Below are 57671 nucleotides of genomic sequence, written 5' to 3' on the forward strand. Positions count from 1 at the left end.
TCGGTAGCAATGATCATCATACTGTTGTCATTACCGCGTTTCGCGATCAGTCCGATATTAGAAGCAATCAGGTTTCTGCTGGCCCAGCGTTCACTGGTATAATAGGAAGGGGTACATGGATTATCCCGATCTTCCCAACGGTAGTTATTGGGATAATTGTTGGCATAACGGGTCCAGAAATCGTCGTCTTCATCTATCTTTTCTCCATAGCCACCGTAGTCGCCGTAATCTCCCTCGGTATCTCCGTCTTCGGCTTTGGTCTCTACACATTTAAAGACGTTATATTCTCTTCTGAAACCAACCGTTACCCGATACATGGCACCCGGTTCTGTACGGATAATTTTATCCAGATCCAGGGTAAATCTATTTTTCTTATGCAGGTCCAATGCCTTATCTTCATCCAAACGAATGGTCTTCTGAACAATGGGCTTACCCACACGTCGTAATTCCTGTCCGTCTTTGTAATTATTGGTCTGGAAAAATTGCGGGATATTGTTTTCGTAGATCTTGATCACTGTTACATCTACCGCTTTTAAATTTACCGCTTCAAAGGGCAGTACCAGTTTACCTGAAGTAGGGAGGATACTACCACTTCCTGCAATGGTTACTGAAGGTAGCTTATTTTCAAAAACAATATTTGCAGTTTTAGCTGAAGGCAGCTTAACATTATTGATATTTTCGACACCGGCATTTACGGTTAGTGCATAATTGCCTTCCAGCGACTCCGCCGAATAAATTTTCACCTGACTGGCATCAATGGTGAACCTAAGGTCAGACAGTTGGGCAAGGGTGATCAGTCCACTCAGGTCCTGCGCGACATGAACAGGCTCAGAAAACTGAACCAGTGCAAAATCTTCCAGATCCTGTACCGCTTTCATGTTTAATATTTTGAAAACACCCTGAGCAGGGACCTCCAATACCTCTTCACCTTTACCTGGTGCATTAATTGCATCACCGGACCAGATTAATTTTAATGGGTTATCTTTTTTTGTTTTCCTGATGCTGTCGATGCTGAAAGTAGAGGTGTTTTTAGCAGGATTGTGTTGCCATTTCACTTTCAGGGATTGAGAGAAGTCTATCTTCAGGGACTTTTCAATTTGTTTAGGATCTTCCTGATCAGAAGTCAATACTTCTCCGCTTAATTTCATATAATCCAGCGCAGTATTGTTCTGAGAAACCAGTCCATTCTGACTCAGGCTCATTCCCGGATTGATTACCCTGAAATTAAATTCAAATTCCTCCAGGTCTTTTTCTGTCTCTGTTACTTTATTAAGCTGGAAGGTCGCCTCGTAATCTTCCCCGGGTTTTAAAGGCTCATCCGGTCTGAACTCCAGGGTTTGAGCATCTATCCAATAGGTTTTCCCTTTTACAGAAGGGGAGAAGCTAAAGAGGTCCCGGGAATCAGCCACCCCGATATCACTCATGGTTTTCACCTGACTGGCGAGGTGGAGCCGTATAAAACTTTTCTTGGAAACGGTTCCGGAGGTATAGGCTTCTATGTATTTTGAGTAAGCCTGGTTATAATCTTTTGGTCTTTCTTTTTTAAAAAAGAAGAGGGAAGCAATGCCAATAACGATTGCCGCTACTGATCCGATAATAATTCCTTTTTTATTCTTTTGAATAAACGGGGATTGCGTGAATTTCATACACTTTTATAGTAAAGTTGGAGATGTGTACGAAAATTAGCAAAAAGGATTGGTATAGGAAACTAAACCGAAATTATTTTATCATCACCCCCGGCATATTTACCAATGGGATACGGATCAGGTTATCATCAACGATACTTTCAGGAAGAAAAATAAACTTTTTATCATAGATCACCTCGTCCAGGTAATAGCTTAACCAATATTCGTTGGTTAAACCAAAAACTTCAGGATCTATCGCTTCAACGCCGGCAAAAGAGCGCGGCTGAAGGTCTCCCAATGAATGTCTGAGTACAGAGGTTTGTACCATTCTGCCATCCTTTTCACCATAGCCTTTAGAGCTGATCAAAACGTTCTTCAGTGGCTTATCCTTAAGATTAACCAGGTACACTGTCCAGTTCTTTACTTCAGGACTTTCACTCTTCAACACCACTGCAATGGCAATGTCTTCTACTATATTTTCAGGGAGATCTTTCTTCATATCTGCATTAAGCAGGGCAAGCCTACTTTTTCGTTACTGCTGCTTTCTTTTTTGCCGGAGCCTTTTTTGCCGGGCTCTTCGCCGCTGCTTTTTTCTTGGCCGCTTTAGGTTCGAAAGCATTTGGTACCTGTTCTACAATTAGTTTCTTTACTTCTTCAAGAGATACACCAGCAAGGTCTTCAGGAGTATATTTTTCTCCTGTAGCCGGGTTTTTACCCAGTTTCAGCATGTCTTTACCGAAACGGATGAAAGGTCCCCATCTGCCGTTTTCAATGGCAATCTTTTCTGCTGTCCATTGCTGGATAAACCGGTTTGCTTCCTTCTCTACCTTTTTACCGATCAGTTCTTCGATATCTTTCTGGCTCAGGAAATCAAAGTTATAAGCTTTAGGTACGTTGATGAAGAGGTCATTCCATTTGATAAAAGGACCAAAACGACCTTTACCTTTAGTAACCGGTAAACTTTCATAATGCGCCACAGGTGCATCAGCATTTACCTTTTCAGCAATAATTTCGATGGCACGGTCTCTGTCTACCGACAGCGGATCTTCGTTTTTAGGAATGGAAATGTAGGCATCGCCCCATTTCACATATGGACCAAAACGGCCCACCCCCACAGAAACTTCTTTACCTTCGTAATCTTCCAGCTGGAAAGGAAGTTTAAACTGTTCCAATGCATCCTCAAGTGTTACCGTGGCTACAGACTGTGATTTGGATAAGCTTGCATAACGCGGTTTTTCCTCATCATCATTCTGTCCGATCTGCACCAATGGTCCGAATTTACCCACTTTAGCATATACATTTTTTCCCGAAACAGGATCAATTCCCAATAAACGCTCTCCGTTGGCACGGTCTGCATTCTCAAGGGTAGTTTCTACTTCCAAATGGAAAGGAGTATAGAAGGAGTGGAGCATTTTTGTCCATTCCTGAAGCCCCTGGGCAATTTCATCAAATTCCTTTTCTACGTTCGCAGTGAAATTAAAATCGACAATTCCTTTAAAATGTTCGACCAGGAAGTCATTTACAACTTCGCCGATATCTGTAGGGAAAAGCTTTGATTTCTCTGCCCCTGTAATTTCTGTTTTTATCTGTTTAGTCACCACGCCATTGCTCAGTACGATTGCACTGAAGGAACGCTGACGACCATCACGGTCTTCTTTAACCACGTAACCACGGTTCTGAATCGTAGAGATGGTAGGCGCATACGTGGAAGGCCGCCCAATGCCAAGTTCTTCCAGTTTCTTGATCATACTTGCCTCAGTATATCTGGCAGGAGGACGGGAGAAACGCTCCGTTGCATTCATCTCTTTCAGGCTCAGTTCCTGTCCTTTGGACAATGGAGGAAGCATGTTGTTCCCTTCGGAATCTTCCACATCTTCTTCATCGCTTGATTCCAGGTATACCTTTAAGAAACCATCAAATCTGAGTACTTCACCTTCAGCAACCAGATTTTCTTTACGTGTACTGATGGCAATCTGTGCTGTTGTTTTTTCAAACAACGCTTCGCTCATCTGTGAAGCAATGGCACGCTTCCAGATCAATTCATATAAGCGTTGTTCCGAACTATCGCCGGGTACGGTATGGTGGTTGAAATAAGTAGGGCGGATGGCTTCGTGAGCTTCCTGTGCACCTGCTGTTTTCGTTTTATAAGTTCTGATCTGATGGTATTTATCACCCCATGCCGATTTGATCTCTGCTGAAGCAGCTTGTAATGCAGTTTCAGAAAGGTTTACCGAATCGGTACGCATATAGGTGATTCTTCCACTTTCGTACAGGCGCTGTGCTACCTGCATCGTCCTTGACACTGAATATCCCAGTTTACGAGAGGCTTCCTGTTGTAAGGTCGAAGTAGTGAAAGGAGGAGCAGGGTTTCTTTTCGCAGGTCTGGTTTCCAGACTATCCACGCTAAAACCTGCTTTAATACAATCATTTAAAAATTTCTCTGCATCAGCTTCCAGCTCAAAACGCTGGGGCAATTCGGCCTTTACTACTTCCTTACCTTTTCCGGTACTGAACTGTGCAGAAACTTTAAATGCCGCAGTAGCATTAAATTTATTGACTTCTCTTTCTCTGTCTACAATCAAACGAACAGCCACAGACTGTACCCGCCCGGCAGATAAAGAAGGTTTTATTTTTTTCCATAAAACAGGGGAGAGCTCAAAACCTACCAGTCTGTCCAATACGCGTCTGGCTTGCTGGGCATTCACGAGGTTATAATCTATCGTACGAGGAGTTTCTATTGCCTTTAATATGGCAGGCTTTGTAATCTCGTGAAAGACAATCCTTTTCGTTTTATTTTCTTTTAATCCTAATGTTTCGTATAAATGCCATGAAATCGCTTCTCCCTCACGGTCCTCATCGGACGCGAGCCATACCATTTCGGCCTCCTTCGCTAATTTCTTAAGTTCTGCTACGACCTGTTTTTTATCTGCAGGAACCTCATAGGTCTGGGCGAAATTATTGGCTACATCAATACCCATGTCCCCCTTTACCAAATCCCGGATATGCCCGTAACTTGATTTAACAAGGAAATCTTTTCCTAAATACCCTTCGATGGTTTTAGCTTTTGCAGGTGACTCAACTATTAATAAATTCTTCGCCATTCAGAACGTTTTTCTGCAAATAAAGCTATAAATAAGGCTAATTTCAAAATTCGACACGACTTTTATAGTAATAATATTTGTAAATGTGTCATTTTACCCATGATAAAGTGGTGACTTAGAGCATATTTAAACCAAAATGAGAACCATACTCTTTTACAGGGACCGCTTCCGCCGGGCTTTCTTCCTGATCCGCCTGCAGCAGGATGCCGGAAACAACCGGATCATATCTTTACTATTTAATTATATATATTAAATCTTTTTGTGCTTAACTTCGTTTATACATTATAAAAAAACCAAGAATGAATACATTATTAATATTACTGAGCCTGATGTTTACGCCACCGGCAAAAAGCATTTATGATTTCAGCTTCAAAACCATCGACGGTAAAGAAGTAAAGCTGTCCAAGTTTAAAGGAAAAAAGATCCTGATTGTGAATACCGCTTCGAAATGTGGCTATACCCCACAGTATGAAGCCCTGGAAAAACTACACAAACAATATGGTAAAGAAGTCGTATTAATTGGCTTTCCTGCAGGTAATTTCGGCGGACAGGAATTGGCTACCAATGCAGAGATCCAGGATTTCTGTAAAAAGAATTTTGGCGTAACCTTTTTACTAAGTGAAAAAGTAAGCGTAAAAGGAGCAGACATCAACCCATTGTTCAAGTACCTGACCAGCATTGAGAACCCTGATTTCACAGGGGACATCAACTGGAATTTTGAAAAATTCCTGATCAATGAAAAAGGACAACTGGTACACCGCTTCAGATCTAAAGTAACCCCAATGAGTGAAGAACTGACTAAAAATTTATAATCAATTCTTTCCTTTAAGACATTAAAAAGAGAAATCCTTAACCGGGATTTCTCTTTTTTTTAACCCCAAAACGCATAGATTAACTTAACTTTGGGCTTTGAAATAATTATGCAGTATATCCAACCACTAAGAAAATACCTGGTTTTAGCAAGCATCCCGTTCTTTCTGATTTCCTGCGGTACAGCCAATTACAGACTGGTAAAAAGTAACCGTACGGAGTATAAAATGAATGGGGAACGGGCGGTCGACAGCAGCCTGATCAAAACCTATCTGCCTTACAAGATAAAGATGGAGCAGGAGATGAATACCGTAATCGGACATGCTGAGGTGCTGATGACGAAGAATGATAAGATCCCCGAAAACCTCCTGAGAAACTTTTTTGCTGATGCCCTGTTTCATGAGGTACTCAAATACGATCCGGCTGTGGATTTCGCCATGCCCTCTACCAATGGAGGTTTACGGGTTGACATCCCGAAAGGGGATATTAAAGTATCCAATATTTTTGAGGTGATGCCTTTTGAAAATGAAATGATGGTCTTTACACTGGGGCCTTCAGACGTACAGAACCTGCTCAGTTATATTGCTAGAACAGGCGGGCAACCGGTCGCCGGGTTGCGCATGAAAATTGTTGACAACCGTCCCACTGAGGTAATGATTAATGGAAAACCTTTAGATCCGAAGCGAAACTATAAAATCCTGACTTCAGATTATGTAGCCGAGGGAGGAGATAATGTACAGAGTTTCAAAAACCCAATAGACAAAAAAATCCTGGGAATCAGAATGCGCGATGCGCTGATTACTTACATTAAAGAGCATCAAGCCGCAGGAAAAACGATCAATCCGAAATTAGATGGAAGAATTACTAAAGATTAACCGCAGAAACTTCCTCAAAACGGGAGGAATGGCAGCAGCAGCTGTTGCCCTGAATTTAAATGCCTTTGATGCCATTGCGGCCGGAGACCTGGTTAAGCTAACCATTCTGCATACTAACGATGTACACAGCAGGATAGAGCCCTTTCCTATGGATGGTTCCAGACACCAGGGACTGGGCGGAACAGCCAGGCGTTCTGCTTTGATTAAAGCCATCCGCGCTCAGGAAGAAAATGTCCTGCTTTTTGATGCAGGGGATATTTTTCAGGGAACGCCGTACTTCAATAAATATGGTGGTGAACTGGAAATCAGACTGATGTCTGAAATGAAATATGATGCCGCAACAATGGGAAACCATGATTTTGACAACGGACTGGAAGGTTTTTACAAACAACTGCCACATGCCAATTTTCCTATCCTTTGCAGCAATTATGACTTCTCGGATACCATATTAAACAAATCCACTCAGCCTTATAAAATATTTAAGAAACAGGGCATTAAGATTGGCGTGTTTGGAATAGGCATTAAACTCAAAGGGCTGGTAGGAGACAGGAATTATGCAGAAACACAGTTTCTGGATCCGGTAGAGACAGCGAATAAAACCGCAAATCTGCTTAAAAACGAACTCAAATGTGACCTGGTGATTTGCTTGTCCCATTTGGGCTACAGATACGACAGTAATAGGGATTCGGATCGGGTATTGGCTCAAAATACCAGGAATATAGACCTGATAATTGGCGGGCATACCCATACGTTTATGGATCAGCCGGAAGACCTTCAGAATCTGGACGGTAAAATTACTACGATAAATCAGGTCGGTTTTGCTGGAATTAACCTCGGCAGACTGGATTATTATTTTGAAAGATATAAGGGCAAGCGTATTAAAACTGCTGCACCTTATACCATTTCAGATCAATTAGATAGTTAAGCTTAGCTCAACCTAAAATCAATAAAAATTAACAAAGGAAACCGCCTCCAAGAAGGTCGTTTCCTTCGTAAAATACGGCAGACTGACCAGGTGCTATTGCAGATACTGAATGATCAAATACCACACGCATTTTATCTTTCTCCTGTACAATAGTACTTAAGGTCCCTGCATCTTTGTACCGGATTTTAGTCACCACATTCTCCATGGGTTCTAAAATATGCTCATATTTAATCAGGTTCACATTTCTAACCAATGCTTCTCTGCGTTCCAGCTCATCGGCTCTTCCCAGAACAACAGTATTACTTTCCGGAAGGATCTGAGTCACAAACATCGGCTCACCAAAGGCAATACCTAATCCTTTTCTTTGTCCGATGGTGTAAAAAGGATATCCTTTATGTTGCCCAACCACCATTCCATTGCTGGTAATAAAATTACCACCCGCAACGCGGTCTTCCAGATCACCAACTTTATGCTTTAAGAAAGCACGGTAATCATTGTCCGGCACAAAACAAATCTCATAACTTTCGCTTTTTTTAGCGAGTTCTTCCTGTCCCATATCCAGCGCCATTTGTCTGATGTCTGCCTTGGCAAAAGAACCCAGAGGAAATTTAGTACGGGCCAGGTTTTCCTGAGAAACTCCCCAGAGTACATAAGACTGGTCTTTGTTTTCGTCGAGACCTTTAGAGATCACATGACGCCCATTGTCGTGCTGCCTTACATTGGCATAATGACCTGTTGCGATAAATTCGCAATCCAGTTTATTGGCACGTTTCAATAAAGCTTCCCATTTGATATGGGTATTACATAATACACAAGGGTTAGGAGTACGGCCTGCAAGATATTCGTCAACGAAGTTATCAATTACATAATCACCGAATTCATCCCTGATGTCTAATATATAGTGTGGGAATCCGTAATTCACGGCCAGGGTACGGGCATCGTTGATGCTGTCCAGGCTGCAACATCCGGTTTCCTTACTGCTGGTACCTGAGGTCGCATAGTCCCATGTCTTCATGGTCAATCCGATAACTTCATATCCTTGTTCATGTAACATTACTGCTGCTACTGAACTATCTACCCCGCCACTCATGGCTACCAATATTCTACCGAGTTTACTCATTATAATTTATTCTGACGCAAAAATAACGGTTTTTAGTGATACATCCTCATTTATGAAGTCAGTTACTTGTAAAAAGGAAAAATGATTAAAGTGATGATTAAACGTTATAGCAAAGCAATAGAGGTGATTCTTTCACAATTATTTCTATCTTAGGTTTATCATAAAAAATTTCAAACACGAAAATGAAGAAAGCTTTATTGTTTTGTTTACTATTTCCGGCGCTCGCTACGCAGGCGCAACAGGACCTGGTAAAATATGTAAAACCAATTATTGGCACCCAAAAGATGGGCCACACGTATCCGGGAGCAACAGTTCCTTTTGGCGCTGTTCAGCTGAGCCCGGATACAGACACCCTATCTTATGAGCTCAATGGAAAATATAACGGGGATGTTTACAAATACTGCGCAGGTTATAAGTACGAAGACAAGACCATTGTCGGATTTAGTCATACCCACTTCAGTGGTACCGGGCATTCCGATCTTGGGGATTTTCTGATAATGCCTACCCAGGGAACATTAAAAATGAATCCGGGAACGGCAGATGCTCCGGGAAGCGGCTTTCGTTCCGCCTTTTCTCATCAGAATGAAACCGCAGAAGCGGGCTATTATAAAGTCAAACTCGAAGACCATCAGATTCAGGCAGAGCTGACAGCAAGTAAAAGGGTGGGTATGCACCGCTATACCTTCCCTAAATCTGATGCCTCGCACATCATTCTGGATCTGATGTCGGGCATTTACAATTACGATGAAAAAACCGTATGGACCTATGTCAGGGTTGTAAATGATACCCTGGTTACCGGTTACCGTCAAACTAACGGATGGGCGAGAACAAGAACCGTCTATTTTGCCATGTCTTTCTCCAAACCTTTCAAAACATACGGACAAAAGAACTTTGACAAAAAACAGGTTTACGGAGGTTTCTGGAGAAAATTCGACCAGAACAACAATTTCCCGGAGATCGCAGGAAGAAGGATCCGGATGCACTTTGATTTTAACACCAGTGATCAGGAACAGGTAAAAGTGAAATTTGCTTTATCTCCGGTGAGCCAGGACAATGCCCTGGAAAACATGCGTTCAGAAATCCCCGGATGGGATTTTGATCAGGTAAAAAAACAGGCACAAACCGAATGGAATAAAGAACTGAATAAGATTGACATTGCTGCTTCAGAAGATGATAAGGTGAATTTTTACACGGCGATGTACCATGCCTTCATCAATCCTACAACTTACGGTGATGTGAACGGAGAATATAAAGGATTGGATCAAAACGTACATAAAGCGGATGGTTTTACCAATTACACGACCTTCTCTTTGTGGGATACCTATCGTGCGTTACATCCTTTCTTCAACCTGATCCAGCCGGCCCGAAATAACGACATGGTCAAATCTATGATGGCCCATTATGATCAGAGTACATTAAAAATGTTGCCGATCTGGTCGCATTATGCCAACGACAATTGGTGTATGAGTGGATACCACAGTGTTTCTGTGGTTGCTGACGCCATCATTAAAGGCGTCTACGACGGAGATGCGCAAAAGGCGCTGGAAGCCTGCATCACAACGGCCAATCACCGTAATTATGAAGGCATAGGAGTCTATATTGATAAGGGCTATATTCCGGCAGAAAATAGTGGAACCTCTGTGTCCAATACGTTAGAATATGCCTATGACGATTGGTGTATCGCCCAGATCGCCAAAAAATTGGGTAAGCAGGAAATATATGAAGAGTTCTTAAAGCGCTCAGGAAATTGGAAAAATGTATATGACAAAAGCATTGGCTTTATGCGTCCAAGACTTGCCGATGGTAGCTTTAAAAAAGAATTTGACGTATTGAGCACACATGGACAAGGCTTTATTGAAGGAAATACCTGGAATTACAGCTTTTTTGTTCCTCAGGACCCGGAGTCGCTAATGGCTGCAATGGGAGGGAAGCAACGGTTTGCTGCCCGTATAGACAGCTTATTTACCATGCACCTTCCGGATGAGTTTTTTGCAGATACGGAAGACATTACCCGTGAAGGAATTATCGGAGGCTATGTCCATGGAAACGAACCGGCCCATCACGTCGCTTATCTGTATAACTGGGCGGGCCAACCCTGGAAAACACAGCAAAGAGTAAGAATGATCTTAAAAATGCAATACAAGCCCAGCCCGGATGGCTTAGGTGGAAACGACGACTGTGGTCAGATGAGTGCCTGGTATATGTTTTCCTCTTTGGGATTTTATCCGGTAGCACCGGGTTCAGGAGACTACTCCCTGGGTAGTCCTTCTGTTAAATCTGCCAGCTTAAAACTGGAAGGAGGAAATACTTTCACCGTGGAAGCGATAAACCAAAGCGATAAAAACGTGTATGTACAAAAAGTTCTTTTAAATGGTGCATTGGTGACCGGAAACAGCATTAAGCATGAAGACATTCTAAAAGGAGGAAAGCTGGTTTTTTACATGTCGTCGAAACCAGTTAAATCATCAAAATAAACCGGGTTTTATGCCGCAAAAAGTAAACCTGTAAAAAACACTTCTCAAGAACCAGGAACCGGCAATTTACAATCAAAAGGAGTAAAACAAAAGATCTGCTAAAATCAATTGAAAAATTTTAGCAGATCTTTTGTTTTTACTGAAATAAATACAGATATTCAACATACGATCAATAAATCGCTCATAGACAAAGCGTAAGTCGTATAAAATTTAGGTTTGATACGGCCGGAGTTCTCCGGCCTTATCCATTCCTAAACAAAGGCAGGGTCGGCACTATCAGGATCATTGCCCTGAATCTGATTCCTTCTGATATCAGAAAGCTCCCTTGGTTTTTTAATGATTTTCTTATTGATGCCAACCGCACCATTATAAAGTAATATTCCTCCTAATAGAGTTTCCTGTATCCCGATAAATGGATGTTTTGAAATCGTTCTGACTCCTCTTTGAAAGATATAAGCACCCGCTATGATCGAAACTATTCTTTTGCCTGCGTCTAATTCTTCCGTATCGTATGCACTTAACAATGATTTTGCCGCTATAATCCCTAATTTATTCTTTAATATTCCAAACATAATTCTTCATTCTATATTACCAAATCAACACGGCCGGTATCATTTTGTTTGAAAATTCTCGAAATCACTCAAACACAATTTGTTACCAACAGGCCATTAACTCAATTTATCCAATACCATTTTAATGGCTTTTTCTACCACTTTATCCGGATTCTTGCTGAATTCAAAATTCACCCTGCTCGCCAGAATGGCATTTACAGAGAGTGCTTTATGACCAAGGGCCTTTGCAAGGGCATAAATACCCGCCGTTTCCATTTCCAGATTGGTAATCCTGTACTTCCCATGACGGAAAGTATTCAATAACTCAATGAAATTAGGAATTGCATTTTTGGCCCGTACCTGTCTGCCCTGAGGAGCATAAAATCCAGGTGCAGTCACCGTAATGCCTTGTTCCATTTCTGTTCCGATGCGACTGAGCAAGCCGGGATCTGCGGCAGTCAGATAAGGATGGATCCCCTTGATATGTGAAGCGTGTGACTGAAAAGCCTCCAGAATCGGACGCTCATCAACTGACAGCTCATGGACATAATACTTCATCAATGCATCCAGACCTAATCCAAAAGAAGAGGCAAGAATAGTGCCCATTGGCAAATCTGATTGTATGGCTCCTGAAGTTCCAACACGTATGATATCTAAAGAAATGAGTTCTTTCTTAATTTCCCTGGTCTCAAAATCAATATTGACCAGCGCATCCAGTTCATTAAAAACAATATCAATATTATCAGTTCCAATACCGGTAGAAATCACTGTAATCCTTTTTTGTCCGAGGTAACCGGTATGTGTTAAAAACTCCCGTTTTCCCTTTTTCAGCTCAATGCGGTCAAAGTGCTTAGATATCTCCGACACCCGATCGGGATCACCAACAGTAATCACCGTATGGGCAAGGTCTTCAGGTAATAAGTTCAGATGGTAAATTGTACCATCCCGATTGATGATTAAGTCTGCTTCAGATAATTTGTTTCCCATAATATTGGAGATTGATCACACAAACCTATGAAACCACCATGAGTTTACCTATACAAAGTGTAATAAATAAAAACTCATGATTAACCGATGACCATAAATTTATCAGGAAGTGAAAAGATAGGTGATTTTAACGCCGTCAATCTTCTCCAGCTTGCCTAAAACGACATTCAGGTTTGCCTTCCTTACCTCAAATTTGATCTTGCAGGAATTATCGAAATCCTGGGATAAAATATTGAGCTGTTCCTCCTTGAAAAGACGCATAACATCATTCATCATCAGGTAATCGAAAGTCAGCTCATAAATATCATTGACTGTCTTTTCTACTATTTCAGCAGTCTGAATAGCTTCTACGGCAGCCGTTTTATAGGCATTTATCAAACCTGGAACGCCCAATAAGGTTCCTCCGAAATAACGAACCACCACAACGAGTATATTGGTCAGATCTGCAGACAACAAGGCATTAAGAATGGGTCTTCCCGCAGTTCCGGAAGGCTCGCCATCATCCTGAATTCTGAAAACACCACGATCAGGACTGAGACGTAATGCCCAGCAAAAATGCCTTGCTTTTCCATGCTCCGAACGAAGATTTGCAAGCAGTGCTTTTACTTCATCTTCCGATCTTATCGGATAAGCAAAAGCGATAAATTTACTTCCACGGTCTTTAAAAAGTCCTTCAGAAGGAGTAGTTATAGTTTTATAAGTATCGTCAAAAAGCATAATTCTGGGATAGTCTGATTAAAATGATCGCGATGAGGGCAAGTACAAGCCCTATATAATTGAGCTTAGTCATTTTTTCTTTAAAGACGAGGATACCGATCAGGCTTCCCAGAATAATTACTCCAATATTCATTGCAGCAAAAACTGTGGATGGGTTTTTCGCCATCACCTGATGTGCTTTCAGGTAAAAGAGAATATTTCCAAAGTTAAAAAAGCCAAGGATACAGCCACAGATAAAATTGATGAGTTGCAGCTTTTGCTTCTTTACAGCTGAAAGGTACAGGATTGCCCCCAATGAGATAAGGAAGGAAAGTCCAAATATCAGAATCAGCGAACTGGTATAAGGAATCACTTTGATCTGGGAAACCTGTTTAAACAGGATATCTATTGCCCCAAAACCTACAAATACCAGCACCGGGTAGATCCAGTTTCCGGCAGTTGCAGAAGATTTTGTTTTGCGGTATAAAGTCAGGACAATAGCCATAAAGCCCAATATCAGTCCGAGGATTTTAAGGGTATTAAAATGATCTCCAAAAAGAAAATAAGCAGCAACAATGGAAATAAATAGCGACAATCGCTGTGCGATATCTGTTTTTACAATTCCTATATTCCTCACTGAAGCGGCAAGGAACCAGAAAATGAGGGGTAATAAAACACCAAGTCCCAGATAAACAGGGGAGAGCGGAGCACTGGTCAGCTCCTTTAAAGAAGGTTTAAAAAAAAAGCAGCTCAATCCAATTGCAAACAAATAATTCCAGGTCACTGCCTGAAGAACATTTATTTTATACCTGCGGGCAAGCTTTAATAATACGGCGACAGTAACACTGCAACAGATACTGATGATTAAAAATATCATAGTTAACTTTTATTTTGGTAGATGCTCAGCCGGTCATTTCCAACTTGCTGCACATCTGTAATCACTCCATTTATTTGAGGGGCCAAGATCCCGTTTTCCCAGGAAAGGGAAGAGCTGAATACCCTGGCCTCGTCCCATAATCCAGCGTTGATAAACTGATTGAGCAGGTTTGCTCCCCCATCAATAATTACAGATTGAATGTCCATGAGGTACAATTGAAAAGCGATCTTCTGTGGAAGGTAATATTGCATATCTTCCATTTGAATGAAATGGATATTCCCTTCAATATCAGTCCTTAACTCATTAAAAACAATAGTTTTAGCTACATCATTATAAAGATGAGATTCAGCAGGAATCTCCAGGTTCTTATCGATCAGTATGCGGATTGGATTTCTACCCGGCCATTCACGGACATCCAGTCGTGGATTGTCTACCAGTGCTGTTCTCTTTCCAACAATCACCGCATCTTCTTCTGTTCTCCATTTATGAACCAGTCGCCTGGCAAGCGGCCCGCTAATCCAGCGTTGTTCTTCTGCTACAGGCGCAAAATACCCATTGGCGGTATTGGCCCATTTCAGGATGATATAAGGTCTTTGCTGCAGGATCCTGGTAAAAAAGCGACGGTTTACCCAGGAACATTCCTTTTCAAGAACTCCCGAAACCACTTCAACTCCCGCATCTCTTAATCTTTCAATTCCTTTACCATCTACTGCTTCAAAAGGATCTCGGTTTCCGATTATTACTTTTTTGATCCGATGTCTGATCAGCAAATCAGCGCAGGGAGGTGTTTTGCCAAAATGAGCACATGGTTCTAAAGAAACATAAGCAGTAGCCTTCTCCAATAGCAAAGGAGCGGCATCTCCATACCTGGCAAAAACTGCTTTTACCGCATTTACCTCTGCATGGGCTTCTCCGATTTTCTCATGGTACCCTTCACCTATAACTTGTCCCTCAGCTACGATGACGCAACCTACCAGCGGGTTTGGACTTACATTTCCCATTCCCAGGCTAGCCAGCTCCAGGCATCTTTGCATATATAATTCGTCGGCCATTGCAGCAAAAGTAAGGTATATTGTTCGATTTACTTACTTTTGTACCGCATGAATTTAAGCCAGTTATTACATCATTTTAAGACAGAATTAAGAGATGTTTATGAGGAAGAGGAAGTTAAGTCTATTTTTTCTATCGCCGCAGAACACCTGTTACAATTCAACAGAAGCAAACTGATGTTGAGCTGGGATATAGAGCCTGAACCAGCTCAGGAAGCCTCATTCCTGGCCATAGCAAAAGGGCTGAAAGCACATAGACCGATACAATACCTTTTGGGAGAAGCCTTTTTCTATGGGTTGACCTTCAAAGTTAATGAGTCGGTCCTGATTCCAAGACCTGAAACAGAAGAGCTTGTTGACTGGATTATTTCAGGGCATCCCTCAAATCCTTCAGTCATTGATTTTGGTACAGGAAGTGGATGCATCGCCATCAGCCTAAAGAAACACCTGAAGAATTCCCGGGTGTCCGCAGTAGATATCTCCGAAGATGCCTTAAGGCTGGCTTCAGAAAACGCCTTGCTGAATCACGCTGCCATTAACTTCATTCATGCAGATCTGCTCAGCTTCCGGACTGAAGATAAATTCGACATTATTGTCAGTAATCCGCCTTATATTACTGGAAAGGAAATGGCCGAAATGCACCAGAATGTTCTTGCTCATGAGCCTCATCTGGCTTTGTTTGTACCCGACGAAAGCCCCTTATTATTTTATGAAGCAGTAGCTGATTTTGCCAGAACCAACCTTCAGAGAGAAGGGTCGTTATTTTTCGAGATTAATGAATACCTTTCTAAAGAAATGATTCAGATGTTAAAACACAAATCATTTACTACCATAGAATTAAGAAAAGACATGCAGGGTAAAGACAGAATGATCTGCGCTAAGTTCTAGGATGAAATTCGGTAATGATTCCCTTCAGGTAATCCCGGTCCAGGTGGGTATAAATCTCAGTAGTGGTGATGCTGGAATGCCCGAGCATTTCCTGTACGGCCCTTAAATCGGCACCTCCTTCTATTAAATGTGTGGCAAAAGAATGCCTGAACGTATGCGGACTGATGCTCTTCTTCAATCCGGATTTTAAAGCCAGGTCTTTAATGAGCGTAAATACAGAAATCCGGGACAAAGCCGTCCCTCTGCGGTTTAAAAAGATAAAGTCTTCCTGTCCTTTTTGAATGGGAACATGAACCCTGCTTTCTTCCAGATAGATTTTGATATACCTCAGCGCAGACTGTCCGATAGGTACAATTCGTTCTTTATTCCCTTTTCCAATGACCTTAATAAACTCAGCCGCCTCAAAGACATTAGATATCCTCAGGTTAATCAATTCCGTTACCCTCAGACCGCAACTGTAAAGCACCTCCAGGATTGCCTTATTTCTCATCCCCTCAGGTTTCGATGCATCAATTGCAGCAATTAAACCATTGATTTCTTCAATATTAAGGACATCCGGCAACTTTCTGCTTAGCCTTGGGGTTTCGAGCAGGGCGGAAGGATCTTCTTTGATGATCTGCTCCAGCAGGAGGAAACTAAAAAAAGATTTAATTCCCGAGACCACCCTGGCCTGTGTTGCAGGCAACATACCAAGCTCATTGATCCAGGATATAAATAACTTTAAGTCCGCAACACTAATCTCTTGAACAGGAGGATCTTTATCAATTGAATTGAAATACTGAAACAACTTCTGCACGTCATTCAGGTAAGCCTCAATGGAGTTAGCAGAAAGGGAACGTTCCAGTTTCAGGTACGCTTTAAAGGAGGATAAGTAGGGCTTATTAATCACACAAAAATTTTCTACTGTAACTTTTTAGCTTTAAGTTTGAGCTAATGAAGATACAAATTATTAACGGCCCAAATTTAAACCTTTTAGGCATTCGTGAGCCGGGAATCTACGGAAGTTTAGGTTTTGACGAATATATTGAACAGTTAAGGGCAATTTACACCATTATAGAAATTGATTATTTTCAAAGCAACGTTGAAGGCGAGCTGATCAACAAATTACATGAAGTTGGCTTTGAATATGATGGGATTGTGATCAATGCGGGAGGGTACACTCATACTTCTGTAGCACTTGCAGATGCAATTGCAGCAATTAACACGCCTGTAGTAGAAGTACATGTATCAAATATTTACGCCCGGGAAGAATACAGGCATGTATCGCTGACCGGTAAAAACTGCAAAGGTGTATTAACAGGATTTGGCCTTGACGGGTACCGTTTAGCTATTGAAAGCCTGTTGAAAAGCTAAAATCTCATGAGAAGAATTATTTTACTTGCCTTGTGCTCAGCCATGAGTGCTACTGCATTTGCCCAATCCGACATTACAGAAAAAGAGATTAAATCACACATCTGGTTTCTGGCTTCACCAAAAATGAAAGGACGTTTTCCTGGCACTTCAGAAAATGAAAAAGTGGTCAGTTACCTCGTTAAACAATTCAAAAAGTCGGGTATCCAAGCCTATAAAGGCAGCTATCTTCAGGAATTCAGGGCAAAGATAAGGGTAAAAAAAGGAGTTACAGATACTCCTTATGTGCAGACCCAGAATGTGATCGGTTATATAGAAGGAAACGATCCGAAGTTAAAAGAAGAATTTATCGTGCTGGGTGCGCATTATGATCACCTGGGAATGGGAGGGGCCTCTTCCAAAAAGCCAGACACCACTGGCATTCATTATGGGGCAGACGACAATGCAAGTGGCACTGCGGCACTGTTGGAGATTGCGGAACAACTTGCAGCAAATAGAAAAGACCTCAAACGTAGTATCCTGATTATCGCTTTTGGAGCAGAGGAGCAAGGCTTACTGGGTTCAAAATATTTCACAGAACATCCATTAGTTCCTTTATCACAGGTAAAACTGATGATCAATATGGATATGGTAGGCAGAATGAACAGCGAGAAACACCTGTATATGGGTGGTGCAGCCACATTTGACGGAGGAATGGAATTGATGAAAAGCTTAGGTCCGGAGATCGGCATCAATCCAATTGTAAACGCTTACGATGTAGGTGGCTCAGATCACGTTTCTTTTTACAAAAAAAACATTCCGGTCCTGGGTTTTCATACCGGCGGACATCCACAATACCATACTCCGGAAGATGATAGAAAACTGATCAATATAGCCGGAGAAAAACTGGTATGCGATTATATTTACAAGGCACTGGTTAGCGTTGCCAACAGGAGCGGGGCTATTCTATTCGTTCCGGAGAAGAAAGATTAATTACTCCTGAAATTGCTGTGCTCTGTTTATTTAATTGATAAGCAGATTTTTAATGATAAACAGAGCACAGTTCTTTTAAATACCTAAATCACTAAAGAACCTGATCTTTTTAATAAAATAGGCGTATACAATACTGGAAGAATACTGTCCGGTATGTTCCTGATAACGAAGCTGCCGGTTGGTCCTTTTTTTCGCATTTGCGGAAAAGTACTTAAAGAAATGGACATGAGCTTTACTCACTGACATTGCGAAATCCACTTTACCTTGGACAAGGAAATGCAATAGCGCAACAAAATCAATAAAGAACCGGATAAAAATCCTGAAATACGCATCCTTTAAAGGAAGGTTTTTCTGCATGATGATCAGGTTATTTCTAAAGTTAAGATATGTTTTATAAGGATTATTGGCATTCAGGGTTCCTCCGCCAACATGATATACTTCCGCATCAGGACAATACATCACCTTGTATCCAAGGTTTTTTAAGCGCCAGCAAAGATCAATTTCTTCCATATGGGCAAAGAAATCAGGATCCAGGCCGCCTACTTCCTTCCAGCATTTGCTTTTGATAAACAGTGCGGCCCCACTTGCCCAAAAAATTTCCTTCGCTTCATTATACTGGCCATGATCATCTTCTACCGTATCAAAAAGACGCCCGCGACAAAACGGAAAACAATGTAGATCCAGGTAACCACCACCAGCCCCGGCATATTCAAATTTAGACTTATCCTTTTGCCATTTTATCTTAGGTTGTGCTGCAGCGATCTGATCGTCTTTTTCCATCAGGCTGATCACCGGCTGGATCCAGTCTACAGGAACTTCCACATCTGAATTCAGCAGCACATAATAATCAGCTTCTACCTGCTCCAGCAATTTCCTGTACCCTTCGGCAAAACCATAGTTTTTATCGTTCTCAATCATGCGAATCTCCGGATAATTTGTCTTTACAAAAGACACCGAGTCATCGGTAGAAGCGTTATCACCTACTATAATCTGTAAATTTGGGTATTCAGACCGAACTACTCCCGGTAAAAATTTCTCCAGCAGAGCCTTTCCATTCCAATTCAAAATCACTACTGCTACACTTGCGTCTGTCATTATGCGTATTCTCGTTTGTTTTTCCATCGCCTGTGGCTCCATAGCCAGTAAGACGGTTCCTCTTTAATAATATCTTCTAAAAATTCGAAATGTGTATTGGTGATCTGGTACTTTTCTGTATGTTCCGGTTTTGGACAGATGGATACACAATCCACTTCATAATATCCTCTTTTTATAAACTTAAGCTTGAAATAAAAGATAGGCCTGTTGGTTTGCATAGCGATCTTTTCCAGACCTAATAATGCCGCCGTATCCTGGTTTAAAAAATCAATCCAATAGTGCGACTCGCCACGAACCGGGCTTTGATCACTGGCAAAACAAAACATACTCGGCTTGTTCTTAGTACTGGCTAACATCCTCAATGTCTGTCGCATGGGAACACCTATATTGCCAAATCTACCACGCATCTTAAGAAACCATTCGTCAAAAATGGTGTTATTCAACGGCTTGTAAATTACATATGCTTTCTCCGACAGGTTCAATCCTAAAGCCAGCATTCCCCATTCCCAGTTACCATAATGTCCCGTACAGGCCAAAACACTTTCACCTTTTTTAAAATGGTCTTCTACCAAATCAAGATTGGTAAATTTAACCCGCTTCTGAAGTTCTTTTTTTGAAATAGAAGACATCTTAATGATCTCAAAAGTGAGGTCTGAAAGGTACCGGAAAAACTCTTTTTCTATCACAATGATCTCTTTAATTGACTTTTCAGGAAAAGAATTCATAAGATTTTCCCGCACTACCTTTTTCCGGTAGCCCACTGCATAATATAAAATATAGTAACAGATGGCCGATATCAGGTATAACAGCTGAGTTGGAAGAAGGGATAAAAAGCTTAAAAAAACTACTCCTATATGAGAAAAGCTTTTTTTTATCATTATTTTGGCGGATTAAGAATGCAAACATAAATTATCAGATGCAAAGTTCAGCTATATTCCCCCTTTTTTATCTTCCGCCAGTCAGCTATTTTAAGGAACTGAAGCGTTTCGAAAATGAGTTTCTGATGGAAAAAGAGGAGCATTTCCCAAAACAGACTTTTAGGAACAGGGCTACAATTTATTCTCCGAATGGCAGTCTGGATTTGATTGTCCCGGTGATACGTGGATCGAAAATCCATACAAAAATTAAAGATGTAAAGATCAGCAATGATTTTAAATGGCAAAGACTCCATTGGAAGAGCCTGGAGAGTTGTTACCGTAACTCTGCCTATTTTGAATATTATGAAGATGAATTTGCCAGATTTTACCATCAGAAGTTCGATTTTCTTTTCGATTATAACCTGGAAATCCTGCAATGGCTGTTCAGGCAATTAAAAACCCAGGCCAGCTTTGAAGTGACTACTGAATACCATGAGATCCCGGAAGAACTGGATTTCCGTGGCAGAACGCTGTTCAAAAAAGCAGAGGGGGAGTTCAAGCCTTACTTCCAGGTGTTTGACGACAGGGAAGGATTCAAACCAAACTTAAGCATCGTTGACCTGTTGTTTAACCAGGGTCCACAGTCAAAATCATATATATAAATATGGCCAAACCTCCAAAGCACAAGAAAAAACGTCAGCATTATGCTTTACCTCACGCCGGATCCAGTCCGGGGATGATTTATATTGATGAAAAGGCCTTAAAACCCATCATCAACCTTCACCAATACAATGCGGAGAGTTATAAAGTACAGGAGCTTAATGACCTCAACAATCTTAAACACATCCTCACCGATAAAAATCATACTTTCTGGGTGGAAATTAAAGGGTTTAAGTCGCTGGCGATGTTTGAGATCCTGACGAAGGACTTTGGAGTGAATAAACTGATCCTGGAAGACATCACCAGAACTTACCAGCGCCCAAAACAGGAAGAATATGACACCTATGTTTTTGCGGTCAGCAGAATGCTGCAGCTGGATGAGAACCAGAATCTGGAGAATCAACAATATTCTTTCATACTAACGGATAATGCCTTATTTACCTTTCAGGAACATTACGAAGATTGCATTGATCCGGTGCGTTCGCGGTTAAAAATAGGGAAGGGGAATATCCGTACCAGTGGCAGCAGTTACCTGATGTACGTCCTGATGGATATGATCATCGATACTTATTTTGAAATTCTGGGTTCCTGGGGAGATCAATTGGATAATATTGAAGACCGTCTGTTTGACAAACCGGATAAAACGGTTATGTTTGACACCCAACTGATCAAAAGAAACCTGATCAATATCAGAAGAGTTGCCTGGCCGGAACGCGATAAACTGAATGACATTCTCCGTAGTGATACTCATTTAATCCCCGATCATACAAAAATGTATATCCGGGACGCTTATGACCATTGTATTCAGATTATTGATATTGTAGAATCTTTAAAAGAGATCTCTGCAAGTAATATAGATATGTATCTTTCTATTATCAGCAACAGGATGAATGAAATCATGAAAGTATTGACCATTATTTCTTCCATATTTATTCCCCTCACATTTATTGCAGGGATTTATGGAATGAACTTTGCAAGTACTGATCCTATAACCGGTAAATTACTGCCACAGAACATGCCTGAGCTTTATCAGGAACATGGATATCTGTATACGATGATCGTAATGGCGGCAATTGCTGTCTTACAAATCATATATTTCTGGCGTAAAGGATGGTTTAAATAAGTGTGATTATTGTAACTTTGGCTACGCATGCAATCTTTCGACCTGGACAAAACAGACGTATCTAAAATTAAGAACGCCTTAAATGGTGATGATGAACAACTTAAAGTTATTCTTGAGGAATATCACGCGTCGGAAATAGCCATCCTATTCGAAAGTATCACCAAAGACGACCGGCAGAGAATCATCAATCTTTTATCTGTAGAGATTGCATCTGAGGTGATCTCGGAAATGCATGAAGAATCTCACCCGGAGGAATTGTTACTCCAGCTTCATCCCGACAAACGTACCGAGATTGTAGAAGAGCTGGATTACGATGATGCAACAGACATCATTTCTCAGCTGGAAGAACACGAGCAGAAAGAAATTCTGGAAGATTTAAGTGAGGATGATGCCTCCAATATCCGGAATCTGTTAAGCTATGACGAAAAGACTGCCGGTGGTTTGATGAACACCGAGTTTATCCGGGTAAACCTGAACTTAACCAAAAAGGATGCGATTGATGAGATCATTCGTCAAAGTGAAGAGATCGAAGAATTTTACACCATATTCGTTATAGATGATGACAATGTTTTTCAGGGAATTGTTTCCTTAAAAGACATCATCAAAGCAAAAGGCAATGTACACATTACAGAGCTCGTTAAGGCGGAAGTAGCCTGGGTAACACCCGACACCGATCAGGAAGAGGTTGCCAGACTGATTTCCCAATACAATATCACCAGTATTCCCGTAGTAGACAACGATATGAAATTACTCGGAAGGGTTACTTTTGATGATGTGATCGATGTTCTGGAAGATGAAAATACCGAGGATATCTTAAAGATATCCGGGGTTTCTGAAGATGAGGAACTGAGTGGTAACTGGGTAGAGGCTGTAAAATCCCGTTTGCCCTGGCTGATCCTAAACCTTGGCACCGCTTTCCTGGCCTCTGCGGTAGTCCGGCATTTTGGCTCTACGATTGAGCAAATCGCGGTGCTATCAGCTTATATGACCATCATTGCCGGAATGGGTGGAAATGCAGCAACACAAGCACTCGCAGTAACGGTAAGGAGAATTTCGCTCTATGACCTGACCGACAACCAGGCTTACCGTACGGTATTAAAAGAGTTCACCGTTGGATTGATCAATGGAGCTGTTACCGGCTTAATTGTGTTTCTTTTCGCTGTGTTTTTTGATAGTAATCCACTTCTTGGAGTGGTGATTTTCCTGGCTATGACGGGCAATTTACTCATTGCCGGAGTTACCGGAGCAGGTATTCCCTTAATATTAAAAAGAGTTGGAATAGATCCGGCCATTGCTTCTTCAATAATTATTACAACATTTACAGATGTTTTCGGATTTTTGCTCTTGCTGGGATTAGCAAGCAAACTATTACTTTAATTTTTTTACAATCTATATGCAACCAACAAAACACAACTGGACCAAAGAGGAGATATCAGAAATATATCACAAACCTTTTCTGGACCTGGTTTACGAAGCTGCCACCATACATCGTGAAAATCAGGATTATTCTGAAGTTCAGATCAGCTCATTAATATCAATAAAAACAGGAGGATGTTCTGAAGACTGCGCATATTGTCCTCAGGCAGCAAGATACCATACTGACCTGGAAGTTCAGGCGCTGATGAAAGTGGATCAGGTAGTGGATGCGGCCCAAAAAGCAAAAGCCGGAGGGGCTTCCCGCTTGTGTATGGGTGCTGCATGGCGCGAAGTGCGTGACAATAGAGATTTTGATCGGGTAATTGATATGGTTAAAGCAGTGAACGAACTGGATATGGAGGTTTGCTGTACACTGGGTATGCTGACCGAAGGGCAGGCACAACGCCTTGCTGATGCAGGATTATATGCCTATAACCATAATCTGGATACTTCTGAAGATGACTATAAAAGGATTATATCTACCAGAACTTATGACGACAGGTTAAATACATTACACAATGTACGTAAAGCAAAACTAACCGTTTGTAGTGGTGGTATTGTTGGTCTTGGTGAAACCGATGAAGACCGTGTTTCCATGCTACGTACGCTGGCAAATTTGCCTAAACACCCGGAGTCCGTACCCATTAATGCATTGGTACCGGTAAAAGGAACACCGCTGGAAAATCAGCCAAGAATTCCGATCTGGGATATGGTGAGAATGATTGCTACGGCGAGAATCATCATGCCTAAATCTGTCGTACGTTTGTCTGCAGGAAGAAACGAGATGAGTACCGTGGAACAGGCTTTCTGTTTTATGGCTGGTGCAAATTCTATATTTGCCGGAGATAAATTACTGACTACACCCAACCCTGATTTTAGTGATGACATGAAAATGTTTGAAATCCTGGGATTAAAAACCAGGGAAGCTTTTAAAAATGGCAGACCTGCGAATACCATTAATAAGCCTGTAGAAACTACAGCTTAATAAACATAAAAAAAGACCCCGGATAAATCATCCGGGGTCTTTTTTTATGTTTAAGTTTTATATTGCAGTTACCCGTGTTTCAATATTTCCTCTTGTTGCTTTTGAATATGGACAGGCACGGTGTGCTTTATCTGCCAGTTTCTGGGCTTCTTCCTGTGTAATACCAGGAATATGCACATCCAGATCAGCTGATAATACAAAAGCGTTATCATCCTTATTGAAAGATACATGAACCTCTACCGTAGCCTCAGATACGTCTACACCGTCATGTTCTGCTACAGCCCCTAAAGCACCTAAATAACAAGGTCCCCAGGCAGCAGCAAATAGCTGCTCGGGATTCGTAGCCCCACCTTGTCCGCCCATCTCTCTTGGTTTTCTTAAATCGAATTCTATTGTTCCGTCGCTTGATTTGATATGACCATCACGTCCACCTTTTGCGGTAACGGATGCGGTATATATTTTTTCCATAATTTAAAATTGCTTTAATACGGAAACAACAATCCTGAAGGAACTAAAGTTTTATATTTTAATTTTTTCACACAACTTAAAGATGTCGTAAGCCACCTTTTGAATCAGATCAAACTGCTCATGAATGATGACTTCATTGTTCTGCTGACTCAGCTCTTTATCTATATTTTGCCGGATTAAAGGAACATTGCTGATTGTACTGGTATGATTAGATAAAACCTCTATGGAAAGGTTCATCAGGTAAGTCGTATTGTTAACAACCGGTTTCAGGTCGTCAAAATTGGTAATCAGAAAAGCATGTTCTTTATTATACAAGGACAGGGTTGCCACATAGGAAGACAACAGGTGGTTTAAAGCCGTAAACTGATGAAGTTCCTTCATCAGGAGTTGCTTGCTTTTTGGTTCAGAGAACATTCTTTGAAAAAGAGAGGCCAGATTGGCCGTGGTCACGTATACTTCTTTTCTTGCCACTTTATAATTGGTCAGGTTATGAACCTGATCGGCGTATAAAAAAGTAACCTGTTCAAAATAATTCATGTTTGCCTTTAGCGTATCCACCATTGCCTCTTTAAGCTTCTGGTGCTCCCAGTTAGGGAATAAAGAGTAACTCGCGAGTAAGGCGATTCCGGAACCAATTAACGTATCATAAATCCTTTCTCTGGCCACTGATAAACCTCCCATGCCCAGAAAATCGAATAGGACCAGAATGTAAGGCGTCATAAACAAAACACTCACCACGTAGTTTTTCCGTTGAAAGCTATAACAACCGATCATACAAAAAAGCAGGATAATGAAAAGGGTATTTTTATCATGAATATAGACCAGTATGCCCATTCCTATAAATGCACCCGCCACCGTGCCGATCAAACGTTCATAATTTCTCTTTTTTGTTAAACTGAACCCTGGCTTGGAAATCACCAGGATTGTCAATAAAATCCAGTAGCTATGTGAAAAATTCAATGAACGGGCCACAATAAACCCAATCAGCATTACAATAGCCACCCGCAGTGAGTGCCTGAAGGTTGAAGAAGTAAAAGTCAGGTTCTCGGATAGCAATTTTAAATCAATCGGTTGCCTGGTCACAAAGCGTTCGACATCAATTTCTCTCGCTTTCAGGTTTTTCTTTTCTTTCTTATTGAAATAGCCCTTAATGGTTTTTACCCTGGACAGGATGTTCTCAATATTGACTTCAATATTTTTGAGGGCGATAATGCCCAAAGTATTGTATCTGCCGTCTGTATTCTCACTCTCCAGATGTATAATCTCTTTTCTCAGCTTAGATACATCTTCAATCAGGGAAATGGGTGGGCGAGGGGTACCTCCGGTTTTCAGGGCGAAAGCAATTTCATCGAGCTCAGCAGCAATTTTTCTGATGACTGCCTCATAATGGGCTAATATTCCTGAATCGTCGAACTGATCATGTAACTGTTCATAGTTATAATAAGTAGACATCACCTGCTCAAACAGATCCACCATATCTACAAATACCAGTAAAAGAAAACGACCTTCAGGAGTAGATTCACGTACAATTTCCCTGGTTTTGAACAACACTTCCCTCACGGCATCCTGCTTCTCATGCACCAGCACCTGTAGCTGCAACAAGTCTGCATAATTTTCATCATAATCAGTGTTCTGATGATAAAATTTAGCCTTGGCCCTTAAGAATTCGCTGATTTCATGAATAGAGTCGCTGAGCGTCTGCTGAACCAGTCTGTAAGGCCGGATTCTGTAGACAAAATAGCTCAGTAGGGTATACCAGACGCTACCTGTAAAAATGAGCAATGCAAATACCAGCACCTCTTTCCATGGCCTGATATCATCGATGCTCAGCACCATTACCAACAAAGCTGCTGTACCGATTGCTGCAGCTCTGAGCCCATACAGGAAAAACATAGAAAAGACGAAACTACAGATAAACAGCAGTGTACCAATAAAATACACATTACTATTTGTCAGCCCTACCACAATAGAAATTACGGTGATTGCGACGGTGGTCACCAGCATCGCATTCCGTCTATGTACAATTGGCCCCGGGGTATCTACAATACTGGCACACAAAGCCCCTAAGGATAAGGTCATTCCGTATTGTAACATGCCAAACTGGGCGAGAATAAGGGAGGGGCAGAGCACTCCAAAAGTAATCCGGAGCCCGTCGGCAAAATAGGTACTTAATAAGAAATCCTGGATACTCCTGATTGGACGATTAAACATAGCTTAAAAATAGGGGTATAATCATCAACTATGCCATGATTTACAAAATTTGCAAATTTTAGCGGTTTTATGCAAAATAACAAAAACCTATCAGAATATTAAGCGGGTTTGCCTCAGATCTAAAAAAAGGTTTTCCCGGATAAGGACCAGCTTAGAAATACGAAATATTATATATATATTTATTATAGTTAAAATCATGATCATTATGCAACGCAGGAAATTTCTTCAGTCGTCGCTTGCCGTAACCGCAGGCTTAGCAGTAACCATCAGCCCTGTAATTGCAGGTGATAAAAATTCAACACAAAAAGAAGTATACGAATGGCGTGAATATGAAATGCGTTTCGGTTCTGACCAGGGACAATTGGAGAATTACTTTAAGACAGCGCTTATTCCTGCGTTGAATAAATACGGAGTAAAAACAGTCGGTGTTTTCAAGGAATGGAATCAATCGGAACCAGCTAAATTTTACTTATTAACACCTTATTCTTCACTTGAAAATTACCTTTCTGTAAATACAAAAGTAAAGGCAGATCCGGATTACCTTAAAAATAGCGCTGCATATAACGGCATACCCGCCGATAAACCTATATACAGCCGTTTTACGTCTTCTTTAATGCTTTCTTTTGATGGTTGGCCTGCCATAACTATCCCGTCAGCTGAACCACGGATATTTGAATTGAGAACCTATGAAGGCTATAGCGAAGATGCGGTAAGAAGAAAAATTAAGATGTTCAATGATGGAGAGTTTCCTATTTTCCAGCGTGCGAAACTAAATCCTGTATTCTTTGGTGAAGTGATTGCCGGCGACAAGCTGCCTCGTCTGACTTATATGGTCAGCTGCAACAACATGGAAGAACGCAACAAAGGATGGGCTGCTTTTGTGGCTGACTCTGAATGGAAAAGATTAATTACAGATTCTCAATATGCAAATACCATTTCTAAAATTAGTAATACCTTTTTGATCCCCACATCATATTCTCAGGTATAAGTACTAATATCGGCAAAAACCACCCTATCAGCTCCTACACTATTATTGTCTCATAATTAATATTATGTTAAGTAGAATTATTAAACAACTACCCTCATGCCCATCAATTGGCTTATCATCAGAATATTACTCTCTTTTCTTATTAAGGATCACAGTCCCCTGTGCACCGGCAATTATGGCTTTAGTTGCCATCCCGTAAAACAAAGAATGTTCTACAACTCCGGGAATCATTTTAACGTTTGTATTTAGTGCAGAGATTTCCGGCAATTCTTCAAAAAACATATCGGCCAGCAGATTTCCATTATCAGAAATCACAACCCCGTCTTTTTTGTCAGTGATACGCAGCTTGACTGATGCCGTTGGATAAACTGATTTTAAACGATCGGTCACAGCCTTTAATGCCTCAGGCAAAATTTCTATGACTAAGGGATAAGTATGGTCTAATTTAGAAACCATTTTTGAATCATCCCCAATCAAAATAAAATCCCCGGCCATTGAAGCCAGAATTTTCTCACTGGTATGAATTCCGCCACCACTTTTTAAAGCATTTAATGCTTCATCAAACTGATCACAACCATCAAAATAAATATCCAGTTTCTGATTGAGCTGAGCTGAAACCTGCAATTGAAGCCCTTTTTCCTGAATTAAAGCCCGTGTTTTAAAAGAAGAAGAAACAACAATCAAATGATCAGCTAAATCCGGACTCAGACTGATAAAATTGATCAGGTGAGAAATACTGCTTCCTGCCCCCACTCCTATGGTTTGTCCTGGTTTGAGAAACTGTAAACACGCTTCTGCTGCTACTCTTTTATAATCCGCCATTATAAACACCTATATTACAGTTTCTTAACTGTTATTTTTTCTCTATACACTAACCGTAAAAAATAGCTAAAACTCCTCCAGTTTACTTTTCAGTTCCTGAACTTTATCCAATCTGTTTTTACGGGTATAAATATCGATCAGCAGCTGCACCGTAGATTTATCATTCTGATTAATTTCATGGGCCTGTAATAAAGCAACCTCAGCTCTGTTGATATAAGATGAAAATGTCGGGGCACCTTCGGCTTTTTTGGATTTCAATGCTTCATTGGCAGAGTTCACATAAGCCAGTCCCAATTGATAAAGTGCATCAAAATAGTTCTCATCTATACCTAACGCTTTATTATATGCCAGCACAGCGGTGCTGTTGTTCGCGTTATTCTGATGTAGATACCCATATAAGAAGTACAATAATTTATTGTTGCTTTCCACCTTTAAAGTAGATTCTATGACTTTGATCGCTTCATTATACTTTTCAGTATCCAATAACAGGTTGATATAATCATTTGTCAGAAAGACATTATAAGGATTTGCTTTAATCCCATCTTCCAATGTTTTTACAGCCAGTTCATGCTCAAACTTTGAGGAATATATCCCGCTAAGTTTCTGAAATAGCGCAGGATTTTTAATACCATTGTCTTTTGCCCTTTTAAAATAAGTCAATGCTTTGTCGAAAGACTGAATGTTCTGAGCTGCCAATCCGGTATTGATGGCCAGTGTAGTATCCGTAGGAAAGAAATCGCTCACTTCTTTCAGCAACTCATAGGCTGATAAAAAATCGTTATTGGCATATGCAGTATTTCCTTTTTCCTGCTTTTTGATATTAACATTATAAACTGACGCTGCAATTAAGCGTGAATTTGCCTGAAACTTATCCAGTCTTTTAGCCGAGTCTATCGCTTCGATGGCCAGGTTATAATACCTGTCGGAGTTCGCTACATCAGAATCTATAATAGACACGTACGAACTCAGGTATGCTTTTATAGCCCATGTTTCAGGCCATTTTTTCGTCTTTTTGTCGTTTTGAGCAGATTCTGCCGCTTTTATCCCCTCTCCCAATATCCCCAGCTGGTTTTTCTCATCTGCTTTGTTACCAATGGCAATCTGCAGTTTTCCTACACTATTTCTAGCGATCTGCAATTGGCTTTTTTGTGAAAAAGCAGGGGTCGCACTCCATAAAACCAGCAATACAGCATTAAATAAATAGATCTTCCTCATATAAAAACGTGTTCTACTTACAAACTTATAAAAAAAAAGGAGGGATAAAAATTACCCCTCCTTTTTACTTAGCATATTAACACCGGTTAAGGCTTAGCTGCTGCTTTTAATTCATCTAATTTTTTCTTGGTAGCTTCATAGTTCACTTTATCGTCTTTAAACAAATAAATGATCTTTAAATTCTCCAATGCATTTTCATTTTTCGGATCTAAATCCAAAGCAGCTTTGTAGAAAGGAATAGACTGATCAATCAGTCCGGTCATTTTTGCGCCAAGTGCATTAAATTCTTTAGTTTTCTTAGCATCTAAAGCATTTCTTTGCGTTTGAATTGCCAAAGCCTGTTTGTAATAGGTATCTCCCATTAAATACTGGTAAATTGCATTTTTTGGATCTTTTGCAATCAATTTGTTTAACATCTCCTGAGATTTAGCGATGTCACCTTTTTTGATGTAAAGATCTGTTTCCATGCCGATGAAATAAGAATCATCCGGGAATTTGCTTCCAGCCTCTTTCAATACTGCTAAACCTGCTACGCTATCTTTCATTTTATCGAAAGTAACATTCACGATTTCAGAATAAAGCACTTTTGAATCTTTGTATCCAAGTTCGATGGCTTTTTTGAAGTTTTTAACTACTTCAGGATAATTCTGCAATTCTTTAGCAGTTACACCAGCATTTACATACATGGAAGTATCCTGAGGGTTTTTAGCCGTAATCTCATTAAAAGCATCTAATGCAGAAGCAAAATCTTTCTTATTGAAAGCATAAATTGCTCTGTTTCTCAATGCATTACTCACATTTACTTCAGCTTGCTGAATATTGTCTTTCTCCTCACCTTTAGTATCTACAACTTTAGCCTGAGCAATTGCTTCCTCAGCAATTTTTTGATTTGCTTTGGCATTGTTCACGTCCACTGAGTCTACCAACGCAATTCTGGAAGCAAATAGCGCCCGGTAAGACCAGGCTTCCGGCATTCCTTTAGATTTCTCATGAGCGATAGCCTTGTCAGTATGTGCTAAACCTTCATTAAGTGTTTTAAGATTATCAGCTAATGTTTCAGTTTTAGCAATTGCTAAAAGCGCCCATGCTTTCTTCGCATCATTTACTTCACTTTTTTGCGCATTTGCATAAGTGGCTACACCTACAAACAATATACTAAAAAGTACTTTTTTCATCTTGTTAATTTATGGTCAAAAATTTAGTTTTCTTCTTCTTCAGTGTCATCTTCCTCTTCTTCTTCGATTTCAGCTGCTTCTTCAGTCTCTGCACCAGGCTCCTCTGTGGCTACTGCATCAGTAACGACCACACTTTCTGCACCTTCACCTTCTTCCACCTCTTCATCTTCATGCTCAATTTTAGCAACCGAAGCGATTTCATCGTTTCCTTTCAGGTTAATCAGACGAACACCCTGGGTAGCTCTTCCCATTACTCTCAATTCACTCACCACAATACGGATTACGATACCCGATTTATTGATGATCATTAAATCATCTGCATCGGTTACGTTTTTGATCGCTACCAGCGCACCTGTTTTTTCAGTAATGCTAATGGTTTTTACACCTTTACCACCTCTGTTAGTAACGCGGTAATCTTCGATATCAGTACGTTTACCATAACCTTTTTCTGAAACTACCAATATGGTTACATTAGGATCATCAACAGCAATCATGCCAACTACTTCATCCTGATCGTGTGCAAGGGTAACTCCACGAACACCCGTAGCCGTTCTGCCCATTGGTCTTACTTTCTCTTCGTTAAAACGAATTGCACGTCCTGAACGTAAAGCCATCACGATTTCGCTTGATCCTGTTGTTAAACTCGCTTCCAGTAACTGATCACCTTCATTGATGTTAATCGCATTGATACCATTTACACGAGGTCTTGAATAAGCTTCTAAAGAGGTCTTTTTAATCGTTCCTTTTTTAGTACACATGATGATGTAATTGTTTTCCAGATACTCCTGGTCTTTCAAATTCTTCACCTTAATGTATGCTTTGATCTTCTCTTCCTTAGGAATATTGATAATATTCTGTATGGCTCTACCTTTGCTCAATCTTGATCCTTCAGGGATTTCATATACCCTTAACCAGAAACAACGTCCTGATTCGGTAAAGAACAACATATAATTGTGGTTTGAAGCCACTAATAAATGTTCAATAAAGTCTTCATTTCTGGAATCACTTCCTTTTGAACCTTTACCACCTCTTCCCTGCGTACGGTATTCAGTAGCCGGTGTGCGTTTGATATAACCTTCATGAGAAATTGTGATCACTACGTCTTCATCTTCAATGAAGTCTTCCATGCTCATGTCTTCTGCGGAATGTACGATCTGAGTTCTACGCTCATCACCATATTTTTCCATCATTTCGGTTAATTCGTCTTTAATGATTTTCATTCTCAGGTCTTCAGAATCCAGAATGGCCTGTAAATGTTCGATCAGCTTCATTAACTCATTGTATTCCTCTTTGATCTTATCACGTTCCAGTCCTGTTAACCTACGTAAGGTCATATCAAGAATTGCTCTCGCCTGGATATCGCTTAAACCAAATTTTTCCATTAATCCTGTTCTGGCATCCTCAGGAGTTTCAGAACCACGGATTAATTTAATTACTTCATCTAAATGATCTAAAGCAATCAATAAACCTTGTAAGATGTGTGCTCTTTTGTTCGCTTCTGCCAATTCAAATTTGGTTCTGCGGATCACCACATCATGCCTGTGGTCCACAAAGTGACGGATCAGGTCTTTTAAGTTTAACATCTGCGGCCTGCCATTTACAAGCGCAATATTATTCACACTAAATGAGGTCTGTAAGGCAGTTTGCTTGAATAAGTTATTCAATACAATGGAAGCATTCGCATCCCGTTTAATTTCATAAACGATACGGATACCATCCTTGTTAGACTCATCTTTAATGTTAGAAATTCCTTCAATTTTTTTCTCACCTACCAGTTCAGCGGTACGCTCAATCATCATCGCCTTATTTACCTGATAAGGAATTTCAGTCACGATAATGGTTTCCCGGTCTTTAGTGGCTTCAATCTCCGCTTTAGCACGCATTACGATACGGCCTCTACCAGTTTCAAAGGCTTCCTGAACACCGGTATAACCATAAATAATGGCTCCGGTAGGAAAATCAGGTGCTTTGATATGCTTCATTAACTCCGCGATCGTGATCTCATTATTTTCAATATAAGCGATCGTTGCATTGATGGTCTCTGTAATGTTGTGAGGTGGCATATTGGTGGCCATACCTACCGCAATACCGGAGGAACCATTGATCAGTAAATTCGGAACTTTAGACGGAAGAACTGTTGGTTCCTGAAGGGAATCATCAAAGTTCAACTGAAAATCTACCGTGTCTTTATTGATATCTGCAAGCATATCCTCTGCGATCTTCTGGAAACGGGCCTCCGTATAACGCATCGCTGCCGGAGAGTCACCATCGATAGATCCAAAGTTACCCTGACCTTCAACCATCAGGTATCTCAGGCTCCATTCCTGGGCCATCCTTACCATGGTATTATAAACAGAGGAGTCACCATGCGGGTGATACTTACCTAATACCTCCCCAACAATACGGGCAGATTTTTTATAAGGTTTATTGTTTGCAAGTCCCAGGTCAAGCATTCCGTATAAAACACGGCGGTGTACTGGTTTTAATCCGTCACGAACATCAGGTAAAGCCCTTGATACAATAACCGACATCGAATAATCGATGTAAGCAGACTTCATCTGCTCGTCAATATTGATTTTAATTATTTTGTCGTTTTCTTGATTTTCTAAATCTTCTGCCATAAATAGTAATGTTCCCTAAGAACGATTTAAACGTGGTATTCTTATAACCTTGCGAATTTAATAAAAAATGCGCCATTAAGGCGCATTGTGGAAAAATTTTGTCGTATATATTTCGGGTATAAAAAGGCGAATTAAGCCCATTCAATGCCTTTTTTCAGCTTACTCAACGTGTAAGCTTCAGGGCTGTCGGGAATTGGCTGAAAATTATACACCCATTTCGCCATTGGAGGAAGGCTCATCAGAATAGACTCAATACGGCCATTGGTTTCCAGACCAAATTTAGTCCCTGCATCATAGACCAGGTTAAATTCGGCATACCTGGATCTCCTCAGGTATTGCCATTCCTGTTCTTCCTGGCTAAAGTCTGCATCCCGGTTTCTATCGATCAGTTCCGTATAAGCGGGAAGAAAGGTATTCCCTACCGATTCAGAAAACTCCAGCAGGCGGTCAAAATCCATTCCCGTATTTTCAGGTTTCAGTTTATCGTAGAAAATTCCACCTACACCTCTAGTCTCTTCTCTATGTTTAATAAAAAAATAATCGTCTGCATGCGCCTTAAATTTAGGGTAAAAGGCAGCATCAAACCCATCACAGGTTTGCTTCAGCAAATGATGAAAAAACCTGGCATCTGTATCAATTACATAATGAGGGGTTAAATCTATCCCCCCGCCAAACCACCTGGTCTGATCATCCATCTCAAAATAGCGGATGTTCATGTGTATGATCGGCACAAAAGGATTATTGGGATGCATCACGATAGATACTCCTGTGGCAAAAAAATCATCACTTTCGATCTTAAATGCCTTTTTTATAGCCTCAGGTAATTTGCCATGTACTGCAGAGAAGTTCACGCCTCCTTTTTCGATCACATTTCCATTCTGCAGAATCCTGGTCCTGCCACCACCACCACCGTCGCGGCTCCATAATTCTTCTTCGAAACGTCCTTTTCCGTCGGCCTGTTCCAGACCTTCACAAATGGTATCCTGAATTTTCTGGTAAGCTGCAACTACTTTATCTTTAAACCCCATTTTCTTTAAAACTTAAGCTCAAAGTTAACCTTAAAAAAAGCGCTGTCCGCCCAAAAGTTGAGATAGTACATTTTTTTGACACTATTCCTCAATAAAATTTAAATCACGTCCATAAGTTTCATCCAGGTTATAAAGGGCGATATACGCCATACCTACCGTAATCACCGCTACACAAAGCGCGGCATTCACAATCCCCATGCTTCCGGCCAGCCATTGGAACAACATCGTAACCAGGATCAGTGAACCCCGTACCATATTCGGAGCTGTAGTGGTCACTGTAGCCCTTAAATTCGTACCGAATTGCTCAGCCGCCATGGTCACAAATACCACCCAATATCCGGTAAAAATACCCGTACATAAACAGAATGTATAAAAGTTCCTGGCGGTCCAGCCCGTACTCAGCAGGTATAAAAGCATGCTTCCGAAAGTCAGCGTTAAAAAGATAAATACGATTTTCTTCCTCGTTTTGAATACCTGACTCAAGGCACCCGTCAGAAAGTCCCCGATCGAAATTCCGATATAGGCAAACATGACCCCTTTTCCATTATCCAGGTATTCCTGCGCATGTAACGCCTTTCCGAATTCAGGGGCGATCCCAATCAGAATGCCTACAACAAACCATACCGGTACCGCAATTAAAATACAATTCAGGTATTTAAAACCTCTTTTTTTCGTCAGTAACATCATGAAATTACCTTTGGAAACCGCTTTCTCCGCCATGTTTTTAAACATCCCGGATTCAAAAACTCCGATCCTCAATAAAAGGAGCAACACTCCCAGCCCACCGCCGATAAAAAAAGCATTCCGCCACTCGAATAAATCTCCTACCACATAAGCAGCAACAGCGCCGCTTAAACCTATTCCGGCAACCAGCATCGTTCCATATCCACGCTTTTCTTTACTCATGCTCTCAGAGACCAGGGTAATACCCGCTCCCAGTTCACCTGCAAGCCCTACCCCTGCTATAAAGCGAAATGCAGCATACATTGGAATGCTGGTCACAAAACCATTGGCAATATTAGCGAGAGAATACATCAGAATGGAGCCAAAAAGCACGGATAAACGGCCTTTTTTATCGCCAAGAATTCCCCAGAAAAAACCTCCGATCAGCAAACCAGCCATTTGCCAGTTCATCAGGTTCAGGCCTGTTTCTGTGATCTTATCAGCGGGAACACCCAGCGCTGCCAGGCTCTTATTTTTAATAATCAGGAATAAAAGAAGGTCGTAGATGTCTACAAAATAGCCAAGCGCGGCGACCAATACCAGGAGAAATACGTTTTTATTGTTGGCTTCAGTACTCATTGTGGAGGTTTGTTGATGCGCTGAAAGTACAAACAAATTTAATTAACCAGGAAATTTATTCTGTTTTATATGCGAAATGGCCAGATCATCAGACCTGGCCATTCTCTATGTCACCTTACTAAAAACTTTCGCCTTTTTATTGTTTCTTAATCGTGTCCGGAGGTAAAGTTTTTGTGGTGTCCATCACTTTAGTGGTATCTCTGAGTTTCATCGATGTATCGACTTTAGTGCTATCAGAACCTCCTGAAACACTCTTTGTGGAATTACATGCGGAAACAGCAATCATCATAGTTGCTGCGCAAGCCACATTAAAAATTAATTTTTTCATAGGATTTCCTTTTGGTACACTTAAAGAACAAGGAGAAACCATAAAAGTTTCATTTTTTACTCATGATGCATCTTTAGTTTATCTAAAAGTTCAGGAGAGACATTTTCTGCATACACACCATAGGCATCTATCATTACCCCTTTAAGATTTCCCACCGGTGAAGAAATGGCGTAAATCACTGCGCTGTCCCCAGGATCATTCATCCCCTCAAAACGGTAGAACTCATCAATCTCAAACTCTTCCGGCATCAGCTGCATATCGATGGCTTTACATTCAATATAATCTGGACCCAGAATAAAATCGTATTCATAACCTCTTTTTTCGAGATCTGAAACTGCGGCGGTAAGGGTGTCGTATACGTACATATCTCTAATTTACTAAAAAATTACTTTAGTAACCAGATTAAAATTTCATAGTTCAATAAACTTTCTGATATTTAAGCATCATGGTTGTATCAGAAAAAACCCTCAAATGGGGCCTTTGTTTTTACCCTCCTTTATTATTCCAGCGCATATGGGTAAAGAGATTCCATAAAGATTTTCGGGGAGTGGATGTAAAGATCAATAAAAGCCTTTTCAATAAAAACTATAACGGATCCATCTTTGGAGGAACCATTTATGCCGCTACCGATCCTTTTTACGCATTATTGTTTGACCAGCTCCTCCAGAGACAAGGCTTTAAAGTCCGGGTATGGCTGAAAAGTGCGTCTATTCAATACCTCAAACCGGGACGGGGAGATTTATTTTTTACCATCACGGTTAATGATGATATGTTAAATGAGGCAATTGAAGCGTTAAATACCGTCGGGAAGTTTGTTAAAGCTTACCCAATGGAAATCACCAATTCACAGGGGGAACTTTGTGCAACGGTCATGAATGAAGTGTACGTTAGAAACCTGCATCAGGGAGAAGAACCACGCATTGCTTATTAACCCTATGTTTAAGTCACAGTCCAATGAATATCAAGAAACTCATCCTGCAAGGCGAAGGAACTACCCTGGATTTCAAGAAAACAATTACCAGCAACGAAAAGATTGCCAAAAGTCTCGTCGCTTTTGCCAACAATAAAGGCGGACAATTATTAATCGGAGTTGCTGATGACGGAACCATTAAAGGAGTAAAATCCGAAGATGAAGAAAGGTATATGATCACTAAATCCGCCCATCAGTTCTGCCGGCCGGCAATAGAACCTGAGTTTGAGGAGATTTATGTGGACGACAAACTGGTCCTGGTAGTCAGCATCCAGGCCAGTGATACCAAACCACATTATGCCCTGGATGAAAATAAAAAATGGTGGGTTTATTTCCGGGTACAGGATAAGAGCCTTCTGGCCAGTAAAATCATTGTAGATGTCATCAAAAAAAGCGGAGATCAGAACGGACAGCTCATCAGTTATACGGACTACGAAAAGAAACTCTTTGAATACCTGGGGCAACAAGGTCGGATTACCTTAAAAGAGTTCAGCAAAATTACCAGAAGCTCTTATAAAAAGGCACAAAAAGTACTCGTAAACCTGATCATAAGCGGTGTAATTCAGCCACACACTTCGGAAAAAGAAGAATATTTCACGTCAATACAATAACAACTGGATGTAAAATTATTTTACATCGCCTAAAAATAAAGCCGGAATTACCGACTTTTGCAACAATGCTAAGTAAACTTTATTCAAAATATAAACCTTATTATTCAGACAATTTACGTCTGGCTATGCCAATTGTAGTTTCACAACTTGGGCATACGCTCGTTCATTTAGCTGACAGTGTAATCGTTGGACACTTTGCCGGTACCGTACAACTGGCAGCAGTATCTCTTGTGAACAGCCTTTTTATGCTGATCCTGGTTCTTGGAATGGGAATTTCTTATGGATTGACTCCATTAATGGCCCAGGAAAACGGAAGAAAAAATTACGATGAATGCGGCAAGCTCCTATCCAACAGCCTCATCATAAATGTGATCACTTCTATCCTGCTTTATGCCTTTGTGCATCTGGGCACCTTATTGGTCATTGACCACATCGGCCAATCCCCGGAAGTGGTTGCCTATGCAAAACCCTATCTGGGGTATCTGGGGATATCCATTATTCCCCTGATGATTTTCCAGACTTTTAAGCAATTTGCAGAAGGACTGGGATTTACCAAACAAGCGATGTTTGTTTCCATCTGGGGCAACCTGCTGAACATTGTTCTGGGAATCATTTTTGTTAAAGGGATGTTCGGTATTACGCCTATGGGGGTTAAAGGAGTTGGCTTAAGCACATTGATAGACCGTTGCCTTATGGCAACTGTAATGTCCATATATGTGATGAGATCGCAGTATTTTAAGGCTTATATCAAAAGCTTTAAGCTGACCTTCTTTGACAAAGTCAGGGCGCTGAAAATTGTTAAAATAGGTGCTCCGGTAGCTTTACAATACTCATTTGAGATCAGTGCCTTCAGTGGTGCCGCCATCCTGATCGGAACCATCGGTGCCGTGGAACAGGCCGCTCATCAGGTAGCCATCAACCTGGCTTCAGTAACTTATATGATGGCCAGCGGAATCGCGTCAGCAGCCACCATCAAAACAGGAAACAATTTTGGAAAGAAAAATTTCAATGACCTCAGACAATCTGCTATTGCCAGTTATCATGTCATTATTCTCTTTATGAGTATTACTGCAATCTTATTTATTGTTGCCAATAACCTGCTTCCCTATATTTACACAGAAGATAGCGCAGTAATCAATATTGCCGCACAGCTATTGATCATTGCAGGATTCTTCCAATTATTTGACGGTACTCAGGTCGTTGGTCTGGGTGTACTGAGAGGAATCGGCGACGTAAATATCCCCACCATCATTACTTTTGTGGCCTATTGGATTATTGGAATTCCATTGGGCTATCTGCTGGGTATTAAACTCGACTGGGGGGTTAGTGGAATCTGGTATGGGCTTACTTTTGGCCTTTTAACCGCTTCTACATTGCTTTTTTTCAGATTTCAGAATAAAACCCGTCTGTTGATCTCCCGGGCGGCATAATTCTATGGAAAATGAGGCTGCTAAAGAGGCCTTTTCGGAATTGACTTCTTCCTGGTTTTGTTTTTAGGCGCAGTAACTTTAGGCGGAGCAATTCCGGTCACCTCCCCAACAGGATTGGTCTGAATAGGGTCAAGGGCTGATCCCTCATCTTCTCTTTTAAAATAGGCATCCTTATCCTGAATGGTCAATGCCGATTTAAAGTGTTCAGTGGACCTCAAAATATGGTAGGTCTGTACTTTGCCTGTGCTATCGGGAAAAGACAAGGAATCAGGAACCCTGGAATTCTTAAAATAAGCATCCAGCTTTTCCGGGGTCAGATTTTCCGGCAACTCTCTTTTTACAGCAAAATAACGTCCTTCCCGCTCTTCTTCAAATAAAAACAAACTGTCGTTTTTTAGCTCAGCCTTCAGAGATAAAGGAGGAGAGTCTGCTGCACTGCTATAATACAATACAAAATCATTCCATTCCGACTGAGGATGGAAAGCATAAACCTGGTTACTTTCTTCCCCGGGGGCGTTGGAAACTGCTCTGGAAAGGAAAAATTTATGGACAGGTTTGGCAGTAAAGTCTAAATGATTAGTACGACTGAAAACAGATTGATCACGCGAATGCAGCAATTTAAAGCTGCTTGCATCAAAGACATCCTCAACGCTCAGTGCAACAGAGACATTATCGGCATAACCTTTAAAAGTGAAATGTTTTCCATTTCCCAGTCTGCTATTGTACCCGCCAAAGATCAGGAAAGGATCTACCGAGGTCTTCTCTTCTTTCAGGCTCAACTTCCCTCCCTCCTCCGTCCAGCTGCCGGTCAGCACCTGATCTACTGATCCGTAACTCAGGGAGAATAAGAAACGGTGGTCAGGTAAAATTAAAAGCTCCTGAGCGATTTCCGGCTTTGTGCCATTATAGCTTCCGACAAACGCACTTTTTTGTGCATAACCGGCCAGGCTAAGCAATAACATCGCAGTCAATAATGTCGTTTTTTTCATTATTCCTCTTCTTTTTTTACTGCACGCTCAATCATCAGGCTTTCCTTATGAATGGCATTCATGACGCTAATGATTAGTTTCGCAGATAATCCTTGCTCTGCTCCCATTTTAACATTCTTATCCAATATTTGTTTGAACCGTCCTTTTTGAAGCGGAGCGATATTATTTTTCATTTTGTAAATACCAACTTCTTTTACCACCCGCTCCCGCTCTCCCAGAATTTCGATCAGTTTCTGATCCAGGGAATCAATCTTCTTACGATGGAAAGTCAACGTGGTATCACTGCTTTGTGCATAGGAAAATCCGGAAAACAACAAACAGATCAGTACAGTAAGCGGGATGGAATAAATGAATTTCATAGGAGATAAAGCTTGATTAACCAGCGCTAATTAAGGGACAATTGAATCAAAATCAAAGAAAAACAGCAGAATCTTTCTAAATAGTTTTGTTTATTCAGAAAGATATTATAATATTGCCTACTAATTCCATAGATTTTATATATGACCAAACAATTACTCCATCTGATCTCTGTTATTTTTAGAAATAATGCTGAAGAATATAGGTGTTGCTGTTGCCTGATGTTATCGATTCCATCCTCCAACAACCGCATTAATAACCCTTCACACCACCCTTATTCCTAAAAATTTAATGAAAACAAATTTAACCACAAACAAAACCATTCTTTTTACCCTCATCTTTTTAATTACCATATTCAGTCAGCTAAGACTAAATGCACAGGAAAACCAGCTTATTGAGGTAAGCGGTACAGTTACAGATCAGGAAAACAGTGCTCCTCTTCCAGGAGTAAACGTATTGATTAAGGGAACCATTGCCGGTACCAATACCGATGGCAGCGGTAAATTTAAACTCCGTTCCAAACTAAAATTCCCTTTTACCCTGGTGTTTACCAGCGTGGGATTTAAATCTCAGGAATTCCAGGTAAATGACGCAGGATCAAAATTAAACATTGCCCTCGTTACACAGACCATCCTCGGGAACGAAGTCGTGATTACGGCATCCAGAGTACAGGAAAGCATACTTAAATCTCCGGTAGCCATTGAAAAACTAGACATCAGGGCCATCAGAGAATCTCCGGCTCCCAGTTTTTATGATGCACTGGAGAATGTCAAAGGTGTTCAGATGACTACCTCCAGCATCACATTTAAAGTACCCAATACCCGGGGTTTTAATATCCCAAACAACTTTCGCTTTGTACAACTTGTGGACGGCGTAGATATGCAGGCCGCCACCCTCGGAGTGCCGCTTGGTAATGCAATAGGCCCCACAGAATTAGATATTGCCAGTGTAGAAATCACCCCGGGCGCCGCCTCTGCTTTATATGGCATGAACGCCATCAATGGAATGGCAAACCTGATCACCAAAAGCCCTTTTCAATACCAGGGATTAAGTATTTATACGAAAAACGGACTGAATCATGTTGGCGGAACCGGAAGAAGCGTTAGTCATCTTTCAGAAACGGCATTGCGATATGCAAAAGCATTCAACAACAAGTTCGCTTTTAAAGTAAACCTGAGTTATCTCCGCGGAACAGACTGGCTTTCGGATACCCGTACAGATCAGAACCCGAACAATTTAAACACCGCAAATCCATCCTTCCCGGAACTGGCAGGAAACGAAAACAACCCGGCATATGATGCCTGGAATAAATATGGGGACGACAATGGAAGTAATGCAGTAACCATCAGCGGCATTAACAACATTCCCGGAAAAACAGGAAACCAAAGTATCATTGTCAGACGTACGGGATATTATGAGAAAGATGTAGTCAACCCTATAGTCGACAACCTTAAATTTGATGCTGCCCTACACTACCGGATTACAGATAATGCGGAGCTCTCCTATCAGTACCGTGTAGGTAAAATGGATGGTGTATTTCAACGCGGAAACAAGATCCAGCTGGATAATGTCGTAGTTCAGAACCATAAACTGGAACTTAAAGGGTCAGATTACTTCATCAAAACTTATGTTTCAGTAGAAAATACCGGCGACTCTTACAATATCAAACCCCTTGTGGACAACCTTGATATTACCAGTGGAGGTACCAATTCCGTCTGGGGAGCAAAGTTTAAAACCGCGCTTCAAAATGAAATTAATAGCGGAGTACCCCTGGCTCAGGCCCTGAGAACAGCCAGAAGTGCTGCCGATGCAGGCCGTGTAGAACCCGGAACTCCGGCATTCAATGAGTTGAAAAATACCATCGTAAAAATCAACAACTGGGACCATAAAGCTGTTGTTGGCGGTGATGCACCTGCTACGGGAGGTGCCTGGCTTCGTCAATTGAGCCGTACCTATCATGCAGATGGACAATGGGACCTATCCAGCAAAGTAAAATTTGTAGATCTTTTAGTAGGTGCCGACGCCCGGATTTACGAAGTGATTCCCGATGGAAACAACTTTGTCGACTTCAAAAGACCAAATGCAGAGCGAAACCAGCCTTTGGCCGATGGCAGTTTTGGCGACAATGTATACTATAAGAAATTTGGCGCTTTCACCCAGGTAACCAAAAAGTTTTTTGATGAGCGGTTAAAAGTATTCGGTTCACTGCGGGTAGATTATAACCCGGAATTTGAAGCCAAATTTAACCCCAGAGTTGCAGCAGTATATACCCTTGCCCAAAAGCACAACTTCCGGGCTTCCTTCCAGAATGGCTATCGCTTTCCGGCTCTTTTCGAGGCGCTTTCTTTTGTAAACAATGGAAATATCAGAAGAGTTGGCGGACTGGAGTACATCAACAAAGACCTGAATTACCTGGACAACTCCTATACACTTGCTTCAATTAACACTTTTAATGCTGCAGTAAATAAGGATGTTGCAACCGGAATAACGGCTAATGATGCTGCTTTAAAAAACCGCGCGCTATTAGAGGCAACCACACTGACTGCCACTCAGCCAGAAAGAATCAACTCTGTAGAAGTTGGCTATAAGAGTGTGTTGCTTGACAATAAACTGGTCATAGATATTGATGCTTACAGCAATCAATATACCGGATTTTTAGGCCAGGTGGAAGTAGCAGTCCCTTATCAGAAAAATGCCGACAATCCCCTATCCACTCAAGCTACAGTCGGGACGGATGAAGCGGTAATTGCGATGTTAGCTGCCAACAGAAACGGACAGCAAACCCGTTACCGTGTGTATACCAATGCAAAAAACAAATACAACAACTTCGGGTCTTCCCTTGGATTGACTTATAACTTTCATAAAAAATACACACTTGCCGGAAATGTAAGCTATAATGACATCACAGAAAACAAACAAAAAGATGTCTTTGTTACCGGCTTCAACACCCCAAACTGGACCACTAACATTTCCTTTGGGAACCGCGAAATTGTAAAAAATCTTGGTTTTAACATCGTGTGGAGATGGCAGGAGAAATTTTTATGGGAAAGTCCGCTGGTAAACGGAACTGTACCTGCCTATCATACTTTTGATGCACAGGTCACCTACCGGGTTCCACAGGCAAAAGCAAACCTCAAAGTTGGAGGTACCAACCTGTTTAATAAAAAATATGTACAGTATGCAGGAGGCCCCACCCTTGGCGGGCTTTATTATGCAGCCGTCACCTTTGACGGTTTGTTAACCAAATAGATTTTCAAAAGAACAATTAGAATGAGTTTACAAGATAACGATATCGGCCTGGCCTTACAAAGAAGCAGATCTCAGGAGAAAAAGTGGAAGAGAATCGCCTATTTCTGCCTGTTTCTTCTTGCCGCTTTGTTTATCGGATATGCTGTTACCTCCTACCTCTCCTATGCGTCTGTTGTTGCTTTTGGAAAAGAGCTTTACGGGCAGATGGACGATCAGTTTCTCTGGATGCTGGCGGTAGGTTTCCTTGCTCAAATGGTGGACGGTGCACTTGGCATGGGTTACGGGGTAGTATCAACCACCTTACTCCTGTCGGGAGGATTAAACCCGGCAGTAATTTCCGGCAGCATCCATACCGCGGAAATGTTTTCCAGTGGTGCTTCCGGATTCAGTCATTATCGCTTTGGTAACGTCAATAAAAAACTATTTAAGACCTTATTAATTCCGGGAGTACTGGGGGCTATTGCCGGGGCATTATTACTTGGATATGCAGGAGAAGCCTTCTCTCAGTATATCAGACCGGTAATTTCCGCTTATACCCTTGCGCTGGGGATTAAGATTCTCAGTAATGCCTTTAAGGAAAAACCTAAACCTCAAAAAGTTAAACGTGCAGGCTGGCTTGCCGGCGCAGGAGGCTTTCTGGATTCTTTTGGCGGAGGCGGATGGGGCCCTTTGGTCACCTCCACCCTGATCTCAAAGGGAAGAACACCCAAATATGTGATCGGATCAGTCAGCTTAACTGAATTTTTCGTCACCATGGCCAGTGCAGTCACCTTTTTCTTTATTCTTGGGGTAAGTCATTGGCAGTCTATATTAGGTTTAATTGTAGGTGGTGTCGCTGCAGCTCCAATCGCAGCCCGTCTGGTGGGCAAACTCCCAATGAAGAAAATGTTTATCGGAGTAGCGGTCATCGTGATCCTTTCCAGTCTGAGGATCATCTGGAATTCGCTGGACAAGTTAATTTAAAAAATACCGGATTGCCTTAAGTAATGATAAATCAACATTATTTAAGGCAATCTTTTTGTTTACGATTAAATATTTCTATACAAAATACTTATATCTTTCCTTCAAAAAACAAGGAAAGAAAGAGGTTGAATAACTCATTTTCAAAAGATTAGCTATTTGTCAAATAAAAGAATAAATTTGCTATCAGTATCAAATGGCAAAGACTCTCCCCTCCTTTTTTCAGCGTTTCAAAACACCTGCTCTCGACAAAATGATCATTGAAGAAGAGGTCAGAACAGCGAACCTCAGCAGAGCCACCGCCATCACCGGACTATTTGTTCCGGTTACGATCATTATCCACTTATATTTCAGTTACAATACTTTTGGTAAACAACCGCACACCTTAAACCCTCTGGACAATTTCTTCGCTTTAAATAGCTATCTGGGCCTGATCTGTCTGATTTTATTTTTAAGCGGTTTATGGTTAAAACGCAGCTCCAGGGAGCACACTCTTTTGATTAGCCTGTTCCCTCACCTGGTATTTTTGGTCTTTGCCACTGCCGGGGCACTTTGTTCGATTTATGACCAGGCATTGGACAGGACCATTATCATTTTTCTTCTGGCCTGTCTTTTAAATGCATCGACTTTACTCATTCGTCCGCTGAATCTGATCCTATATCTGACTGTTGTTTATCTCTTTTTCTGTTACGGGGTATATTTAACCCAACCGGATCAACAGGAAGTCATGCTGATTGCCATAGATGCACTCTGCGTGATTGCCGTAACCTATGCAATTGGCCGGGTATTCTGGAACAACAACCTGACCCGCCTCAAGCAAGACCGCTTAATTAAGTCCCAGAAATCGATACTGGTGCACCAATATGAGAAACTTTCTCAATCAAATGTGAAACTGGAAAAATCAAATGCCAGTAAGGACCAGTTCTTTTCTATATTGGCACACGACCTCAGGGGACCGCTCAATTCTGCAATCGCATTGACAAAATTCCTGGAAGAAGGCCTATTTGAAAGTGATCATGAAGAGCGGCAAAAGATGTATAATCTTTTACAAAACAGCTTAAACAACAGCTCCAAATTGTTAGAAAATGTATTGCTATGGTCGACCAACCAGGCCGGTGTACTCCACTTTAAACCCATGCGGCTCAATGTGTATGAAACCGTCCAGTCGAGCATTGAAATCCTTAAAATTGTAGCGGCTCAAAAGAACATTGAAATAATCAATTTAGTATCAAAGTACCTTTCCATCTCTGCAGATATGGACATGATCCATACCGTATTTAGAAATCTGCTTTCCAATGCCATTAAGTTTACGCCGAATTTTGGAAGCGTGGAAATTCGCTCTGAGCTCGTCATCAACGAACATAACGGCCGTGAATCAGTACGGATTTCAGTCGTTGACTATGGTGTAGGAATGAGCAGTAAAACACTGAACAATCTATTTCGCATCGAAAAAAAAATGATCGGCTTAGGCACTAATAATGAAACCGGAACGGGCTTAGGGCTCGTCTTGTGCAAAGATTTTATTGAAAAACACGAAGGAAGTATCATTGTCGAAAGTAAGGAGAACGAAGGAAGTAAATTTATTATAACTTTGCCTGCCCGAACCTAAACCGACCGCAACTAAACCGACACCAGATGACACCTGCTTTTAAGCAACATTTTTCCCAGACATTCTCAAAATACCGATGGATGTTGCATGTGTTGTTCTGGGCACTGTTTTTATCGCTAAACTATTTAAGAATGGTTCAGAGCGGAATATTTAACAACCCTAAGTTTCCGGCCCCATTTCCAGCACTTACCTTCACGATCTTTTTTATCGCTGTATTCTGCCAGTCTTATATCGTTCTTTTATGGATCATTCCCCTCTATAAAAGCAAGAAGAAATACATATTCTGGTTTTACCTGCTAACGAGTGTTCTGCTTGGATTTCTGATTTATATCCTGGGTAGCAGGCTGGTGATCAATGAAATCCCTGTCATGCGTGTAAATCCCGACTTCGAAATACTCCGGATGATGGAGCGAAGGATGATGATGTATATCTTTCTATCGTCAGTTTTTATCGCTTTTTATTACTTTGTGGATATATATGACCGCCAGAAAGAAATCCGCAGACTGGAACAGTTTAAGACTCAGAAAATTGCCCTTGAAAGTAGTTTTTTAAAATCGCAGATCAATCCGCATTTCCTGTTTAACACCCTGAATAACATTTACGCACTGAGCTTAAAAAAGTCTCCGCAAACACCAGTTATTATCGAGCGATTGGAATCACTGCTTCATTACATGTTATACGAATGTAAAGCAGATCTTGTGCCTCTGGAAAATGAATTCACCTTTACCAACAGCTATATTGCCCTGGAGAAATTGCGACATAAAGAAGAGCAATGCAAAGTGACCATTAACATTAAAGGGGACATTAGGGGTCATCAGATCGCTCCTCTGTTGTTGATTAATTTCCTCGAAAACTCGTTTAAACATGGTACCAAAACCAGTTTTGGCAATTCATGGATTCACATGGAAATAGAGGTTACCAACAAGGATTTTCGTTTTAATCTTCAAAACAGCAAGCCAACCAACCCCATTCATCAGACCTTTTCTGAGTACCGTGGTGGAATTGGCTTAAAAAACGTGAAAAGAAGGCTGGAGATTTTGTATCCCCGTCGCCATAAATTAACCATAAATAATAACCCTGATCATTTCGAGGTCGATTTAATCCTTAATTTTTAGCACATGAGCAATTTTGTACAATTAGAGATTAATGAGCGAAACAGGTGGATCTATTTCAATAATTACCGATGGGTAGCGCATGTCGTTTACTGGATCTGGGTACTGGTTGTAGGGACGATATTAAGAACTAAGGAACCGGTTACATTTTTCCTTATTTTCAATAATTTTCTATTGGCAAATTTATTGATTGCTTCATTTTTCTATCTCTATTGCCTGTACCTTATTCCTTACTTTTTTAAGCGCAATAAATATTTCCTTTTCTGGTTTCTGGTGATCGCTGGTTATCTCAGTATTTCCGCACTGGATGTTTTTTACAGCAAGGCATTTATCAAATATTCTGACCCGGACCCTGTCAAAAGCCAGGGTTTCTTTCCCGACTACCTGAACAACCTGGGCGGATACCTGGCTAATTTTCTTTTTTTCTCTATCATGTTGTTTTTCATGGAGAAGAATGAAGAAAACAATACTCTGCTGGAACTGGAGAAAGAAAAAAAAGAAATTGAACAGGTTAAACTTGATTTTTTGAAGACCAATATCAGTCCGGACTTTTTATTGCGTTCCTTACATCAGTTAAAGGAATCTGCCCGGGTCCCTGAAGAGCATACGCCAGAAGCAATTCTAACCTTCTCCGATCTGCTGAGATACCGCCTCTACCGGGGCAGACAGGCCGAAACACCTTTAAAGGAAGAGCTATGTGCTTTCGCATCCTTCATACACTTTACCAGCTTCAACAACCAACTGCAGATCGTATACAATCAACAGGGAGAAGCTGAAAACAAACAACTTGCCCCTCTCGCACTGATTAATCTGCTGGAGCCTTTCTGTAAAGTCTCAAATGAGCAACCTGTACCCCTTGAAATCATGCTGCTCATCGAAGCCGATGAGTTGTTGATGGAAATGAATTATGCACAGAAAGCTACGCCTCAACTCATCAGCGATCTGGAAATTTATGAGGAAAATTACGTACAATTGTATGGAAATGCTGTAAAATTCAAATTTGATAATCATCAGGACGACAGCTTCAATGTAAAACTTTCCCTGCCCCTGTTTTAACTTTCAAGAAATGTACCCAACCCCATTTAAGGCTGTACTGGCTGCGATATGCGTTCGGACTGAGTCCACGTTAAGTCCACACTGAGTCCACAGTGAGTCCACAGTGAGTCCACGTTTTTACTGCAAAAAGGTGGACTCGCTATGGAGTTATCGTTTAGTGATAATGGATTCAGTACGAACTCAACCCGGATTAGCCTCGTTCCAGGCCTGGGTTAATGCAGCGAGAAATGTTTCCGGAGACTGGGCACCGGAGACTCCTAATTTTTCATTAAGAACGAAGAAAGGAACACCACGGATACCTATTGTTTCTGCTGTTTTTTCATCATATCTGACTTCGTCAGCAAAATCCTCACTATCCAGAACCGCTGTCATATCCTGAACATCGAGCCCCGCTTCTGTTCCGATTCCGATTAAAGAGGACCGGTCGTCGATGTTCTTTCCATCCGTAAAATGAGCCTTAAATAGCGCCTCTTCCATTTCATCTCCCAAACCTTTTGACTTTGCCAGCTGGATCAGACGGTGTGCATCGAAGGAATTGGCGATAACAGAACGCTCCAGATTAAAGTCCAGACCAACTTCCGCCGCAGTTTCAGTTACATGCTGGTGACTTTCTGCGGCCCATTCCCTGCTCTTTCCATAACGCTCGGCCAGGTATTCTTCTGAACTTTTATCCAATACGGTAACCATATTCGGATCAAGCTCAAAGCTATGCCATTCCACTTCTACCGCTCCGCGATGTTCAAATTCGGCCAGCGCAGATTCAAACTTCCTCTTTCCTATGTAACAAAACGGACATCTTACATCCGACCAGATATCGACCTTCATTTAGCTATGTTCTATTTTATAAATTGTAGTTTGTTTATAAGTTTCCCCTGGCCTCAGTACCGTACTTGGGAAAGATGGAATGTTGATTCCGTTCGGATGATGTTGGGTTTCCACACAAAAAGCTTCATAAGGATGATACGCTGCCCCGCCCTTTCCATGTTTCACCGACAGGTATTTTGAGGTATAAAGATGTGCTACCGGTTCTGTAGTATATACCGATAATTTTAAGCCGCTTTTTTCTTCGGAAGTTTCTGAGGCAAGGGTCAGTTCCCCATATTCTTTATCCAAAACGTAAGTCTGATCGTAACCTTCTTCCGGATCCCAGTCCTTAGCAATTCGTTTTCCGCCAAGGAAGTCGTGTATCGTGCCTTCTACAGGAATCAAGTTACCAGTAACAACATAGTTATCATCCTGCTCCAGATAATGGCTTGCAGGCATTCTATGAAAGTGGTTTCCAATTGAACCCAGATCAGGAGACAGGTTAAAATAACTGTGATGGGTCAGGTTGATTGCTGTAGCTTCGTCTGTACTGGCTTTAAAATCCAGGATCAGTTCATTATCGTCAGTCAGCTTAAAGGTCAGTTGAATGGTCAGATTTCCCGGAAAATGCTCTTCTCCGGCAGGACTTACGTATTGTAAGGTCAGACTAGGATCGATGGTCGATAGCACCTCCCAGACCCGTTTGTCAAATCCGGTATCACCTCCATGCAGACAATCACCTCCCTTGGCTTGTGTCAATTGATAAGTTTTTCCGTCAATGCTAAATTTCCCACCCTTAATCCGGTTTGCATAACGACCAATTACAGCTCCCAGATAAGGGTAGCCTTCCAGATAGTCGTCGCTGATATATCCTTCAAAATCATCAAAACCCAAAACAATATCCTGCTTTTCGCCAAGTTTATTGGTTACTATAAACTTATTAATGATCGCACCATAATTATATATTTTTACATAGGTGCCATGTGTATTTGTTAACTCAATACCAAGGATCTCCTTACCGTCAATAAATTTCCCGGTCTTGATTAGCTTTGTTTCCATAAATTGTATATTAGGGCGGTTGTTATTTCAAAACAATACTATCAATACTTTACCTAAATCAAAAAATTAAATCAAAATATTACAATGAAAGCGGAATTGACCGAGAAATTCTTAGAGCTATATGGACAGGCGCCAAAGGCTAACTATTTTACCCCAGGACGGGTAAACCTTATTGGCGAACATATCGATTATAACGGCGGACTGGTGATGCCTTGCGCAGTTACTTTAGGGACCTGGTTGAGCATTGCGCCGAATCAGGATCAGGTGATCCGCTTTAAGAGCCTGAACTTTCCCGAACAACATGAAATTGCATTGCAGCCCGCTTATACAAAAACCGGTTCAGAATGGTACAATTACCCTCTTGGCGTTTTTCATGAAATCCTCAAAAAACACCAGATTCCCACCGGACTGGACCTGCTCTTTTACGGTAATATTCCTATTGGTTCCGGATTGTCTTCTTCTGCTTCAATAGAAGTTGCAATGGCATATGCCCTGAACGATTACTTCAATCTCGGTTATGAAAAAATTGAAATCCCCTTACTTGCGCAAAAGGTAGAAAATGAGTTCATTGGTGTAAATTGTGGCATCATGGATCAGTTTGCGGTGGCTTTCGGAGAAACCGATAAAGCGCTGGTGCTAAACTGTGATACCTTGAAATACAAGTCTGTAGACTGCCACCTTGGTGAGTATTCACTGGCTATTATCAATACCAATAAGCCAAGAAAACTGGCAGAGTCCAAGTACAATGAAAGAGTTGCTGAATGTCAGGCCGCTTTAGCTCAACTCAATGAGGAGATTAAGCTCAACAACCTTTGTGAACTGAATGCCGAGAAATTTTCCCTGCACAGTCATTTGATTACAGATGAAACCGTTTTGAAAAGGGCTACACATGTGATCCGGGAAAATGACCGGGTGAACCTTGCTGCAAAAGCTTTAAACGAAGGTAATCTGGAGGAATTTGGGCGCTTAATGTATGCTTCTCATCAATCCCTGAAGGATCTATACGAAGTTACCGGTGCAGAACTGGATGCAGTGGTTGAATTTTGTAGCGGCTATGAGCATGTAATCGGCGCCAGAATGACAGGTGCCGGCTTCGGAGGATGCGCAATTGCCTTGCTAAAGAAAGGTCAGGAGGAAGATTTCGCCAGACAACTAACTGATTTCTATGTAGAACGAATCGGCTACCCGGCTGCGATCTATATCAGCGAGATTGGTAACGGTGCTTCTGCAATTTAATAACAAAGTATATCCATGAAAAAATTAAAATTAGACGAGCTGAACCGTGTAGGTGTGGAAGAATTTAGAGAACAAGAGAAACTACCCGTTATTGTCGTATTGGACAATGTACGCAGTATGCACAATATCGGCTCTGTTTTCCGGACTTCAGATGGCTTTGCAATTGAGAAATTATACCTCTGTGGCATTACCGCTCAGCCCCCTCACCGTGAAATTGAAAAAACTGCTTTGGGTGCCACCCAATCTGTAGAATGGCTGCATTTTGAAAGTACCATCGATGCAGTAGCGTCTTTGCGTAAGGATGGATACCTTATCATAGGGATTGAACAGGCTGCCGGAAGCACTATGCTAAATACGTTTCAACCAAAAGAAGATCAGAAATATGCCCTGATTTTTGGAAACGAAGTAAATGGAGTAAGTGATGAAGTAATGGCACAGATTGATGAATGTATTGAAATCCCACAGTTTGGAACCAAGCATTCCTTCAATATTGTGATCTCTGCCGGTATTGTACTCTGGGACTTCTTTGCTAAACTAAGGTTGTAATTGATTTTCTTGATTAAAGGAGGATAAAGATGGACAATAAATTGCTTAAAAAACTACATGTTAAGGCCGGTTTTAAACTCCTTGTTGACAATGCTCCGGAAAATGTAGCCGAATTACTGGGTGATTTTGATTCGATACAATTGAGCTTTAACGCAGAAAAAACATTTGATGCTTTGTTGCTGTTTGTACAGAATAGTCATGAGTTAAAAGAACAGCTGAGCATTCTTTCTGCTAGACTAAAAGCAGATACTTTATTCTGGATTGCCTACCCTAAGAAAAGCTCCGGGATGGAGAGCGACCTTCACATGATGGCCCCATGGGATGAGGTTAAAGTTTATCAATTGACACCCTGTGCCTCAGTTTCTATTTCTGAAGTCTGGACAGGCATCCGGATGAAGCCAATAGACCTGGTGAAGGCCTCGCCGGTTAGAAATGAACTTATTCAGCAAAATGATTTCTCAAACTATGTGGATGTGGCTAATAAAAAGGTTTTTCCTCCGGCAGATCTGGGTAAAGCCTTACATGAACATCCCCTGGCGCTTAGTTATTTTGAATCACTTGCCTATTCTCATAAGAAAGAATATGTGCTCTGGATTTTAACGGCCAAACAGGAAAAAACAAGGATCAGCAGAATTGAAAAAACCATTGCTATGCTACTGGACAAAAAGAAAAATCCGAACGACAAATAGGTATATTTCCATTATAAAAAGGGTTGCTTATCTCTGATAAGCAACCCTTTTTATTTACCGGGTGTTAAAGCGCGTTGAGCACAATTATTTTGCCCACCATACCTTTTCCGAAGTCAGGATACTCTGCTGAGGCTGAGGGTTTGAGGTAATCTCCTGTGAAGGATAAGGAAAACGCTGTGGGATGTATGGCCTGAATGCATTCTGAACCACATTCAATGCAGGATATCCCGTTCTGCGCCAGTCATTATAAGCTTCCAGTGATAAAAAACTGGCCACGAATTTTTCCTTGATCAGGCTCCTCAGCGGATTTACCGGATCCAGAACCGAATGAATTGCAGTATAGGCATCTCTGTCTGCTGCATCCACTCCTAAGAGATTCATATGTGCTTCGATGGCGCTTTTCAGAACCGGCTGGGCAGCCAGTGCGCCTGATTTAATCAATGTTGCTTCAGCTTTAATAAAAAGCGCTTCCGCATAAGTGGCCAGATAGACCGGAGCTGATTTACCTGTTTCTTCATCCGCCTCTGTATAGCCTCCTACCCTCGGTGATACACTGGCATAAATGGTAGGATCTGTGGTTGGAACCGTTCCGCTTTCTCGGCCCTCATAATCTCCTCCAGATCCCGGAGAAGCCAGAAATGGCAGCCTGGGGTCGTTGCTCGCTTTAAGCATATTCACAAAAGTTTTGGAAAGGACTACCCCACCGGCTCCAGGCAAAGTGCCCTGATACCATGGGTTCTCTCCTTTTGCTTCGCCTGAATATTTGACTTTAGCATTATCGGCATTTGCAGAAAATCCATTTTGCAAAGCGGCAAGCGCCAGATCAGCCTGAGTGGCAGCAGAGTAACCGGCAGCTTTGCTGAGGCGAAGGTAATACCTTGCTTTAAGCGTATAAGCCAGCTTTTTCCAGGAAGCAAAAGTTCCTCCATAGATCAAATCATCACTTCCTACGCGAATTCCTGCAGGCGCAGTATTCAGGATCACAATCGCCTGATCAAGCAGACTTTGGATTAATTTGTAAATATCTTCCTGCGAATCATATTTTGGCTTTAGATTGCCTAATGCCTGAAAAGCTTCAGAATATGGAATATCCCCCCAAAGATCAGTACAAACAGCTAAATTATAGGCCAGTAAAACTCTTCCGATTCCTGCATAACCGTTGTTGCCCGCTTTTTCGGCTTTATCAATCATAATCCTGGCATTAATAAAAACTGCGGGATACAAATCAAAGCTCCAGGTATTGTTTACATCACTCGGTGTGATCCGGTAAGAATCAATCTCCGGAGCCGGCTGATTAATTGCCAGTTGTTGTGTCCAGTATGCCGAAACGCTGCCGGGAAATCCTCCAATAATATTGGTGGTGGTATAAAGTTCCAATGGTGTCAGAATCAAAGCTTCCTGTACGTCCAGTGGATTATTGGGATCCTTATTGATATCTAAAAATTTCTTACATCCTGATGCGGATACCAATAATAAAAATGCGATGAATATATAATATGTCTTTTTCATGATGTTCGATTTAGAAAGTAACTTTTACAGCAAAATTATAGCTTCGGTTAGATGGGGTGACGAAATTGGTAAAGCCGCCACCATTCCCCGTACCATACAAACTTACTTCAGGATCAGAACCGGTATAATGCGGTGTATAGAACCATAAGTTTCGTCCGGTAGCAGAAACACTCAAACCCTTAATCGGAGTTTTCTTTAATAAGGAAGCCGGGAAATTATAAGATAAACTCACTTGTCTTAACTTCACGTAAGTCCCATCTTCCACTCCGTTTTCATCCACCTGAGAATAATTATTTTGATAATAGGCCTGATCTATCGCCGCTACTTTTGTATTTGGCTGTCCATCTTCAGTTACCCCGTCGAATACCTTACTACCGGTCCTGTCTTCGGTTAACTTAGTGACCCCATAGAAATTAAGATAGAAATTATCCAGATTATATACATCTCCACCTTTTTTCATATCCAGTACTGCAGAAAGGCTAATGCCTTTATAGGTAAAGGTGGTTGTTAAGCCAGCATTCCATTTAGGCACCGTATTTCCGATCGGGCCCAGCGCCTCATCAATAATGGGATATCCATCGGCATCGATAACCAGCTTTCCAGCATCATTACGACGGTATTTTGAACCGTAGATTACGGCGTATGGCTGATCCTTATAGGCAAAAACCCCGGGGCTTACAAAACCCGCAAACTGAATATTATCCAGATTCTGACCAATCTCCGTCACCTTATTATTGATTTTAGCGAAGTTAAGTCCGATTACCCAGGTGATATCTTCTGTTTTAACCGGCGTGCCACTAAGTATTAATTCAATCCCCCTATTGTACATACTCGCCGCATTAATAACCGCAGAGTTGGCTCCACTTGATGGTGTGATGGGTGTAGTACTGATCAGATCGATACTATTCTTATTAAAGTAAGTTGCTTCAACGTTAAACCTGTTCTTAAACATTTTTAGCTCCAATCCGGCCTCGAACTCTTTTAACCCTTCGTTTTTCAGATTAGGATCACCTTGTACGTTACTCAATAGGAATCCGTTAACTCCACCGTAGGGAAACTCAATATTACCAATTGTGGGTTGTATATAAGGTCTGCCTATGCTGTAAGGCGGAACATTATCATTTCCTACATAAGAGTAAGAAAGGCGTATTTTACCAAAATTCAGGATAGAATTGCTGCTTAAGCCAAGAGGTTCTGTGAATATAAAACCCACAGAGGCAGAACCGTAAGGATAGAACTGTTTATCCTTACTGAGAACCGAAGTACCATCGTATCGGCCGGTTAGTGAAAGTGAGAGCATTCGCTTATACTCCCCTGTCATCTGTGCGTAAACCCCAACTTTTCTATAATTCTGTTCCGTTATCCTGGAGATGACTGTTGAGGCATTGGCAATGTTATAATAGTTCTTTACAGACAGACCAATCCCCTTATCAAATACTGATTTTTGATCAGAAGAAAGGATGTTATTCCCCAATAGTATGCTTCCAAAAAAATCATCTCCGAAATTTTTCTTTGCTTCGATAATTAAATCATGATTGTACTGTCTGAAATTGATCTCCCGGTTGTACATTTTACCGTTTGCAGATTCTCCTCCAACAATACCCTGAGCTTCATGATAGGTAGTTGCATCATTAAAGATATCTGCGCCAATCCTTTCGGTAATGCTGAGCCAGGGAAGCGGGTTATAATTTATCGTAAATACAGGCAGGAACCTGTTTACAACAGATCTGAATTTCACATTGTCTACCAGCCAATAAGGATTATTTCTTGCCGCGCGGTACAGACGCTGACTTCCGTCCGGATTTGTAGTAGGAAAAGGATCCCATGAAATCGGCGCAGAATATACCGTCCAGAAAGGACTCGCCAGGCTATTTCCTTCCGGCAAACGATCATTAACAGTATTCACGTAATTCAGCTGCCCGATAACCGACACCTTACTGGTCAGTTCATGAGTAAATTTTGTAAAGAAAGCATGACGGCCAAAATTTGTAGCTGGCATCGTACCTTTTGTATTCAGAAGCGAATAAGAAACCAGGTAACTGGACTTATCCGTTGAACCATTGACAGCAAGCGTGTTGTCTGTCGTGAAACCTTGCCTGAAGAACTCCTCTCTCGGATCGTGTTTTGTAACCGGTTTTCCATTCACCATTAACCCGTCAATCAGAGGGCCCCATGATCCGGAGCTTAGCTGCCCGTTATTTCCATCTACATATGTTCCATTCGTACCTTGTGCATATTTATCCTGGAACTCCGGAAATATAGGATTATCAAGCGTAATGCCAGAAGAAAGAGCTATAGAGGTTTTCCCTTTCCCTGTTTTTGTGGTGATAATGACTACCCCCCTTGCAGCAGCGGAACCATAAAGGGCGCTCGCGGCCGCACCTTTCAAAAGAGAAACATTCTCCACGATATTGGGGTCAATGTCGATTGCTCGGTTTGCCGTTCCACCCGCACTGAGCGCTCCGTCGGGATTTCCGGCTTCAGAGTTGTTAATTGGTACTCCATCTACCACGATTAAGGCTCCGTTTTCTCCGGTAAGTGAGGTATTACCCCTGATTACAATTTTAGAAGAACTACCCGCAGCTCCACTTGAATTGGTGATCTGTACTCCTGCAACTTTACCAGCCAGGGCGTTTATCAGGTTGTTCTCTTTAGCCGCAACCAAAGCATTCCCATTCACTTCCTGCGTGGAATAGGTTAACGTTCGTTTCTCCCGCTTAATACCAAGCGCAGTAACAACAATTTCATTTAAATTTGTTTCATCATCTATTAAAGAAACATCTACCTGGTCATTGCTTCCAATTGCTTTCGTTTGGGTTTTAAAACCCAGGTAGGAGAACTCTAAACTCAGGTTAGTACCACTCACCTGAATAGAGTACCTTCCGTTTGCC

General features: G+C 41.3%; 51 protein-coding genes (2 of these 51 running past the window's edge). 23 read left to right on the forward strand and 28 right to left on the reverse strand.

Translation table 11 applies throughout. The annotated features are described in order from the left end of the window. The 3 genes from BFS30_RS23625 to topA all read right to left on the reverse strand — a co-directional run. Positions 1-1646, reverse strand: partial view of an alpha-2-macroglobulin family protein gene (locus BFS30_RS23625; protein ID WP_069381550.1) — the 5' portion only. It extends 3943 nt beyond the left edge of the window; only the first 1646 of its 5589 coding nucleotides appear in the window; the start codon lies at positions 1644-1646; its stop codon lies off the left edge, out of view. Between the two features lie 73 nt (positions 1647-1719). Next, the gene (locus BFS30_RS23630; RefSeq protein ID WP_069381551.1) at positions 1720-2124 is read right to left on the reverse strand and encodes a hypothetical protein; all 405 of its coding nucleotides are present in this window, start codon (positions 2122-2124) and stop codon (positions 1720-1722) included. 22 nt (positions 2125-2146) lie between these two features. Then, complete coding sequence (gene topA / locus BFS30_RS23635) at positions 2147-4726, reverse strand: type I DNA topoisomerase (protein ID WP_069381552.1); 2580 nt, start codon at positions 4724-4726, stop codon at positions 2147-2149. 299 nt (positions 4727-5025) lie between these two features. Between topA and BFS30_RS23640 the strand changes: the two genes are divergently transcribed. The 3 genes from BFS30_RS23640 (at position 5026) to BFS30_RS23650 (ending at position 7336) form a co-directional block, all read left to right on the forward strand. Continuing rightward, a complete protein-coding gene (locus tag BFS30_RS23640) occupies positions 5026-5538 on the forward strand; it encodes a glutathione peroxidase (RefSeq protein WP_069381553.1) in 513 nt (170 codons plus the stop codon). A 108-nt stretch (positions 5539-5646) separates the two neighbouring features. Then, a complete protein-coding gene (locus BFS30_RS23645) occupies positions 5647-6411 on the forward strand; it encodes a 5'-nucleotidase C-terminal domain-containing protein (protein ID WP_083252212.1) in 765 nt (254 codons plus the stop codon). Then, a complete protein-coding gene (locus tag BFS30_RS23650) occupies positions 6389-7336 on the forward strand; it encodes a bifunctional metallophosphatase/5'-nucleotidase (RefSeq protein ID WP_083252213.1) in 948 nt (315 codons plus the stop codon). Before BFS30_RS23645 ends, BFS30_RS23650 begins: the two co-directional genes overlap by 23 nt. Positions 7337-7364: 28 nt before the next feature. On the opposite strand, the gene mnmA is transcribed toward BFS30_RS23650, so the two are convergent. Beyond that, positions 7365-8456 carry a tRNA 2-thiouridine(34) synthase MnmA gene (mnmA, locus tag BFS30_RS23655; protein WP_069381554.1) on the reverse strand — a complete coding sequence of 364 codons (1092 nt, stop codon included), beginning with the start codon at positions 8454-8456 and terminating at the stop codon, positions 7365-7367. Between the two features lie 182 nt (positions 8457-8638). On the opposite strand from mnmA, the gene BFS30_RS23660 reads away from it, so the two are divergent. Next, positions 8639-10930 (forward strand): GH92 family glycosyl hydrolase, encoded by a 2292-nt coding sequence (locus BFS30_RS23660; protein WP_069381555.1) that lies wholly within the window; start codon positions 8639-8641, stop codon positions 10928-10930. 251 nt (positions 10931-11181) lie between these two features. Here BFS30_RS23660 and BFS30_RS23665 read toward each other — a convergent pair whose 3' ends face one another. The 5 genes from BFS30_RS23665 to ribD all read right to left on the reverse strand — a co-directional run bounded on the left by BFS30_RS23665 (position 11182) and on the right by ribD (position 15093). Beyond that, a complete protein-coding gene (locus tag BFS30_RS23665; protein WP_069381556.1) occupies positions 11182-11502 on the reverse strand; it encodes a hypothetical protein in 321 nt (106 codons plus the stop codon). Positions 11503-11598: 96 nt separating this feature from the next. Further along, positions 11599-12468, reverse strand: a complete 870-nt coding sequence (locus BFS30_RS23670; RefSeq protein WP_069381557.1) for a nucleoside phosphorylase — start codon at positions 12466-12468, stop codon at positions 11599-11601. Between the two features lie 102 nt (positions 12469-12570). Beyond that, complete coding sequence (locus tag BFS30_RS23675; RefSeq protein WP_208603003.1) at positions 12571-13185, reverse strand: IMPACT family protein; 615 nt, start codon at positions 13183-13185, stop codon at positions 12571-12573. Continuing rightward, positions 13175-14041, reverse strand: a complete 867-nt coding sequence (locus BFS30_RS23680; protein ID WP_069381559.1) for a DMT family transporter — start codon at positions 14039-14041, stop codon at positions 13175-13177. The genes BFS30_RS23675 and BFS30_RS23680 overlap by 11 nt, the downstream gene beginning before the upstream one ends. 2 nt (positions 14042-14043) lie before the next feature. Further along, positions 14044-15093: a bifunctional diaminohydroxyphosphoribosylaminopyrimidine deaminase/5-amino-6-(5-phosphoribosylamino)uracil reductase RibD gene (ribD, locus tag BFS30_RS23685; protein ID WP_069381560.1), complete on the reverse strand. Its 1050-nt coding sequence runs from the start codon at positions 15091-15093 to the stop codon at positions 14044-14046. 48 nt (positions 15094-15141) lie between these two features. Between ribD and prmC the strand changes: the two genes are divergently transcribed. Beyond that, entirely contained in the window at positions 15142-15978 is an 837-nt protein-coding gene (gene prmC, locus BFS30_RS23690; protein WP_069381561.1) for a peptide chain release factor N(5)-glutamine methyltransferase, read from the forward strand. Here prmC and xerD read toward each other — a convergent pair. Beyond that, complete coding sequence (gene xerD / locus BFS30_RS23695; protein WP_069381562.1) at positions 15968-16867, reverse strand: site-specific tyrosine recombinase XerD; 900 nt, start codon at positions 16865-16867, stop codon at positions 15968-15970. The genes prmC and xerD overlap by 11 nt on opposite strands. 44 nt (positions 16868-16911) lie before the next feature. Here xerD and aroQ point away from each other — a divergent pair, with 44 nt between their 5' ends. Beyond that, a complete protein-coding gene (gene aroQ / locus BFS30_RS23700; protein ID WP_069381563.1) occupies positions 16912-17331 on the forward strand; it encodes a type II 3-dehydroquinate dehydratase in 420 nt (139 codons plus the stop codon). Between the two features lie 6 nt (positions 17332-17337). Next, entirely contained in the window at positions 17338-18300 is a 963-nt protein-coding gene (locus tag BFS30_RS23705) for a M20/M25/M40 family metallo-hydrolase (RefSeq protein WP_069381564.1), read from the forward strand. 75 nt (positions 18301-18375) lie between these two features. Here BFS30_RS23705 and BFS30_RS23710 read toward each other — a convergent pair whose 3' ends face one another. Together BFS30_RS23710 and BFS30_RS23715 are read right to left on the reverse strand one after the other, a co-directional pair. After that, positions 18376-19395 (reverse strand): glycosyltransferase family 2 protein, encoded by a 1020-nt coding sequence (locus BFS30_RS23710; protein WP_069382636.1) that lies wholly within the window; start codon positions 19393-19395, stop codon positions 18376-18378. Further along, a complete protein-coding gene (locus BFS30_RS23715) occupies positions 19395-20273 on the reverse strand; it encodes a lysophospholipid acyltransferase family protein (RefSeq protein WP_069381565.1) in 879 nt (292 codons plus the stop codon). Before BFS30_RS23715 ends, BFS30_RS23710 begins: the two co-directional genes overlap by 1 nt. A 38-nt stretch (positions 20274-20311) precedes the next feature. Here BFS30_RS23715 and BFS30_RS23720 point away from each other — a divergent pair, with 38 nt between their 5' ends. Genes BFS30_RS23720 through bioB form a run of 4 tightly spaced genes read left to right on the forward strand, consistent with a single transcriptional unit; the run spans position 20312 to position 24436 of the window. Beyond that, the gene (locus BFS30_RS23720) at positions 20312-20914 is read left to right on the forward strand and encodes a WbqC family protein (RefSeq protein WP_069381566.1); all 603 of its coding nucleotides are present in this window, start codon (positions 20312-20314) and stop codon (positions 20912-20914) included. Positions 20915-20916: 2 nt separating this feature from the next. Continuing rightward, entirely contained in the window at positions 20917-22035 is a 1119-nt protein-coding gene (corA, locus tag BFS30_RS23725; protein WP_069381567.1) for a magnesium/cobalt transporter CorA, read from the forward strand. Between the two features lie 27 nt (positions 22036-22062). Further along, the gene (gene mgtE, locus BFS30_RS23730; protein WP_069381568.1) at positions 22063-23412 is read left to right on the forward strand and encodes a magnesium transporter; all 1350 of its coding nucleotides are present in this window, start codon (positions 22063-22065) and stop codon (positions 23410-23412) included. A 16-nt stretch (positions 23413-23428) separates the two neighbouring features. Further along, positions 23429-24436: a biotin synthase BioB gene (gene bioB / locus BFS30_RS23735; RefSeq protein ID WP_069381569.1), complete on the forward strand. Its 1008-nt coding sequence runs from the start codon at positions 23429-23431 to the stop codon at positions 24434-24436. A 57-nt stretch (positions 24437-24493) separates the two neighbouring features. Here bioB and BFS30_RS23740 read toward each other — a convergent pair whose 3' ends face one another. Next, positions 24494-24904, reverse strand: coding sequence for an organic hydroperoxide resistance protein (locus BFS30_RS23740; RefSeq protein WP_069381570.1), 411 nt, complete (start codon positions 24902-24904; stop codon positions 24494-24496). A gap of 51 nt (positions 24905-24955) precedes the next feature. Beyond that, on the reverse strand, positions 24956-27115 hold the full coding sequence (locus tag BFS30_RS23745) for an FUSC family protein (protein ID WP_069381571.1): 2160 nt from the start codon (positions 27113-27115) through the stop codon (positions 24956-24958). Positions 27116-27320: 205 nt separating this feature from the next. Between BFS30_RS23745 and BFS30_RS23750 the strand changes: the two genes are divergently transcribed. After that, positions 27321-28103, forward strand: coding sequence for an NIPSNAP family protein (locus BFS30_RS23750; RefSeq protein ID WP_069382637.1), 783 nt, complete (start codon positions 27321-27323; stop codon positions 28101-28103). Positions 28104-28229: 126 nt separating this feature from the next. On the opposite strand, the gene rpiA is transcribed toward BFS30_RS23750, so the two are convergent. The 8 genes from rpiA to BFS30_RS23790 all read right to left on the reverse strand — a co-directional run bounded on the left by rpiA (position 28230) and on the right by BFS30_RS23790 (position 36959). Beyond that, on the reverse strand, positions 28230-28925 hold the full coding sequence (gene rpiA, locus BFS30_RS23755; RefSeq protein WP_069381572.1) for a ribose 5-phosphate isomerase A: 696 nt from the start codon (positions 28923-28925) through the stop codon (positions 28230-28232). Positions 28926-28991: 66 nt separating this feature from the next. Next, positions 28992-30140 carry a tetratricopeptide repeat protein gene (locus BFS30_RS23760; protein ID WP_069381573.1) on the reverse strand — a complete coding sequence of 383 codons (1149 nt, stop codon included), beginning with the start codon at positions 30138-30140 and terminating at the stop codon, positions 28992-28994. Positions 30141-30226: 86 nt separating this feature from the next. Next, entirely contained in the window at positions 30227-31315 is a 1089-nt protein-coding gene (locus tag BFS30_RS23765; protein WP_069381574.1) for a tetratricopeptide repeat protein, read from the reverse strand. A 23-nt stretch (positions 31316-31338) separates the two neighbouring features. After that, positions 31339-33936, reverse strand: a complete 2598-nt coding sequence (gyrA, locus tag BFS30_RS23770; RefSeq protein ID WP_069381575.1) for a DNA gyrase subunit A — start codon at positions 33934-33936, stop codon at positions 31339-31341. Positions 33937-34067: 131 nt separating this feature from the next. Then, positions 34068-34964 (reverse strand): oxygen-dependent coproporphyrinogen oxidase, encoded by an 897-nt coding sequence (gene hemF / locus BFS30_RS23775; RefSeq protein ID WP_069381576.1) that lies wholly within the window; start codon positions 34962-34964, stop codon positions 34068-34070. An 81-nt stretch (positions 34965-35045) separates the two neighbouring features. Then, entirely contained in the window at positions 35046-36266 is a 1221-nt protein-coding gene (locus BFS30_RS23780) for an MFS transporter (RefSeq protein ID WP_069381577.1), read from the reverse strand. A 136-nt stretch (positions 36267-36402) separates the two neighbouring features. Next, positions 36403-36594, reverse strand: coding sequence for a coproporphyrinogen III oxidase (locus BFS30_RS23785; RefSeq protein ID WP_069381578.1), 192 nt, complete (start codon positions 36592-36594; stop codon positions 36403-36405). 56 nt (positions 36595-36650) lie between these two features. Then, positions 36651-36959, reverse strand: a complete 309-nt coding sequence (locus BFS30_RS23790; protein ID WP_069381579.1) for a phosphoribosylpyrophosphate synthetase — start codon at positions 36957-36959, stop codon at positions 36651-36653. 80 nt (positions 36960-37039) lie between these two features. On the opposite strand from BFS30_RS23790, the gene BFS30_RS23795 reads away from it, so the two are divergent. The 3 genes from BFS30_RS23795 to BFS30_RS23805 all read left to right on the forward strand — a co-directional run bounded on the left by BFS30_RS23795 (position 37040) and on the right by BFS30_RS23805 (position 39605). Next, positions 37040-37525 (forward strand): DUF4442 domain-containing protein, encoded by a 486-nt coding sequence (locus BFS30_RS23795; protein ID WP_069381580.1) that lies wholly within the window; start codon positions 37040-37042, stop codon positions 37523-37525. A gap of 23 nt (positions 37526-37548) precedes the next feature. After that, positions 37549-38175 carry a helix-turn-helix domain-containing protein gene (locus BFS30_RS23800; protein WP_069381581.1) on the forward strand — a complete coding sequence of 209 codons (627 nt, stop codon included), beginning with the start codon at positions 37549-37551 and terminating at the stop codon, positions 38173-38175. Between the two features lie 65 nt (positions 38176-38240). Next, positions 38241-39605, forward strand: a complete 1365-nt coding sequence (locus BFS30_RS23805; protein WP_069381582.1) for an MATE family efflux transporter — start codon at positions 38241-38243, stop codon at positions 39603-39605. A gap of 20 nt (positions 39606-39625) precedes the next feature. On the opposite strand, the gene BFS30_RS23810 is transcribed toward BFS30_RS23805, so the two are convergent. Together BFS30_RS23810 and BFS30_RS23815 are read right to left on the reverse strand one after the other, a co-directional pair. Then, positions 39626-40594 (reverse strand): hypothetical protein, encoded by a 969-nt coding sequence (locus BFS30_RS23810; protein ID WP_069381583.1) that lies wholly within the window; start codon positions 40592-40594, stop codon positions 39626-39628. Next, positions 40594-40953 (reverse strand): chorismate mutase, encoded by a 360-nt coding sequence (locus tag BFS30_RS23815; RefSeq protein ID WP_069381584.1) that lies wholly within the window; start codon positions 40951-40953, stop codon positions 40594-40596. The genes BFS30_RS23810 and BFS30_RS23815 overlap by 1 nt, the downstream gene beginning before the upstream one ends. A gap of 289 nt (positions 40954-41242) precedes the next feature. On the opposite strand from BFS30_RS23815, the gene BFS30_RS23820 reads away from it, so the two are divergent. From BFS30_RS23820 to BFS30_RS23840, 5 genes are all read left to right on the forward strand, one after another. Beyond that, entirely contained in the window at positions 41243-44200 is a 2958-nt protein-coding gene (locus BFS30_RS23820) for a TonB-dependent receptor (protein WP_069381585.1), read from the forward strand. 21 nt (positions 44201-44221) lie between these two features. After that, positions 44222-45163, forward strand: a complete 942-nt coding sequence (locus BFS30_RS23825) for a sulfite exporter TauE/SafE family protein (protein WP_069381586.1) — start codon at positions 44222-44224, stop codon at positions 45161-45163. A gap of 193 nt (positions 45164-45356) precedes the next feature. Continuing rightward, entirely contained in the window at positions 45357-46769 is a 1413-nt protein-coding gene (locus BFS30_RS23830; protein WP_069381587.1) for a sensor histidine kinase, read from the forward strand. A gap of 26 nt (positions 46770-46795) precedes the next feature. Further along, entirely contained in the window at positions 46796-47884 is a 1089-nt protein-coding gene (locus tag BFS30_RS23835; protein WP_083252215.1) for a sensor histidine kinase, read from the forward strand. 3 nt (positions 47885-47887) lie between these two features. Beyond that, entirely contained in the window at positions 47888-48937 is a 1050-nt protein-coding gene (locus tag BFS30_RS23840) for a histidine kinase (RefSeq protein ID WP_069381589.1), read from the forward strand. A 180-nt stretch (positions 48938-49117) separates the two neighbouring features. Here the strand turns inward: BFS30_RS23840 and BFS30_RS23845 are convergent, their stop codons facing one another. Together BFS30_RS23845 and BFS30_RS23850 are read right to left on the reverse strand one after the other, a co-directional pair. Then, positions 49118-49762, reverse strand: coding sequence for a DsbA family oxidoreductase (locus BFS30_RS23845; protein WP_069381590.1), 645 nt, complete (start codon positions 49760-49762; stop codon positions 49118-49120). Beyond that, positions 49763-50800, reverse strand: a complete 1038-nt coding sequence (locus BFS30_RS23850) for an aldose epimerase family protein (RefSeq protein ID WP_069381591.1) — start codon at positions 50798-50800, stop codon at positions 49763-49765. 84 nt (positions 50801-50884) lie between these two features. Here BFS30_RS23850 and BFS30_RS23855 point away from each other — a divergent pair, with 84 nt between their 5' ends. From BFS30_RS23855 to BFS30_RS23865, 3 genes are read left to right on the forward strand one after another with little or no spacing between them, the layout of a single operon-like run. Continuing rightward, on the forward strand, positions 50885-52036 hold the full coding sequence (locus BFS30_RS23855; RefSeq protein ID WP_069381592.1) for a galactokinase: 1152 nt from the start codon (positions 50885-50887) through the stop codon (positions 52034-52036). A gap of 15 nt (positions 52037-52051) precedes the next feature. Continuing rightward, positions 52052-52582 (forward strand): RNA methyltransferase, encoded by a 531-nt coding sequence (locus tag BFS30_RS23860; RefSeq protein ID WP_069381593.1) that lies wholly within the window; start codon positions 52052-52054, stop codon positions 52580-52582. 29 nt (positions 52583-52611) lie between these two features. Then, a complete protein-coding gene (locus tag BFS30_RS23865; RefSeq protein ID WP_069381594.1) occupies positions 52612-53271 on the forward strand; it encodes a YdeI/OmpD-associated family protein in 660 nt (219 codons plus the stop codon). Positions 53272-53355: 84 nt separating this feature from the next. On the opposite strand, the gene BFS30_RS23870 is transcribed toward BFS30_RS23865, so the two are convergent. Together BFS30_RS23870 and BFS30_RS23875 are read right to left on the reverse strand one after the other, a co-directional pair. Next, positions 53356-54780, reverse strand: coding sequence for a SusD/RagB family nutrient-binding outer membrane lipoprotein (locus tag BFS30_RS23870; RefSeq protein ID WP_069381595.1), 1425 nt, complete (start codon positions 54778-54780; stop codon positions 53356-53358). A gap of 10 nt (positions 54781-54790) precedes the next feature. Further along, positions 54791-57671, reverse strand: partial view of a SusC/RagA family TonB-linked outer membrane protein gene (locus BFS30_RS23875; protein WP_069381596.1) — the 3' portion only. The gene runs 164 nt beyond the window's last position; the window shows 2881 of its 3045 coding nt (coding positions 165-3045); its start codon lies beyond the right edge, outside the window — the gene reads right to left on this strand; its stop codon occupies positions 54791-54793.

The organism is Pedobacter steynii, assembly GCF_001721645.1.
Lineage (GTDB): Bacteria > Bacteroidota > Bacteroidia > Sphingobacteriales > Sphingobacteriaceae > Pedobacter > Pedobacter steynii_A.

Excerpts from the sequence above, each read along its gene's own strand:
- BFS30_RS23630 (WP_069381551.1), bottom strand. The coding sequence starts at position 2,124 with ATGAAGAAAGATCTCCCTGAAAATATAGTAGAAGACATTGCCATTGCA.
- topA (WP_069381552.1), bottom strand. The coding sequence starts at position 4,726 with ATGGCGAAGAATTTATTAATAGTTGAGTCACCTGCAAAAGCTAAAACC.
- BFS30_RS23640 (WP_069381553.1), top strand. The coding sequence starts at position 5,026 with ATGAATACATTATTAATATTACTGAGCCTGATGTTTACGCCACCGGCA.
- BFS30_RS23645 (WP_083252212.1), top strand. The coding sequence starts at position 5,647 with ATGCAGTATATCCAACCACTAAGAAAATACCTGGTTTTAGCAAGCATC.
- BFS30_RS23650 (WP_083252213.1), top strand. The coding sequence starts at position 6,389 with ATGGAAGAATTACTAAAGATTAACCGCAGAAACTTCCTCAAAACGGGA.
- mnmA (WP_069381554.1), bottom strand. The coding sequence starts at position 8,456 with ATGAGTAAACTCGGTAGAATATTGGTAGCCATGAGTGGCGGGGTAGAT.
- BFS30_RS23660 (WP_069381555.1), top strand. The coding sequence starts at position 8,639 with ATGAAGAAAGCTTTATTGTTTTGTTTACTATTTCCGGCGCTCGCTACG.
- BFS30_RS23665 (WP_069381556.1), bottom strand. The coding sequence starts at position 11,502 with ATGTTTGGAATATTAAAGAATAAATTAGGGATTATAGCGGCAAAATCA.
- BFS30_RS23670 (WP_069381557.1), bottom strand. The coding sequence starts at position 12,468 with ATGGGAAACAAATTATCTGAAGCAGACTTAATCATCAATCGGGATGGT.
- BFS30_RS23675 (WP_208603003.1), bottom strand. The coding sequence starts at position 13,185 with ATGCTTTTTGACGATACTTATAAAACTATAACTACTCCTTCTGAAGGA.
- BFS30_RS23680 (WP_069381559.1), bottom strand. The coding sequence starts at position 14,041 with ATGATATTTTTAATCATCAGTATCTGTTGCAGTGTTACTGTCGCCGTA.
- ribD (WP_069381560.1), bottom strand. The coding sequence starts at position 15,093 with ATGGCCGACGAATTATATATGCAAAGATGCCTGGAGCTGGCTAGCCTG.
- prmC (WP_069381561.1), top strand. The coding sequence starts at position 15,142 with ATGAATTTAAGCCAGTTATTACATCATTTTAAGACAGAATTAAGAGAT.
- aroQ (WP_069381563.1), top strand. The coding sequence starts at position 16,912 with ATGAAGATACAAATTATTAACGGCCCAAATTTAAACCTTTTAGGCATT.
- BFS30_RS23705 (WP_069381564.1), top strand. The coding sequence starts at position 17,338 with ATGAGAAGAATTATTTTACTTGCCTTGTGCTCAGCCATGAGTGCTACT.
- BFS30_RS23710 (WP_069382636.1), bottom strand. The coding sequence starts at position 19,395 with ATGACAGACGCAAGTGTAGCAGTAGTGATTTTGAATTGGAATGGAAAG.
- BFS30_RS23715 (WP_069381565.1), bottom strand. The coding sequence starts at position 20,273 with ATGATAAAAAAAAGCTTTTCTCATATAGGAGTAGTTTTTTTAAGCTTT.
- BFS30_RS23720 (WP_069381566.1), top strand. The coding sequence starts at position 20,312 with ATGCAAAGTTCAGCTATATTCCCCCTTTTTTATCTTCCGCCAGTCAGC.
- corA (WP_069381567.1), top strand. The coding sequence starts at position 20,917 with ATGGCCAAACCTCCAAAGCACAAGAAAAAACGTCAGCATTATGCTTTA.
- mgtE (WP_069381568.1), top strand. The coding sequence starts at position 22,063 with ATGCAATCTTTCGACCTGGACAAAACAGACGTATCTAAAATTAAGAAC.
- bioB (WP_069381569.1), top strand. The coding sequence starts at position 23,429 with ATGCAACCAACAAAACACAACTGGACCAAAGAGGAGATATCAGAAATA.
- BFS30_RS23740 (WP_069381570.1), bottom strand. The coding sequence starts at position 24,904 with ATGGAAAAAATATATACCGCATCCGTTACCGCAAAAGGTGGACGTGAT.
- BFS30_RS23745 (WP_069381571.1), bottom strand. The coding sequence starts at position 27,115 with ATGTTTAATCGTCCAATCAGGAGTATCCAGGATTTCTTATTAAGTACC.
- BFS30_RS23750 (WP_069382637.1), top strand. The coding sequence starts at position 27,321 with ATGCAACGCAGGAAATTTCTTCAGTCGTCGCTTGCCGTAACCGCAGGC.
- rpiA (WP_069381572.1), bottom strand. The coding sequence starts at position 28,925 with ATGGCGGATTATAAAAGAGTAGCAGCAGAAGCGTGTTTACAGTTTCTC.
- BFS30_RS23760 (WP_069381573.1), bottom strand. The coding sequence starts at position 30,140 with ATGAGGAAGATCTATTTATTTAATGCTGTATTGCTGGTTTTATGGAGT.
- BFS30_RS23765 (WP_069381574.1), bottom strand. The coding sequence starts at position 31,315 with ATGAAAAAAGTACTTTTTAGTATATTGTTTGTAGGTGTAGCCACTTAT.
- gyrA (WP_069381575.1), bottom strand. The coding sequence starts at position 33,936 with ATGGCAGAAGATTTAGAAAATCAAGAAAACGACAAAATAATTAAAATC.
- hemF (WP_069381576.1), bottom strand. The coding sequence starts at position 34,964 with ATGGGGTTTAAAGATAAAGTAGTTGCAGCTTACCAGAAAATTCAGGAT.
- BFS30_RS23780 (WP_069381577.1), bottom strand. The coding sequence starts at position 36,266 with ATGAGTACTGAAGCCAACAATAAAAACGTATTTCTCCTGGTATTGGTC.
- BFS30_RS23785 (WP_069381578.1), bottom strand. The coding sequence starts at position 36,594 with ATGAAAAAATTAATTTTTAATGTGGCTTGCGCAGCAACTATGATGATT.
- BFS30_RS23790 (WP_069381579.1), bottom strand. The coding sequence starts at position 36,959 with ATGTACGTATACGACACCCTTACCGCCGCAGTTTCAGATCTCGAAAAA.
- BFS30_RS23795 (WP_069381580.1), top strand. The coding sequence starts at position 37,040 with ATGGTTGTATCAGAAAAAACCCTCAAATGGGGCCTTTGTTTTTACCCT.
- BFS30_RS23800 (WP_069381581.1), top strand. The coding sequence starts at position 37,549 with ATGAATATCAAGAAACTCATCCTGCAAGGCGAAGGAACTACCCTGGAT.
- BFS30_RS23805 (WP_069381582.1), top strand. The coding sequence starts at position 38,241 with ATGCTAAGTAAACTTTATTCAAAATATAAACCTTATTATTCAGACAAT.
- BFS30_RS23810 (WP_069381583.1), bottom strand. The coding sequence starts at position 40,594 with ATGAAAAAAACGACATTATTGACTGCGATGTTATTGCTTAGCCTGGCC.
- BFS30_RS23815 (WP_069381584.1), bottom strand. The coding sequence starts at position 40,953 with ATGAAATTCATTTATTCCATCCCGCTTACTGTACTGATCTGTTTGTTG.
- BFS30_RS23820 (WP_069381585.1), top strand. The coding sequence starts at position 41,243 with ATGAAAACAAATTTAACCACAAACAAAACCATTCTTTTTACCCTCATC.
- BFS30_RS23825 (WP_069381586.1), top strand. The coding sequence starts at position 44,222 with ATGAGTTTACAAGATAACGATATCGGCCTGGCCTTACAAAGAAGCAGA.
- BFS30_RS23830 (WP_069381587.1), top strand. The coding sequence starts at position 45,357 with ATGGCAAAGACTCTCCCCTCCTTTTTTCAGCGTTTCAAAACACCTGCT.
- BFS30_RS23835 (WP_083252215.1), top strand. The coding sequence starts at position 46,796 with ATGACACCTGCTTTTAAGCAACATTTTTCCCAGACATTCTCAAAATAC.
- BFS30_RS23840 (WP_069381589.1), top strand. The coding sequence starts at position 47,888 with ATGAGCAATTTTGTACAATTAGAGATTAATGAGCGAAACAGGTGGATC.
- BFS30_RS23845 (WP_069381590.1), bottom strand. The coding sequence starts at position 49,762 with ATGAAGGTCGATATCTGGTCGGATGTAAGATGTCCGTTTTGTTACATA.
- BFS30_RS23850 (WP_069381591.1), bottom strand. The coding sequence starts at position 50,800 with ATGGAAACAAAGCTAATCAAGACCGGGAAATTTATTGACGGTAAGGAG.
- BFS30_RS23855 (WP_069381592.1), top strand. The coding sequence starts at position 50,885 with ATGAAAGCGGAATTGACCGAGAAATTCTTAGAGCTATATGGACAGGCG.
- BFS30_RS23860 (WP_069381593.1), top strand. The coding sequence starts at position 52,052 with ATGAAAAAATTAAAATTAGACGAGCTGAACCGTGTAGGTGTGGAAGAA.
- BFS30_RS23865 (WP_069381594.1), top strand. The coding sequence starts at position 52,612 with ATGGACAATAAATTGCTTAAAAAACTACATGTTAAGGCCGGTTTTAAA.
- BFS30_RS23870 (WP_069381595.1), bottom strand. The coding sequence starts at position 54,780 with ATGAAAAAGACATATTATATATTCATCGCATTTTTATTATTGGTATCC.